Annotated in this window: 38 protein-coding genes and 2 tRNA genes (1 of these 40 cut by a window edge); 9 read left to right on the plus strand and 31 right to left on the minus strand. The window is 38.2% G+C overall.

Features of this window, described 5'->3' with window-relative positions; all coding sequences use genetic code 11:
- The 7 genes from T498_RS0107860 to mnmA form a co-directional block, all read right to left on the minus strand.
- A protein-coding gene (locus T498_RS0107860; protein ID WP_028235437.1) for a hypothetical protein crosses the window boundary here: on the minus strand, positions 1-839 show its 5' portion. The gene continues 73 nt to the left of window position 1, outside the view; the window shows 839 of its 912 coding nt (coding positions 1-839); it begins with the start codon at positions 837-839; the stop codon falls past the left edge of the window.
- Between the two features lie 132 nt (positions 840-971).
- A tRNA-Met gene (locus tag T498_RS0107865) sits at positions 972-1045 on the minus strand.
- 25 nt (positions 1046-1070) lie between these two features.
- Positions 1071-1143 (minus strand) — tRNA-Val (locus T498_RS0107870).
- 153 nt (positions 1144-1296) lie between these two features.
- The gene (rsmH, locus tag T498_RS0107875; RefSeq protein WP_028235438.1) at positions 1297-2340 is read right to left on the minus strand and encodes a 16S rRNA (cytosine(1402)-N(4))-methyltransferase RsmH; all 1044 of its coding nucleotides are present in this window, start codon (positions 2338-2340) and stop codon (positions 1297-1299) included.
- Between the two features lie 12 nt (positions 2341-2352).
- Positions 2353-2787 carry a hypothetical protein gene (locus T498_RS0107880; protein ID WP_028235439.1) on the minus strand — a complete coding sequence of 145 codons (435 nt, stop codon included), beginning with the start codon at positions 2785-2787 and terminating at the stop codon, positions 2353-2355.
- A gap of 17 nt (positions 2788-2804) precedes the next feature.
- Positions 2805-5222, minus strand: coding sequence for a homocysteine S-methyltransferase family protein (locus tag T498_RS0107885; RefSeq protein ID WP_028235440.1), 2418 nt, complete (start codon positions 5220-5222; stop codon positions 2805-2807).
- Between the two features lie 60 nt (positions 5223-5282).
- Entirely contained in the window at positions 5283-6350 is a 1068-nt protein-coding gene (gene mnmA, locus T498_RS0107890) for a tRNA 2-thiouridine(34) synthase MnmA (RefSeq protein WP_028235441.1), read from the minus strand.
- A 222-nt stretch (positions 6351-6572) separates the two neighbouring features.
- Here mnmA and T498_RS0107895 point away from each other — a divergent pair, with 222 nt between their 5' ends.
- Positions 6573-6971 carry a DUF6548 family protein gene (locus T498_RS0107895; RefSeq protein ID WP_028235442.1) on the plus strand — a complete coding sequence of 133 codons (399 nt, stop codon included), beginning with the start codon at positions 6573-6575 and terminating at the stop codon, positions 6969-6971.
- Between the two features lie 39 nt (positions 6972-7010).
- Here T498_RS0107895 and T498_RS16740 read toward each other — a convergent pair whose 3' ends face one another.
- Both T498_RS16740 and T498_RS15295 read right to left on the minus strand, forming a co-directional pair.
- Positions 7011-7166 carry a hypothetical protein gene (locus tag T498_RS16740; protein WP_155951038.1) on the minus strand — a complete coding sequence of 52 codons (156 nt, stop codon included), beginning with the start codon at positions 7164-7166 and terminating at the stop codon, positions 7011-7013.
- 35 nt (positions 7167-7201) lie between these two features.
- Positions 7202-8290, minus strand: coding sequence for a haloacid dehalogenase-like hydrolase (locus T498_RS15295; protein ID WP_051524672.1), 1089 nt, complete (start codon positions 8288-8290; stop codon positions 7202-7204).
- 207 nt (positions 8291-8497) lie between these two features.
- Here T498_RS15295 and T498_RS0107910 point away from each other — a divergent pair, with 207 nt between their 5' ends.
- Positions 8498-8851 (plus strand): DUF1622 domain-containing protein, encoded by a 354-nt coding sequence (locus T498_RS0107910; protein ID WP_028235443.1) that lies wholly within the window; start codon positions 8498-8500, stop codon positions 8849-8851.
- Between the two features lie 47 nt (positions 8852-8898).
- Here the strand turns inward: T498_RS0107910 and yicI are convergent, their stop codons facing one another.
- The 8 genes from yicI to T498_RS0107945 all read right to left on the minus strand — a co-directional run bounded on the left by yicI (position 8899) and on the right by T498_RS0107945 (position 23252).
- Positions 8899-11160: an alpha-xylosidase gene (gene yicI, locus T498_RS0107915; protein ID WP_028235444.1), complete on the minus strand. Its 2262-nt coding sequence runs from the start codon at positions 11158-11160 to the stop codon at positions 8899-8901.
- A gap of 17 nt (positions 11161-11177) precedes the next feature.
- Positions 11178-13172 carry a glycoside hydrolase family 31 protein gene (locus tag T498_RS0107920; protein ID WP_028235445.1) on the minus strand — a complete coding sequence of 665 codons (1995 nt, stop codon included), beginning with the start codon at positions 13170-13172 and terminating at the stop codon, positions 11178-11180.
- A 15-nt stretch (positions 13173-13187) separates the two neighbouring features.
- The gene (locus T498_RS15300; RefSeq protein ID WP_081779721.1) at positions 13188-13625 is read right to left on the minus strand and encodes a carbohydrate ABC transporter permease; all 438 of its coding nucleotides are present in this window, start codon (positions 13623-13625) and stop codon (positions 13188-13190) included.
- Complete coding sequence (locus T498_RS17005; RefSeq protein WP_155951039.1) at positions 13534-14154, minus strand: hypothetical protein; 621 nt, start codon at positions 14152-14154, stop codon at positions 13534-13536. The genes T498_RS15300 and T498_RS17005 overlap by 92 nt, the downstream gene beginning before the upstream one ends.
- Before the next feature lie 115 nt (positions 14155-14269).
- The gene (locus tag T498_RS0107930; RefSeq protein ID WP_028235446.1) at positions 14270-14707 is read right to left on the minus strand and encodes a GatB/YqeY domain-containing protein; all 438 of its coding nucleotides are present in this window, start codon (positions 14705-14707) and stop codon (positions 14270-14272) included.
- Between the two features lie 59 nt (positions 14708-14766).
- A complete protein-coding gene (locus T498_RS0107935) occupies positions 14767-15399 on the minus strand; it encodes a DUF4317 family protein (protein WP_028235447.1) in 633 nt (210 codons plus the stop codon).
- A gap of 9 nt (positions 15400-15408) precedes the next feature.
- Positions 15409-15705, minus strand: a complete 297-nt coding sequence (locus T498_RS0107940; protein WP_028235448.1) for a hypothetical protein — start codon at positions 15703-15705, stop codon at positions 15409-15411.
- Positions 15706-15806: 101 nt separating this feature from the next.
- The gene (locus T498_RS0107945) at positions 15807-23252 is read right to left on the minus strand and encodes an InlB B-repeat-containing protein (RefSeq protein WP_028235449.1); all 7446 of its coding nucleotides are present in this window, start codon (positions 23250-23252) and stop codon (positions 15807-15809) included.
- Positions 23253-23994: 742 nt separating this feature from the next.
- Here T498_RS0107945 and T498_RS0107955 point away from each other — a divergent pair.
- Both T498_RS0107955 and T498_RS16755 read left to right on the plus strand, forming a co-directional pair.
- A complete protein-coding gene (locus T498_RS0107955; protein ID WP_028235450.1) occupies positions 23995-26208 on the plus strand; it encodes an EAL domain-containing protein in 2214 nt (737 codons plus the stop codon).
- 177 nt (positions 26209-26385) lie between these two features.
- The gene (locus tag T498_RS16755) at positions 26386-26655 is read left to right on the plus strand and encodes a hypothetical protein (RefSeq protein ID WP_242839220.1); all 270 of its coding nucleotides are present in this window, start codon (positions 26386-26388) and stop codon (positions 26653-26655) included.
- Here the strand turns inward: T498_RS16755 and panD are convergent.
- The 6 genes from panD to T498_RS0107985 form a co-directional block, all read right to left on the minus strand.
- Complete coding sequence (gene panD, locus T498_RS0107960) at positions 26618-27007, minus strand: aspartate 1-decarboxylase (protein WP_028235451.1); 390 nt, start codon at positions 27005-27007, stop codon at positions 26618-26620. The two genes, T498_RS16755 and panD, sit on opposite strands and share 38 nt — an antisense overlap.
- A 15-nt stretch (positions 27008-27022) precedes the next feature.
- On the minus strand, positions 27023-27880 hold the full coding sequence (gene panC / locus T498_RS0107965) for a pantoate--beta-alanine ligase (RefSeq protein ID WP_028235452.1): 858 nt from the start codon (positions 27878-27880) through the stop codon (positions 27023-27025).
- Between the two features lie 2 nt (positions 27881-27882).
- Positions 27883-28767 (minus strand): 3-methyl-2-oxobutanoate hydroxymethyltransferase, encoded by an 885-nt coding sequence (gene panB, locus T498_RS15305; RefSeq protein WP_081779722.1) that lies wholly within the window; start codon positions 28765-28767, stop codon positions 27883-27885.
- A 7-nt stretch (positions 28768-28774) separates the two neighbouring features.
- The gene (locus tag T498_RS0107975) at positions 28775-29626 is read right to left on the minus strand and encodes a Rossmann-like and DUF2520 domain-containing protein (RefSeq protein WP_028235453.1); all 852 of its coding nucleotides are present in this window, start codon (positions 29624-29626) and stop codon (positions 28775-28777) included.
- Positions 29627-29838: 212 nt separating this feature from the next.
- The gene (locus T498_RS0107980) at positions 29839-31605 is read right to left on the minus strand and encodes a methyl-accepting chemotaxis protein (protein WP_028235454.1); all 1767 of its coding nucleotides are present in this window, start codon (positions 31603-31605) and stop codon (positions 29839-29841) included.
- Between the two features lie 15 nt (positions 31606-31620).
- A complete protein-coding gene (locus T498_RS0107985) occupies positions 31621-32946 on the minus strand; it encodes an ABC transporter substrate-binding protein (protein ID WP_028235455.1) in 1326 nt (441 codons plus the stop codon).
- A 219-nt stretch (positions 32947-33165) separates the two neighbouring features.
- Here T498_RS0107985 and T498_RS0107990 point away from each other — a divergent pair, with 219 nt between their 5' ends.
- A complete protein-coding gene (locus tag T498_RS0107990) occupies positions 33166-33423 on the plus strand; it encodes a hypothetical protein (protein WP_028235456.1) in 258 nt (85 codons plus the stop codon).
- Positions 33424-33472: 49 nt separating this feature from the next.
- Here T498_RS0107990 and T498_RS16210 read toward each other — a convergent pair whose 3' ends face one another.
- The 3 genes from T498_RS16210 to T498_RS0108005 form a co-directional block, all read right to left on the minus strand.
- Positions 33473-34630: an alpha/beta hydrolase-fold protein gene (locus T498_RS16210; protein ID WP_051524675.1), complete on the minus strand. Its 1158-nt coding sequence runs from the start codon at positions 34628-34630 to the stop codon at positions 33473-33475.
- A 173-nt stretch (positions 34631-34803) separates the two neighbouring features.
- Positions 34804-35553: an AlkZ-related protein gene (locus T498_RS0108000; protein ID WP_028235457.1), complete on the minus strand. Its 750-nt coding sequence runs from the start codon at positions 35551-35553 to the stop codon at positions 34804-34806.
- Positions 35554-35689: 136 nt separating this feature from the next.
- The gene (locus T498_RS0108005; protein WP_028235458.1) at positions 35690-36169 is read right to left on the minus strand and encodes a hypothetical protein; all 480 of its coding nucleotides are present in this window, start codon (positions 36167-36169) and stop codon (positions 35690-35692) included.
- 375 nt (positions 36170-36544) lie between these two features.
- Here T498_RS0108005 and T498_RS0108010 point away from each other — a divergent pair, with 375 nt between their 5' ends.
- The 3 genes from T498_RS0108010 (at position 36545) to T498_RS0108020 (ending at position 39420) form a co-directional block, all read left to right on the plus strand.
- On the plus strand, positions 36545-37300 hold the full coding sequence (locus tag T498_RS0108010) for an amidohydrolase family protein (protein WP_028235459.1): 756 nt from the start codon (positions 36545-36547) through the stop codon (positions 37298-37300).
- A gap of 12 nt (positions 37301-37312) precedes the next feature.
- A complete protein-coding gene (locus tag T498_RS0108015) occupies positions 37313-37819 on the plus strand; it encodes an ECF transporter S component (RefSeq protein WP_028235460.1) in 507 nt (168 codons plus the stop codon).
- A gap of 311 nt (positions 37820-38130) precedes the next feature.
- A complete protein-coding gene (locus tag T498_RS0108020) occupies positions 38131-39420 on the plus strand; it encodes an ATP-binding protein (RefSeq protein WP_028235461.1) in 1290 nt (429 codons plus the stop codon).
- Positions 39421-39590: 170 nt separating this feature from the next.
- Here the strand turns inward: T498_RS0108020 and T498_RS0108025 are convergent, their stop codons facing one another.
- From T498_RS0108025 to T498_RS0108045, 5 genes are all read right to left on the minus strand, one after another.
- Positions 39591-40340, minus strand: a complete 750-nt coding sequence (locus T498_RS0108025) for a TIGR02452 family protein (protein WP_028235462.1) — start codon at positions 40338-40340, stop codon at positions 39591-39593.
- Positions 40341-40361: 21 nt separating this feature from the next.
- Positions 40362-40952 carry a hypothetical protein gene (locus T498_RS0108030; protein ID WP_051524676.1) on the minus strand — a complete coding sequence of 197 codons (591 nt, stop codon included), beginning with the start codon at positions 40950-40952 and terminating at the stop codon, positions 40362-40364.
- 26 nt (positions 40953-40978) lie between these two features.
- Positions 40979-41479, minus strand: a complete 501-nt coding sequence (locus T498_RS0108035; RefSeq protein WP_028235464.1) for an HAD domain-containing protein — start codon at positions 41477-41479, stop codon at positions 40979-40981.
- A 126-nt stretch (positions 41480-41605) separates the two neighbouring features.
- The gene (locus T498_RS0108040; RefSeq protein WP_028235465.1) at positions 41606-42601 is read right to left on the minus strand and encodes a hypothetical protein; all 996 of its coding nucleotides are present in this window, start codon (positions 42599-42601) and stop codon (positions 41606-41608) included.
- A gap of 1 nt (position 42602) precedes the next feature.
- Positions 42603-43277 carry a hypothetical protein gene (locus T498_RS0108045; protein WP_028235466.1) on the minus strand — a complete coding sequence of 225 codons (675 nt, stop codon included), beginning with the start codon at positions 43275-43277 and terminating at the stop codon, positions 42603-42605.
- A gap of 223 nt (positions 43278-43500) precedes the next feature.
- Between T498_RS0108045 and T498_RS16900 the strand changes: the two genes are divergently transcribed.
- Positions 43501-43842 (plus strand): DUF6431 domain-containing protein (locus T498_RS16900; RefSeq protein WP_242839219.1); only part of this gene is annotated, 342 nt, incomplete at its 3' end.

Raw genomic sequence — 43842 nt, forward strand, 5'->3', positions numbered from 1 at the left:
AGGTAGCCTTCATCATAATGACTGTCTGATTCCGAATAGTATTCTTTATCATCCTGATTGTTAAAATTAGTGATGAATTCTTTGTCGATAGAACAGTATTTGGTTCCCCACTCATCCTCTACCAAGCCTTCATCTATTAAGCTTTCCAATTCCTCTTTAAATATCTGAAATTGTTCATTTGCTTTTTCTAAATTTTCTTCTTCCGAAAGATTATTATCATATTGATAAGAATATCTTACGGAATCCAGCTTACTTTTTTCTGTGTATGTAAGTGAAAAATCTGTCCTATAAATCTGACTTTGGTCTGGCGCAAAACGAATGCAATAGTTAACGCCAGCGATATCAGTTGGATAATCATATCTGACTATATAATATCCATCTTCTTCTCCTTTAGCTTCCAGCTTATCCAAGTTATTCATTAAAGAAAATGTAGCAAGCTTAACAGGATTGATTGCAATTATATTTGTTAGAAATACTATGGACAACAATATGATTCTGATGATCGGCTGCTTCGCTTTCATGTTGTTATCAGCTAAAAGCTTTTTATAATCTATTTTGCCATCCAGATCTCTTGTACCGATAAAATCCCATGCTGCATCATTCTTAAGATTACTATAAATAGCAAGATGGATTCCTAGTGCCAAAGCAAGAATTAAAGTCTCTGCCAAAATAGACATCATGTTTACACTAACAATGTCGCCATAGTCCATGTCCAACGAAAATGTTCTGGTGGCAAAACCAAGGGCAATGGTAATTGCCAGCATGACACCACTTATAATGGCCAGCCTTTTGTGTTTAATCGTTTTAAGAATAATTGTTTTTTGTTCTTCTGATAACATTACATTCTCTCTCTCAAAAATACTTACGATTAAGATTTTACCATATCTTCAAAAATCAAACATTATTTTTAGGGGATTCGATTTTCGCTACTAAAATAAGAGCACAGACAAATGTCTGTGCTCTTATTTTAGTAGCGAGAGGGGGATTCGAACCCTCGACACCACGGGTATGAACCGTGTGCTCTAGCCAACTGAGCTATCTCGCCATATTTAATTAAAAAGAAATCAAAGTGGGACCTACAGGGCTCGAACCTGTGACCCCCTGCTTGTAAGGCAGATGCTCTCCCAGCTGAGCTAAGATCCCATGTTCACCGATTTCTTTACCGCTTCAAGCGACTCGTTAAATATAACAAACCTACCATCCATTGTCAACACAATTTCTTATTTTCGCAATACTTTTTCAATTCCGAGTAATTTGCTGATTTTTATCCAGTATAAAACGATAAAAGCCTATATACTAGGCCTTTATCGCCCATCTCATTTTGGTAGATTTACTTCTAGGATTAATTCTGCATTCTTCTGCAGAAGGCCTAATTACATCTGAAGAAACATCTGAATATACTCCAGCTTTTTTCATCTCCTTAAAAGACTTTTTTACTAGCCTGTCTTCCCCAGAATGGAATGTTAGAATAGCTACCCTGCCACCTGAATTTAAAATGTTAGGCAGCTTTTCAAGAAATGAATATAACACTTCAAATTCGCTATTAACGTCTATACGAAGTGCCTGAAAAACTCTAGCACAGCTCTTCTTTATAGCCTGTTCCTTTTCATCCTTTGGCACCTTCCATAAAGCTTCAGAAATGGCATTTCTTAAAGCTGTGGTGGTATCCATTGGATTGCCCTTGGACATTAAAGTAAAAACTTTATGAGCAATTTCTTCGGCATAACATTCATCGGAATTTTCAATCATCATTCCAACAAACTCTTCTTCAGTGATGTTATGAAGCCTCTCTGCAGCGCTCTCACCATGCTTTGGATCAAGTCTCAAATCAAGAGGTCCATCAATCTTGTAGGAAAATCCCCTCTCTGGATTATCAATCTGCATTGATGAAACACCTAAATCCGCAAGAACAAAATCAAATTTGCCAGCTTCCGCACAAACCTTATCAATATTGGCAAAATTAATAAGCCTAAACTGAAAATTATCTTCACCAAATCCAAAGCCGCGAAGTCTTTCAACAGTCTTTGCTGATTCGATAGGGTCTACATCAAGTCCATATATGCATCCGCTACCGCCAAGCTTCTCAAGCATCTTTTTGGTATGTCCACCATAACCAAGGGTACAGTCTAGCCCCTTCTGTCCTGGCTGAATCTGCAGAAAATCAAGAATTTCCTGCACCATAATTGAAATATGCATACCTGCAGGAGTAGAGCCCTTTGAAATAACATGCTCTATTGTATCTTTGTATTTTTCAGGATTGTGTTCCTTGTATTTTTCCTCGAATTTTTTGGGATACTTTCCAGAGTAATGCACTCTTCGTTTATGCTTCTGTTCCTCCATACCTCACCTTTACTAAATATATTTCATTGAACCTTCCAAATCGAAGTTCTTTGATTTAAGATCCTTCAAATCAAAAACAATACCTTCACAGTATTTTTCATCATTGATACGGGTTCTTCTTCCAATCATTCTAAAATGTGCAACAGGAAATGATGTCTCGTAGCTCCATGAGTAATCCTTGTTACCACCCTCTTCGCCCTTGCACTGGCCTTTCCAAAATGCCTTGATCTGATTTGGACTTTCTTCATCCACATACATCATTTCGTTTTCTTCTTCCAAATCATCGCCTTCTTCATATGTAGCACCTTCAAACTGAATAACAGTGTTCAAGCTGCCATAGCCGATAACAAGACCGTGGATTCTGGCTTCCTCAATAAGAGACTCATCCACATCAGATAACCCATAGTGACAACCCTGCAATTTGCTTGCTAATTCTTCCTTAGTCATAAAATCCCCCTAAAAAATTATTTTAATAACCTTTGTATTAGTTTAACACATTCTGCAGCATCTGCGGAATATCCATCGGCATTTATTTCATCTTTGAATGATTCATTAATGCAAGCTCCGCCTATGACAATCTGAGCTTTGCAGCCCTTATCTTTTGCCAGCTTTACAACATCATCCATGCGCATCATTGTAGTAGTCATCAATGCTGATAATCCAATAAACTCAGCATTAAGCTCAACAGCCTTGTCGATTATAGTTTCTGCAGGCACATCCTTGCCTAAATCCACTACATTGTAGCCATAGTTTTTAAGCATTAATGCCACCAAATTCTTTCCAATATCGTGAATATCGCCCTCAACCGTAGCGATTACAATAGTGGCCTTTGCTTCTGCTGAATCATTTGCAAGCAATGGTTCAATGTGCTTCATGCCAATTTCCATAGCATTTGCACCGGCTATAAGCTGTGGCAGGAAGTATTTTTTCTTATCGTACAAATCTCCTACCACATTGATTCCCTTAATCAAATGTTCTTCTATGATTACCTGTGGCTCCACACCTGCATCTAAAAGCTTTTGAATTTCACCAACAATCTGCTCTTTTTTCCCCTTAACAACGCACTGGGCAACAGGACTTAAATCGGCGCCTGCCTCTAAAGCTTTTGGCGAATCAGTAGCCTTTGCACCCGCGCTGGCTTTTGTTTCAAGCACTGGAAGTGAAGAATACTTTTCAAGAGCTCCCGACTTGTTCATTAGAGTGTCTGCAGCCGCAGCCTGATACATAAGCATATCCTGATTTGGATTTGCGATAGCCATAGTGAGTCCCTTGCTTACAGCTATAGTAAGATATGTAGCATTGACATATGGTCTATTTGGCATACCAAATGATATGTTGGAAAGTCCACACACAGTTGGCAAATCTAATTCGTTTTTACAGTATTCTATTGTCTCAAAGCACTGAAGGCCTGCCGTGCCTTCTGCGCCTACAGTCTGAACTAAAACATCAATAACAGCATCCTCTTTATGAAGACCAATTGATTCAGCTGCAGCAAGCACAGTGCCTATATGCTGCTTTTTCTCATCAATATCCTTTGGAAGTCCTGCGCCTGAAAGAGGCAATGTGATAAACATAGCTCCGTATTTTTTTGCCAAGGCAAGCATAGGCTCCATCTTCTCTTTTTCAGCAGAAATTGAATTGATAAGAGCTCGACCTGGATATATTCTAAGAGCTGCTTCCATAACATCGACATGGCTTGTATCAAGGCATAGTGGCAAATCAACAGCAGAAGTTACCTCATAGATACTTTCAAGCATCATCTTCTTTTCATCGATGCCATTCATACCCATATTTACATCAAGGATATTAGCTCCCTTTTCTTCCTGCTCTCTGGCAAAATCCACCACCATTTCCATAGAGCCTTCCAAAAGAGAAGCCTGGAATTTCTTTTTTCCAGTAGGATTGATTCGCTCACCGATCACCATAAATGGACCATCTAAATCAATCCATGTATTCATTCTTTCAGATGTGACAACACGAAGTGGCTTGTAAGAAATTTTGTGCTGTGGCCTGTTCTTAAGGCGTTTTACAAGCTCGCTGATATGAGCTGGAGTTGAGCCGCAGCATCCACCGAATAAAGAAGCGCCTGCTTCGTATAGTTTTTCGCAAGCGTCGGCGAACTCCACTGGCCCCATCTTATATACAGTCTTACCATCTTCAAGCTCTGGTAAGCCGGCATTAGGCTTTACAATGATAGGAATATTGGCAACAGCAGCCATCTGTTCAACCAAATGAACCATATCCTCTGGGCCTGTACTGCAATTCATTCCTACGCAATCAACGCCCATAGATTCAAGGACAATCATAGCTGTATCAGGTGAAGTTCCGTAAAGAGTCTTCCCATCTGGGTTGAATGTAAGGGAAACAATAATTGGCAAGTCGCAGGTTTCCTTTATTGCAAGCACTGCTGCTCTGCATTCCTGAAGGCTCATCATCGTCTCTACCACGAATAAATCCACACCCTCTTGCATAATAGCTGCCACCTGCTCTTTGTAGCAATCTACTAAATCTTCAAACATCAAATCTCCAAGTGGAAATAGCTGCTTGCCTGTCATGGATATATCAGCTGCAACCAAACCCTTTTCACCTGCTACCTCTCTTGTAAGGGCAACAAGCTTTCGGTTCATTTCAACTAATTTATCTTCCAAACCGTACTCAGCAAGCTTGATGCGAGAAGCTGTGAAAGTCGGTGCTAAAACAATGTCGCTGCCGGAATTATAATAGTCCTTCTGAAGCTCCTGAATCGCCCATGGATTATCAATAATCCATTTTTCAGGACAAACTCCTGCAGGCATACCCTTCTTTTGAAGCTCTGTGCCAGTAGCGCCATCAATAAAAACAATTCTAGTTTCAAGTAGTTTTCTAAAATCTGCTCTTGTCATTATTTCCCCTTTAAACCTCGGATTACAAGGCATCCGCCTCAATCCTTAAACAACCACTAGTTACCTTCCAATAATAGTGCCTCCGCCAAGCACTACATCGCCATCATAAAAAACTGCTGCCTGCCCGGGTGTAATAGCCCTTTGTGGCTCATAGAATGTGACTTTTGCTGTAGTCTTATCAAGCCTTGTTACATGGCATGGCTTATCGCTCATTCTATATCTCACCTTGGCGCTGCAATCAAATTCTTCTCTATCATCCGCCTGATCAATCCAATTGATGTTCTCCACTAATGCTTCTGTAGAAAATAAATCCTCGTTTTTACCAAGGATGACCTTATTTCCAGGCACATCAAGTGCCACAACATAGAGTGGATATTCATAGGCAATACCAAGCCCCTTTCGTTGGCCGATGGTATAGCCCACAATTCCTTTATGTTTTCCTAACACCTTGCCAGACATATCTACAAAATCTCCTGGCTCATACTCCCTGCCAGAGAATCTTTTCAGCGCAGATACATAATCACCGTCAGGTACAAAGCAAATATCCTGACTGTCTGGCTTATTAGCATTAATAAAATCGTGCTCCTCAGCTATCTTTCTAACCTCTGATTTCGCAAGCTCGCCAAGAGGAAACTCTGTATTAGCAAGCTCCTCCTGTGTCATATTGTAAAGAACATAGCTTTGGTCCTTAGTGGCATCAAGCCCCTTAAGGAGCTGCCAGCCAGTATCGCTTTTACGAATTCTAACATAATGACCTGTCACGATTTTATCGCACCCCAAAACCTGTGCTCTACGATATAGCTCATCAAACTTCATGTGCTTGTTGCATTCAATACAAGGATTTGGTGTCTTGCCATGCTCATAGCAATCTATAAAATTATCAATAACAGTCTCTCTAAATTTATCCTGGAAATTAAATGTGTGATGAGGCATGCCAAGTCTTCTGGCAACTGATTTTGCATCCTCCACATCATCAAGGGAACAACAGGTATGGGAATTGCACACACCGATATCTTCATTTGCATAAAGCTTCATGGTGCAGCCCACACATTCGTATCCTTTTTCCTTCATTAACAAAGCTGCAACGCTGCTGTCAACGCCACCGCTCATTGCAATAAGTGCTTTCATCTATCCTCCAAAAATCAAAATGATTAACCTATTTAATATATAGGCTTATTATACTTATGAAACAGCTAAAAATAAACATTCAAAGCCATAATTCTCCAAAATAAGCAGTTTTTCAAATTGCTGCTGTTTTTTTATAGAGTTTTTTCACAAAGAAAGCACATTTATTGCTTACAATTATATAAGGAAGTATGCGAAGAATTGCTAAAGGAAGAAGGGGTTCATATGCTTAGTAAGAACAGGATTACAAACCAAAACTTCTATGATGAATATGCATATTTTGATACCTTTTTGGCTGAGTACCTAAAAGTGCCTGAAAATGGCGTAGATCAATATATAAAGCAAATGAAACATGCCGTTATTGATGTGCGGGATGTCCTCCCTGAATGGGATGCTACCATAGAACGCCTTGAGAAAATGAAGGCACGTTATGCCCACCTTAATAATGCCGATATGAGCTTTGACGACTTCCAAGGTAAAGACGAAGATGTTGTATGGATTCGTATATTCTTAGAAAAAATCAGTAACGACGCTGATCCATTATCCAAATACAGCAAGCTGAAATTCACATACAAAAAGAGAAAGAAAAGCTTAATGCAACGAATAAAAGAGCTTTTGGGTTAGACGATATTAGAGCAAGGGCAAAAGCCCTTGCTCTTTACTTTACTTATCTTCTTTTTCTTCCTTGCTGTCTTCTACAAGTTCAAACATATCATCAGGCTGCTTGCATCTGGGACATACATCAATATCTCTGATACTCTTGCCCTCTTTTTCTTCATCAAAAATATACCCACAGGCTTTACATCTATATACAGCCATATCCATACCTCCTTTTAGAGATTCAAATGAATTGACTATTGTGTAATTCTGCTAACGCCCGGTCCATAAATTGTTGTCCAATCATTCTTCATAGATATAGGCACCCAACCGTTTTCACTGCACTTATCGTACATCTTTTCTGCAGAAGAAAGCTTGCCGTTTTCTCTAACTGTGTCGTCACAGCAAAGCATGAATGCTAGGCTTTTATATTTATTATTTGTGACTACATATTTAGCCATGCTATAGTCTCCTGAACTATTTCCAAATGAAAGAACAGGTTGCTGACCTATTTCTTGAGCAATAACAGCCACTTTATTCATCTTAAGATTCTTTACAACAAAATCGCCACCTAGGACAAGTGCGTCATCATCATTAAACTGATATGTAAGCCCATCTTCTCCATTCTGATTTGCTGCAACAATAGTTTCATCTGAGCCAATAATCTGGCTAGGTGGAACAGGAAGATTTCCATCTACAAGTCCTCTTAATATAAGTCTGTCTGTTCCTGAAACAATATAAACCTTGAAATCATTTTGCTGTAGATAATTGATTACCTGAACCATAGGCTGATAAAAAGCTTCGCTTTTTTTCATGCCAGAATAGCCGTTCATAGGTGTGTTTCCAAAGGCCTTCACATAAGCTATAAACTCATCAACTGTCATTCCTGAAAATGAAGATGCAATTGCCTGCCCGTGCTCATTTGAAAGCTCTTCTGGATAGGTTCCAGTGTTTGCAAAATCAACTACCTTTGCAGCCACAGCCTTTTCAAAAGCAGTCGCTTTATCCTTATAAGCAGGGTCGCCAAAGACTCTATATACCAAAAGCTCATGATCAAAATACACAGGATCTGTCTCACAGCAAAGTGTTCCATCTAAGTCAAACACTGCTATTCTGGCAGATACCGGGATATAATATGGGCTGCTCTTATCTGTAATCTGTGCCATATAGCTTTGAAGCTGTGTCTTTGCTGGCGCTGTGTCTTCCCAGTAGGATAGAGTTGCACTTCCCTTAGCTTCTGAAGTAAATGAAAATGCACCACTTCCAGCCAATACTGCTGCACACAGAACTATAGCCAGAAGTTTCTTAATTGATTTTTGTATTTTGTTTTCCATAACTCTTTGCATAAGTGTTCCTCCTTACTTATTCCTTGAAACTAATCTTACCATTTTAAAAGTAGGAAAATGTGAAGGCTTTGTTAAGAAAATACACAGATTAAGGCATTTTGAAGATTATTCCTGGGATTCCTCCATAGATTTCAAAAAATCTACATGATTTATTGTTATTATACAAATATGGTTACTAGTGTACTAATTTTGTTGGGGGGATTAGCTATGGAACAGGTATATTTATCAGCAGAAGTTATTTTAAGATATGTTGTAGAGTTTTCTACTTTATTGCTAGAATTCTTTGGCATCATTGTTTTAGTCTATACTGCCATCAAAAGTTTTATTCTATGGATAAAAAAGGATAAGACACTCAGATTGGAACTGGCTCAGGGAATTGCACTAGCCTTAGAATTCAAGCTAGGCGGCGAGGTTCTAAGAACTGTTGTTATCCGTGAATGGTCTGAGCTTGGTATACTGGGTGCGATTATCACTCTAAGAGCTGTGCTCACATTCTTGATTCATTGGGAGATCAAGAATGAAACAAGCGCTATGAATGAAAGCCAAACAAAGACTGAATGATAAAAGGAGGAGACAATGTCTCCTCCCTATTTGTGTAAGTGGCTTTATTAGTCACATTCTAGAGCTATTTCAACTCCTGGCTCCTCTACTATCATTTGACAATGGAAATCCTTGTATTTTCCAGTAATCTTTACTTTTATCACATTGCCGTGTCGTTTTGCCTGAATTTTTGTCACGATGTTTCCTTTTTCATCAGGGATAAAAGTCTTAGCTTCATCCCCATCCTCAAAGTAAGATAATAAGCATGTAAATCCATCTGTATAATCGTAATCCGGAATGCTATCCTTGGCACCCTTCACAATAATGGATGCTGGCTTAACCATAAGTGGCAGATTGAAATAATCATAGCGTCCTCGATGCCATGTGCCACCTTCTTCTACCTCGTTAGTCAGTATATTTATCCATTTACCCTTTGGTAGATAATAATCCACCGTACCATCCTCTTTAAAGATTGGTGCCACAAGCAAACTATCGCCAAGCATGTACTGCTTATCACATATGTCGCAGCCTTTATCATCACTGAAAGCCATAAACATAGGGCGGATAACAGGGCGTCCAAGAGTGTGTGATGATACAGCCATTCCATATAAATATGGCATCAATTCACATTTTAGTTTTACGAACCTAGCAAGCACTTCGCACGCCTCATCATCAAAAAGCCAAGGCACTCTATAGGATGATGAACCATGTAGCCTGCTGTGTGAACTGAGCAAGCCAAAAGCACACCATCTCTTATAGATATCTGCTGGGGCTGTCTGTTCAAAGCCGCTTATATCATGGCTCCAAAATCCGAAGCCGCAGCAAGCCAGTGAAAGGCCTCCGCGCAATGTTTCTGCCATAGATGGATATGTTGCAGAGCAATCTCCACCCCAGTGTGCTGGAAACTGCTGCCCACCTACAGTTGCAGATCTTGCAAATAGTACTGCTTCATTCTCTCCGCGCTTTTTCTTAAGAAGATTGAATACACAGCTGTTGTAAAGATATGTATAGTAATTATGCATTTTAACCGGATCAGAACCATCGTAGTAACAGATATCCTTGACTGGAATTCTCTCGCCAAAATCAGTCTTAAAGCAATCAACGCCCATATCAATGAGAGTTTCTAATTTGCTTTGGTACCAGTCATAAGCTTTAGGATTAGTAAAATCTACAATACCCATTCCTGGCTGCCATAAATCTGTCTGCCAAACACTTCCATCAGTTTTCTTAAGTAGAAAACCTCCATTCATAGCCTCATCAAATAAGGCTGACTGCTGTGAAATATAAGGATTAATCCATACACATATTCTAAGGCCCTTTTTATGGTATCGCTCAAGCATCTCCTTTGGAGTATTAAATGTCTTTTTGTCCCATGTAAAATCACACCACTTGAACATGTCCATCCAGTAACAATCAAAGTGAAATACATGTAACGGAATATCTCTTTCAGCCATTCCATCAATAAAATGACTAGTGGTTTGCTCATCATAATTTGTGGTAAAAGATGTGGTAAGCCACAAGCCAAATGACCATTCTGGAGGCAGTGCCGGCTTTCCTGTAAGTGTAGTGTAATTTTCAACTGCGTTCAGAGGATTGTCACCACCTACAACATAGTAGCCTATCTTCTCCCCTTCCACTGAGAATTGCACACGCTCTACCTTCTCACTACCGATTTCGAATTGCACATCACTTTCACTATCAACAAGCACACCATAGCCTTTATTAGACAGATAGAATGGAATATTCTTATATGTCATTTCACTGGCAGTGCCACCATCCTCATTCCATATCTCTACAACCTGTCCATTCTTAATAAATGGTGTAAATCGCTCTCCCAAGCCATAAATATATTCATCTACATCGATTGCCAGCTGTTCCACCATATAGCATTTATTGATGTCATTGTTCTTCATATGGGCCATATTTCTATATGATGTATCGGTAAGTAGCTTACCGTCGTAGTAATAGCTGATTTTCCAACTATTTGGTCGCTTATCAATTACCGCAGAAAGCTTATCAGATGTAAATCGTATTTGATTATCATCTTCGCTAAAAGATACAGCAGGATTGCAATCATTCACCTGAATATAAGGGCCCTTATCTGCTTCTCCTTTAAAATGAACAATCTCCACCTTGATAATATTAGGCTGTGGACTTGTAAGAGTGATTGTAAGCACTCCTATATTTAACGCATCCCCTCTATCTCCTATATGTGAACATGGAGCGTAGATTGTAAGCCTGCTACCATCAAACTGGTGGCTGTGATACTCCACCGCATAATTTGGCTCTATCTCCTTTCTCATAAGCCAATATCCATTAGTAAATTTCATATTCTTCCTCCAATAAGTTATATACCTACATTACTTCCCTCTCTAATAAATACAGGGATGCTGTCCAATTCTGCCTTGCATGTAAGAGTCTGTTTTCCTGAATATATTTTTCCTGTTTCCAGCTCTCTCCAACTGCCTTCTGGGAGATAGACTTTCCTCTCCTTTAATCCATCATACAAAATAGGATTTACCAACACATCTGGGCCAAACATATATTGGTCTTCGATTATCCATGCCTGCTCGTCATTTGGAAAATCATAGAATAATGGGCGCATTACTGGTGTTCCCTTTTCATGAGCTGCCTGCATCAGTTCTCTAATATATGGACGCATCTTCTCACGAATATTAATGTATTTCTTACAGATTTCCTCTATACGCTCTCCGTAACTCCAAATCTCATTGGCTGCACCGCTAATACACTTGCCACCGCCATGATCTGAAAGGGGAGCTTTGAATGGTTCTCTATATCCATGTAGTCTGAATACAGGGCAGAATGCTCCAAAGGCAAACCATCTTGCAAAGCACTCCTTGAACTTTTCGTCATTGATGTTGCCGCCGTGGAATCCGCCTATATCTGTTGTCCACCATGGTATTCCTGCTATTGCCATGTTTAATCCTGCTGCAAGCTGATTTCTAAGTGCCCTAAATGATGAATCAATATCTCCAGACCAAACCAGCGCGCCATACTTTTGTGAACCTGCCCAAGCGCATCTAAGAAGATTTAATATATTCTTCTGGCCCTCTTTTGCCATCCCTTCGTATGCCATTCTTGCATATTCTCTTGGATAGATGTTTCCCACTTCCATATCAGCCCCGGCATGATATCTGTAATGGCTGTACTCATAGCCTGTGTATTCAGGCTCGGCCTCATCAAGCCAAAAGATTTTTATTCCCAAATCATAATAATTCTTTTTAATCTTGCCCCAAACATACTCTCTAGTCTCAGGATTTGTGGTATCAATAAAGCATGCATCACCAAGCTGACCGATTCTCTTACCATGTTCTGCTCTAACAAGAAGGCCCAGCTCTTCCATCTCTTTGTAATTTTCGCTATGCTCGTCCACTGTAGGCCAGATAGATACCATTAGTTTCATGCCATACGACTCCAGCTCCTTAACCATAGCTTCTGGGTCTGGCCAGTATTCATTATCAAATTTCCAATCTCCCTGATTAGGCCAATGGAAATAATCTACAACGATTACATCTACAGGAATTCCTTTTCTATGATATTCTCTTGCCACCTCAAGAATCTCGTCCTGTGTCTGATATCTAAGCTTGCACTGCCAAAATCCCATGCCATACTCAGGCATCATTGGCACAGTTCCTGTGACACTGGCGTACTGTTCTTCGATTTTAGCTGGGGTATCCTCAGCTGTAATAAAATAATCAATCTGACCTGTTGAATTAGCCACCCATTCAGTTATATTTTTGCCGAAGGTAACCCTGCCTATAGCAGGATTGTTCCATAGAAATCCGTATTTCTTGTTTGAAATATAAAATGGTACACTAGCCTGAGAATTGCGATGGGCAAGCTCCAATGTGCAGCCCTTCATATCAAGATATGGCTGTTGATACTGTCCCATTCCATATATCTTTTCACCTTCATTAGGCTCAAATCTTAAAATCGCCTTGTAATTGCTTGTATTAGTAATTGGCTCAAATGTCCTTGGATTTATTTCAAGAGCACTGTTAAACTCACCAACAATATTCTCTCTAAAACGATTTCTGTCGTACTCCTCAAGTAACAGCTCCCCATTCTGATTAAAGAATTTAAGTTTACCAGTTGGAAGGACCTTGCATGTAATCTTGCCATTAACAATTTGGGCACTATCGCCATCTATGCTTACCTTTGCCTTGATAGCTGGCTTTTCAGACAAAGCGCCATACTCATCATCACAAAATCCCGCTCTTTCGGTAGCCCTAACTCTGAGAGAATTCTCTCCCCAGGCTTCAATCTGAAGCAGCTCCTTGTCGCAGCGCCTAATCAATACCCCCTCTTTTTCTTTTAACATAATTCTGAACCCCCATTATTCTTTTACCGCTCCTGCAGTAAGGCCTCCTACAATCTGCTTTTGCAAGAATACGAAAATAAGCACAACAGGAAGTACGAGAATTGCCCCATAAGCCATGATGCAATTCCACTTTGTTCCATACTTACTTACGAACTTGTAAATATTAGCAGTCAAAGGTCTCATTTCCGGTTTAACATTGAATGTCATTGAGTATGCTAAATCATTCCATCCATTTAAAAATGAAATAACTGTTACAGTTACTACTCCCGTTCTAATTGCTGGAATCATAATATAAAAGAATGACTTAAGCACTCCACATCCATCTATTCTGGCAGCATCATCAAGTGACACTGGAACAGCCTTAAAATATGGTCTTAATGTAACTACAATAAATGGTACTGATGCTGATGAAATTGCTAGAGCTGGCGCAATATAATATCTGTTCCACACCATTTGTTTTAATCACACATCTAGGTAACTTTCCACTAACTACAGCTTCTGAAACTTCTGAATATGCATTTTTTAAATATTTTGTATCAGCAGGTTCCCACATCTTTCTTGTACCGGTTTTGTATGTGTTGCACTGATACAATAGTCCAGTATCATTAATTACCGCCATAGAAACCAACTTACCTGAATTCCTTGCAGCAGAATTAAATAAGGTTTGCACTAATTTTTTATTTTTTGAATTACTCTCTTTTTCATAGCCTTCAATGGCTAAGCAGATATCATCAGACGTGGCCATCATAGCCCCGACATTAATGTAGTCTTCCAGTTGGGTGTTAATGTTACTCTGGGCACTGTTTAGTACCGAAGATTCCATACTTGTTTGTGACGATAAAAGGATATTGTAATAAGATGTTTTTAAAAACAACTGAAAAATAGACGCAATGCCAATAACCGCAACTATATACAGCGATATAAATTGGCACCATATATGAGCATTGTAATACTTGATTATTCCCCCAAAAAAACTTTTCATTTTGTAACCCCATAACATTATAATCTACCCTTATGATTTCCCCTCTCTCATTTTATCATGTAAATTAAAAAAGACCAGCAAAAGCTGGTCCGATTTGTTACCTAATCAAATTTTATTACTTGCAAAGCTCCGCAACAATCATGTTGATTACCTTACCATCAGCCTTACCCTTAAGGGCAGGCATAACTTCCTTCATAATTGCCCCCTTGTTCTTAGAAGCAATTACTTCAGCGAATTTATCCTGAAGGAATGTGCGAATCTCATCCTCGCTCATCATCTCTGGAGCATATTCCTTAATTACATCATATCTAAACTGATACTCTTCTTTTAAATCTGTTCTCTCTGCAGGACAAGTGTCAAGCTGCTCCTTAGCTGTTTTTAAAGACTTAAGAATAACCTGATCTACTAAATCATCCGCAATGTTATCTCTAGTTCCAGCATCGATAGCTGCCTTCTTTACATCTGAAACAAGTGAAGATATTGCATCTTTTCTTGCCTTATCTCTTGCCTTCATAGCTGCTACCATGTCTTTTTGTAATTTTTCAAACTGCATCTTTTACATATCCTCCTCTATTTTCTAGTAATAATTATATGCCTACTCAATTGTCACATCTACCCTAAATTTTCATTTATATTTAAAAAATCCATTAGCTCCTTTGCCTCATCGTAATCCTTACTATAAAGATTTACATGAGCCACATCTGTGCTTCTGTTTGTAAACGCAGGGTAAAGGAAGCCAGCTTCTGGACTATGTGGAACCATATCTTCATCCACAGGCGAAATCGCAAGAATCAAATACTGATATACCTCCTCAGATTCATCCTGATAAGCTTTGTCACTACCTTTGATTGGAACATCATAAGCCCCATAGTACATATAGATAGCATAGGGCCTTCCTTTTGGATACTTTTCAGCTATAAGCTCATAAAGATTAAGCATTAACGCATCATTCTTTAAACCGCAATCCTTGATTGCGTATATCATCTGCCATATTGAACCAGGCCCAAGACCAGGTATTTTGTATGAAATCAATTCCTCGTTTGGCTTTGCAAAAGGAATAGATTTTGCTATTTCAAGGCACCTTCTTTTTTCTTCACCCTTTAAACTCAAAAAACTGGTATTAAATGTGCCATCAATGTAACCCTCTTCATCAATATAAGCACCTGCTATTCTCACAAGGTTGCTGCGAGCTGAAGTCATTCTTCTAGTAAGCTCCAGCATGTCTTCACGTTTAATCTGTCCCATTAAGCTAATCTAAAACTCCTCTTCTATTTCTGTTATGGCACACTTACCACAGATTTGACCTACAAATTCTTCCATATAGAAAAACTCTCCATCGAAATATGAATCAAAATCCTCTATGGCTTTTTTTAGGGTAAAGGCCTTTTGGCAATTCTTGCATGTTCGCATTAGAGACATAGCAACCTCATCATCCTCAACCTCGTAATCATCGTGCTCCATGTCTCCATCTTCATAGCCATCTAAGGTGTGATTAGCTAAATATTCATCTGATGGCTTCAGTTCGCCATTAATCTCCGAAAAAAATCCCATGTTGTATCTCCTAATTCAAATTATAAGCAAAAAATTCAGGGTCTAAGCTATGCTTAAAACCCTGAATTTATATTAACATATATTAATTATTCTAACTAGATTTACTGTTTCTCAGCTCTGTCACCTGTTTTATAGATAATTGTAGCAATGGCTATTGCGCCAATCACAAACACTATCCAATCCCAAATGCAAGAACCCATAATAGCTAAAAGTGCTAGTACCAAAACTGCTACTATGTCAAACACCTTCTTAACCACTTTCTTTTTGCGAAGTAGGAATGTTCCAACAGCAGCTACGATTGCAAGTGCTAGTATATACCAATGCATGTAACAGTTAGCTTCCACTTCATCCTCTGCTCCCATTGTTTGATCTGCACCAGAAGAATCATCATCTGTATCGTCAGTACCTACAGAAGAACTTTGATTTTCTGATGTAGAATCAACATTAGAATCAGTTTTCTTGCCATCACTAGCATCATCTGTATTCTCGTTGTCACCGCTTAATAGCTTACTGTCATCTTTTACATCTAATGACGCTATAAGAGTCTGATTTTCACCAATATCTGTTGCCTCTTGATTGTCATTTTCTGATGCAAGAAGCGAAGTAATAGAAAATACACCTGCTGTAGTTGAATTCGCTGTTCCACTACTTGAACTTGACGAACTACTTGAGCTTGATGAACCTCCTGAACTACCTGAGTCTGATGAGCCTCCTGTACCTGATGTTTCACCTTGGTCTGTTGAGCCTCCTGTACCAGATGTTCCACCTTGGTCTGTTGAGCCTCCTGTACCTGATGTTCCACCTTGATCTGTTGAGCCTCCTGTACCTGGTGTTTCTCCTGAATCTGTTGAGCCACCTGTACCTGGTGTTTCACCTGATCCGCCCTGATTATCATCATTTCCTGTATTGTTTGTTTCCTCGCCTCCAGAACTAATCGCATAAGTAGAGAATTTCTTAGTATAGATAATTACTGCGTTTGCGTCATTATCAACATAAAATGTTCCATCAACATAGTCACCTCTACTAGAAACCTCAGTAAAATAATCTACTCCATCATGATAACGATAAACCCTAATAGTCTTCCCGTTAATTGCAAATGGAACAATTATCTCAAACACTTCCTGTGTTTCACTAATTTTTTCTTCTTCAGTAAGATCATCATTGAGCTTAGTCTTTTTCAACATTGTCAAATCAATAAATGTTATTTCTTGATTCGGACTATGACCTTCAGCATTTTCCTTTATTGCATTTTGACTAGCTCTAAGCGTCTTCTCATCACTGCTTAGATATTCAAGCTCTTCGTCTGTTAGTTCAAGATTTGATAAATCCTCTACTCCAGACGCGGTAAGTATCAAATCAATTGAAGTATTTGATGCCTTTTCATTATCTGCTGCATCAATATCCCAATATACTTCCGTATTCATTGCTTCTTTATCAATATTAGCAACTACTATGTCAGGAGCATTATCTGCAACTTCCAATTTAGAATTGATATTTACTTTAGGCATTCCAAGATTGATATACATAATGTTATCATCTTGCACCTTCACATGAGCCGTTACCACTCTATTGGCATGAGTATCGTCCTGAACTAATACCATGTTGAATTCACCATCTGGAATATCTGTAAAGGTAAAATTCCCCTCTCCATCAACAGGGACTACTGGGCTCACTGCATTTTTTCCTTTGAATAGCTGCAGTGTGATTACATTTTCTATCTGTAAATTAAATGAGTTGAGATTCTGTACCCACTTAGCATATAAAGTAATATCTTCGGTTATAGGAACTAGTTGCAGATTCCATAGTTTAGTATAGGATGTGTTATCTGTATACCATCCTGCAAATTTACGTACACTGTGCGTAGGATTACTCATCGCATTAGAATCTGTAAACAATCCGCCATAAGCAACGTTAAATGTATCTGTTCCTCCTGTTAATGTTCCACCGTTAGCATCAAACACTACCTTTGGATTTACCGTAACATCATAGTTTCCATATAGAGGCACACTATTATCAGATGTAATACGATAGTAAACTGTATATTTTCCGCCTTTTGTAAATGTCGGAACAGTATTCTTATATGTCTCATCAATAGCTGTCGCATAGGATACTACTGTATTTGTTCCTCCAACAACTGCAACTTCAAATGTATGAGCTGTTCCGTCAGAATTTGCTGTCTTTACTGTAGGTTCTGTTACAGTTATCTCTTCTGCAGTCTTAATCGTAACGCCGGTACTTGGTAAAGATGCAGGTGATGACGATGTAGCCTGAACTCTTGATTTTATTATGTAATTTGTATTAGTATTCAGACCACCAAATATAATCTGGCCATTCGAGTTCGGTCTTATCCAACCTGTATATCCTGTAATCTCCGTTCCGTCGTTATTAAATATTTTATATTCCTGATTTCGCTTTTGTTCTGCATTAGAGTCCGTTGGATCAATCTTAACTTTAATACTATTTTCTGTAACTGAAACTTCAGAATCTCTAATGTAAATAGGTTTTGTTGCAGCAGTTACAGTATCAGGATTGTCCAAATCTCTAGCTATAGGACGAGCCAAAATCGCTGTAGCATAAGGAGTATCGTTCCCCTTATGCACGGTAATATTCTTACCAAAGAAATCATAACTATGTCCATTTTTGTCATTGCCTGATAAAGCAAATGCACCATTAGAATCGGAATCTAATAAATATGTATTTGAGCCTACTGTTATTGTATAGGCTGTATTAGGATTCAATCCCTCAAGTTTTTCTGCAATATAGTTAATCTTTCCATACACAGCACCAGTTGTTTCTGCATCTCCTACAGAAAACATAAACTGCACTGTATCTCCGCTAGATACATTAAACCATGACATTGTCATACCTGTATCTAACCTGTTTGCTCTTACAACCGCATTTGTAACAGTACTACCTCCTGCATTAACATCGCCAAATGTACAATTCGTAGCAGTTGTTGTGTTAAATGAATATGTTCTTCTTGAAGAATATCTTCCAAGCCAATACATTGGTGAACCTGTGATAGGTGTGATAACAAATGCAGGATCCGTATTTGTTGCATCATTTGATGATGCCGCTCCTATCATAGCTATTTGTTTTAATGTATTGTCACTGTTTTTTACTGCCTCAAGAGCTGCATAATCGGCATAACTTCCACTTGTAGATGAATTTCCAAGCTGAGTATCACAACCAAATGAAAATGCCTGCTGACCATCGCTTAAATCCGCATCGATATATAATGCATAATCATTGCTCTCACTGAACCTGAACTTGACTCCATCACAAGCTAAAGAGCCTGACGAATAACTATTAGCACCTGGTGTACCCGAACTACTTGAATACATTCTCCAGCCTGCTCCACCATAGGATGTCTGAAGCATATAGGTTTTTCCATTCTTTGAATACTGTCCTGTTACGTCAAAGAAATCATTATTAGCATAATATGCCATCTTTCCATTACTCAGGTACCAGTTATTACTATTTCTTCCATAAGGAAGTGTCCATACACGTCCAGCATCCTTTGAAGGTCTAATCAGTTGAATTGGCTTACTTTCTGTCACACCATTAACAATACACTTATACCAGTTACCACTATTCTCACCAGTTGTGTCAGTGATAGTATAAGTATCTGTCATTTCATTGGAAAGCTTAGGTGTTCCTAATAATGAAATATACTCACCGTCTCTAGAATTAGAAACAAGCCAATCATAAGAACTAACTGTACCTTCTTTTACTTTGATATTAAGTGTAGCTCCATTAGTAGACATGGCACTACCATATAGATAGCTATCATTATCTAGAATTACAGCATTCTGGAAACAGATAATGGCTTCACCGATACTGTTTTGCAAAATCGTGTAGTTCTCAACACTTGTAAAACTAGCGATAGAACCTTTATCCTTTAGGCCATCTGTAATTACAATATCACTTGTTTTTTCAACATCATCTGGAAGTTTTATTGATACTGTTCTAGTGATTGTATCATCTATAGTTATTTTCTTACCTGGCTGAAGAAGTATTCCGCCTGATTGACCTGTTAGAGACAATGCTCCTTTCACATGTAAGTTAGGAATACTACTTATAGCGTATGCAGATGCATTTACTGTAGAATCTCCAGTGATATAAACAGTTCCTTCAGTCGCAGTAGATGATCCTACAATACCGCTGCCTCCACTTTTAATAGTTCCTTCTATGAGTTTTAATGTACCCTCATTAACTCTAATGGCATCTTGACCAGACGAAGCTGTTACACTACCACTACCATCACAGTCATAAACATTCAATGTACTACCAGAATTTACTTTGATGACTGCTGCCCCACTATTAGAACTGCTAATAGTTTTCCCATTTAGACATAAATTTACTTCACCACTTGGAACAGTCCATGTATCTGATAAAGTTACATTTGATTCTAAATAATAATCACCTGCTGCAGTAGGCAAACTATCTGTACTTGTCCACTTTGTAAAAGTGATATTATCATGCTCATGAGCAAGTGAATTGATTTTAAATGCTGCAACAGCTGTTGCATTTTCTATTGTTACAGTTACATAATAATAGCCTGGTTCTGATGGCGCAGATGCTAACAAGGTGCCATTTTCTGTAGCGCCTTCTGTATCACTTTGGTAATACTGATATGTTTTTGTAGCACCTGTTATAGCTGTTATATGATCATCTTCTTGCAAGCCATCATAAACTGTACCATCATACTCTTTATCATCTACAGTGATTCCTAAAGAGATAATTGCAGCATCAACACTCGTTTTATAATATACGCAATTTTGGCTCATGATATCATTTGTACACCACGCGTATATCTTAGATGGTTCATTTGTTCTCACACCATAATTCCAGGTGTGTGTATGTGATGCTAAGCCAATTTCACCTTCATCATTAGTCGTAACAACCATATCCGGATAATCTGATATAAAACCATCAGGATTGCTTGCTTCTGAATATTGACTATATCCACTTGTTAGTACATCAGTCTTAGTCTGTGCTGATAAACCAAATTGTCCTGTTAGCGGACCATCAACTGTAATCTTTAATCCGGTTCTGACATAAACATTGTTATTACCACCTGAGCCTGTTTTATTATTTGTAATTGTAACAGTACCTCTTGTATGGAATTCGGATTCTTTTGGTATATGAACACCTCCGCCTTTCCATTGACTATCGTTTTGTTCATAAATAGTGTTTCCTGTAATTGTACCTCCATACATGTAGAGCTTCGCTCCGCTTTCAAGCTCTATTCCTCCGCCACCTTTTTTAGCTATATTTCCTGTTATTTTTCCATCGAATATGTATATATATCCATAAGCGCCTATTCCACCGCCCCAAAAACCTGTATTGTCGGATATAGTACCACCATACATATAGAAAGAGCCTCGCCCTTTATTATTTTGATCTGATACTTGCACACCACCTCCATGGTCTGCACCAAATTCAGTTGAAGTAAGTGAACCCAATCCTTTAAATTCAGTTATGGTTCCATCATATAAATTAAAACTTGCATTGTTAGAACCATCAATATAAACACCACCGCCATAACCACTTTCACTTAACGCACCACCTTGCAAAGTGCCGCCATACATATTAAAGGCACCACTTACATAGACACCACAACCATGTCTATCAGCATTTCCTGAACCCGCAGTGTTCTTACCAACAACAATCTTTCCGTTTTGATTTTTACGTTCAAACAAATTAAACACAACACCACTTGGTACTTTGATTGCAGGACCATTTCCTTCTGGGAAAGTGATTGTATGTCCATTCAAATACAAGTTAAGATTATCTGAAAGTGACACCTTTTTTGATGAAAGAGTTAAATCATCTGTTAAATAATAGTTTCCTGAAGTAGGAAAATCTGAACCTGTGAATGCTGAGAATGTAACAGTAACATCCTCCTCTGTCACCACACCTGTTGATGTATTTCCAACCTTTTTCTTAAAGGTCAAAGTAATGTCAGATTCATCAGTAACTATAATCTCATACTCCACGCCATCAATAGTGACTTTTAGCCACTCTTCGGTTGTGAATGGCTGATGAGAAATTATAACCCAAGAATCTTCCCTTTGCTCAGCTGAGAAAAATTCACTATTGCTTACTGCTACATCAGTAACTATTCCTGTTAATCCAACTTTGTCAAGAATAGTTTGCAATAGAATTTCAGTATCACCTTCCATTACATATTGCAAGTTGTTATATGTAAACTCTACTGTATAGTATGAAAAGCCATCAGTTTCTGCCTGAACTATATTTGTTCCTACTGTCTCGCTTTCCAACTTTTCAGCATTCATTTCATGGGTAGTATGATATATATCTGTCTCCAAGTTTTCATTTGAAACACTTTCCAATTCAAATGATACTCTTACCTTTCCCTTTGAAGTATCAGGCTGAACTTCACTTCCATCTGGACGCAAAACTTTTATATCAAATGTAAAAGAGGAAACAAGATTCTTTTCTTCTGAACGCACTTCTTCTACAGCTGCCTCTACTTGTTTTTCTTCAGCTGCAACTACTTTTCTGGCATCAATTGTAACACCTTCTGGAAATACGCCTTCATCAGCTTCTAATTTAATTCGCACACCATCAACTACTGCTTCAAGATAAGTTGGCTGCAAAACATATCCTAAAATATCAACAGTGATAGTAGGTAAACTTGTTGCCAATCTATATCCATTAGGAATGCTTGGCAAGTAAACATATTTTGCTCCTGTTTGCGATGAATCAAAGCTAGCGCTGGTACTTGCTGATGCATCTATATACCATGTAACATCAGAAAATGTTACTTCACTTGTAACTGTTTCTGTCTCATAAACAGTTGTATAATTTACTTCTTCATTTTCTGTTGTTTGTGCTGGTTCAGGTTCCTGTGCTGACTCGACTTCTTCTGCATTTGCAACAATTGCAGGAAACAACCAGTCGACAAACCCACTTTCACTGCTCTCACCACTTTCGTCTTCGCTTGAAGTAGACTCTTCTGGAGCCGATTCACTATTTCCTTCTGGTTCAGAATTCTCAGGCTGAACATCTTCAGTTGGAGTAATATAATTAGTCTCTGGCTCAACAGAAGTATCTTCCGGTATATTTTCTACAAATTGATCAATTAAAGGCTCATTCTGTTGGTTTGACTCAGGAAGCCCCTCATCTATCTCGTCTATTAAATTTTCACCAGTTGGTTCCTGAACTGTATTATCCTCTGGTAAAATATTATCTTCACCTATAAGCTCAGGTATTTCCTCTGGTATTTCTTTTATTATTTCTTCTGTAGGAGGGGCTACTACCTCTTCAACAGGAACTGTTTTTTCAACTATCTGTTCTTTTTCAACAATGACAGTCAAACTAGAAGGCAATACAACATCCCCTTCATCAGCTCCTACCTGAAGTTTTTGATTAGCAACTTCAGCTGATAATTCACTTACAGAAATGATTGTTCCATTTGATATGTCTTCCTGTGCTAAAGCACTCATATCAATACTAGAACAAATCATTATAAGCGACATAAATAGTGCCATCGCCTGTAAATATTTGCTTTTGTACATACGCTACTACCCCTCTTTCATTTTCTAATTAAAAAAGTCTATAGCGGGCATGCTGAATAATCAGTCTGTCCGCTATAGACTCATGTTAATAATATTTATATTTATAAAATCGCAAAGAATCCCTGCTCTGCTCTGCTCTGCTCTGCTCTGCTCTGCTCTGCTCTGCTCTGCTCTGCTCTGCTCAAGGATTTTAATTTGCTACTCATATTACTTCAACCCATTTCTTCTTTTTCACTATTCATGTTATACATTCTAAAGGTATATCGGGTAAATTCTGTGAAATGGGTTGTGTTTTCACAGTTTTTTTAGAATTCAATTATTTTTCCATGACTTCCCAAATTTAATTATCCTATTAGACGTCATCAAATTCTATAATCACTGACTCCCCACATTATAATTTTCATCTAGGCGTCAAGAAATCTCCAAATCATTGACGCCTCATTTCTAATTATCCTTTCAGGCGTCAGTAAACCACAAAATCATTGACGCCTCTCAGCGAATAACCTATCTAGGCGTCAGCAAAATCCCAAATTACTGACGCCTCTCAGCAAATAACCTTTCTAGGCGTCAGTAAGCTCCAAAAACAGTGACTCCTAAATAAAAAATCCAGTTCTAGGCGTCAGCAAAACTAAAAATCACTACCTTGCTCGATATTTATATAATATTCCTTCAATAAGTCATAAAAAAAACTTATTTATATAGTACTATGGCAATAGATATCTTTTACAAGGATGGAGTCACTATGGCACGAAGACTTAAACTTAGTATCATAATTGCATTTTGCTTTATTTTAATACTGCCCCTTTGCCATGGGGTTGTTTTTGCTGCGTCCAACTCTTCAAATAAATCCATCGTTGTAGGTGTGCCTCAAGACAGGTGTCCTATCTTTTATGAAGATGAATCCAACCATGAAATTATTGGCATTGGCATAGATTTAATGCGCATAGCCGCAGAAAATGCTGGATATGATGTTACATTCAAAGTCATTAAAGAACCAACTTTAAAGGCCGCTTTAGATAACGATGAATATGATTTAATTATGCCTTTTGGCAGTGCCATTAATAGCGAAAAAGGTGAAGCTTCTATCGTTTCCGAAAACCTTATGGAAACACCATTCACAATGGTTACACTGAATAAACATGAGTTGCAAGACATAAGCCACTTGAAGGTTGGTATGCTAAAATCCTTGGCAGGTAGCGCAGAGACAGTAAATACTTTGTATCCTGACATGCAGATTACACTCTATGAAGATATGAATGAATGCATTGAGGCTCTTAAAGATGGCCAGGTCGAAGCGCTGCTTCACAATTCTTATGTGTGGAGTCATGTTCTTCAAAGTCCTTCACTTAAAGGACTGGTTATGCATCCAACAACAATGTTTACTATGGATTTCAGAGCTGGTACTTTAGATACTCCTGAAGGTCAAGCCCTTATAGATAGTCTAGATGATGGAATCGCAATGATAAAAGATACTCAGCGTCAAGCCATCATTTTAGATTACACATCCCGAAAAACATATAAGTTTAGCTTTAGTGATTATCTTCATATTTATGGCAATATTATTTTTATTGCTGCTTTAATAATACTCATACTAGCTATTCATTTTATAACGAAGCAGCGTGCAATAAAAAAAGAACATGAATCTCAAATTGACAAGCTCATTGATTATGATTCACTAACTGGCGCCCTTAGTTATGTGGGGTTCCGTAAGAAAGTTGAAGAGCTGCTTACAGCCCATCCAGACTTTCCATATTTGATTTCATATAGCAATATTAAGAATTTTAAATTTATCAATGATAGCCTAGGTATGGATGCTGGAAATAGCATTCTAAAATTCTGGGTTGAACGTTCTTTTGAATTGCTAACGGATTGTGAAGCTATAGCTAGAATAAACGCTGATCATATTGCAGTGCTTGGTAAAGTCCCAACTGATAGAGCGATTGATTACGAAGACAATGCTCTATTCCAGTCTCTGCGCTATTACTTTATTAATCAGGGCTTTGATAAAGAAGTTCAGGTTTGCTGCGGAATATATGTCCTTACACCTGAAGATTATACAAACATCAATGTTGATCGAATGCTTGACTACGCACGAATTGCTGAAAAGAAGTTGAGCGAAAAACGTTCCGATGGATTTGAAATATACAACATAGAGCAATGGGAACAAGGTAAAATGCTTGCCGATGTTTGCGGCCATTTCTCTACTGCCATAAGAGACGGTGAAATAAAAGTATGGTATCAGCCTCAGGTTGACTATAAGGAGAAAAAGATTGTCAGTGGCGAGGCACTCTGCCGTTGGAAACATAGTAAACTCGGATGGCTTAGTCCTGGCCTTTTCGTTCCAATGCTTGAGCGTGCAGGACTTATATATACCTTAGACTGTTATGTTTGGGAAAGAGTTTGCCAGGATTTGCACAGATGGAATCAAGAAGGTAAAAGACGATCAGTATCTGTGAATCTATCCCGCTACGACATATCCCACAATAGAAATATTGATGAATATTTCTACAACCTTATTAAAAATTATGATTTAGACCCTAAACAGCTTCGTATCGAAATTACTGAAAGTGCTTACGTAGAGGATACTGATTTCTTACTCGAAACCACCGTCAAGCTGCAAAAACACGGATTCATCGTAGAAATGGATGATTTTGGAAGCGGCTACTCTTCACTGAACATGCTAAAAGAAGTACCTGTTAATGGAATCAAGCTGGATTATGTTTTCCTAAAAGGGGAAAAGAACAAAGAAAAAAGCTACGTTATTATCAACTATATAATCCAGATGCTCATACATCTGGACTTTGATATCATCGCTGAAGGTGTTGAGAATGCTGAGCAGGCAAACTTCTTGCTAGACAAAGGCTGCCGCTACATGCAAGGCTTCTATTTCTACGAACCAATGCCAGTGGAAGAATTTGAGAAACTTGATTTTGACGATATAACAAAGCCTCATTAGCCCCACTATCTAATATAAAACCATATTTAAGGCTCACGCTATAACTGCGTGAGCCTTTTGCAACAGTATCATCAATTTAAAATACCTCTTCGGCAATCTCTTTTACAAGCTTTAACTTTGCCCATTGCTCTTCCTCTGTGAGTTTATTTCCAATTTCACAAGATGCAAATCCACACTATGGATTCCGACAAAGAGATTATTGTCAGAGACCGTGCCACACTTTTCAATCTACTTATCGGCCTAAATGGCTACACCATCTGCAGTGGCGTAATTAGTGAAGAGCTAAACGGCCCTCACATCATAGCCAAGCCACTTGCCATTGATGACTATATGGAGATTGGCTATATTTTGCCTTCAGGCATACCAACATCCTCACTGACACAGAAGTATATCAGCTTTCTAAAAAAATCTACTGTTCACCAAGCTTGCCATGCTTCTCGTAGTTAGTGATTCTTGCAGCCTTGTTGTTGTCATCCACAAAAACAACTTTAGGCTTGTGACCCTTTGCCTCATCGGCCGGAATGCTGCAATAGCACATAATGATAACGTGATCGTTCACTGATACACAGCGGGCGGCAGCACCGTTGAGGCAGATTACACCACTGCCTCTTTCGCCTGCTATTGTGTAAGTTTCAAATCTATTTCCATTTTCCACATCTACAATCTGTACCATCTCGTATTCAAGAATTCCTGCTGCATCAAGTAAATCCTCGTCAATTGTGATGCTTCCAACATAATCAAGCTCCGCTTGGGTTACTGTTGCTCTGTGTATTTTGCCCTTAAGCATTGTTAAATTCATTTCTCTATACCTTTCTTACTTTACTGCTTCTTCAACAATGAAGTTATCAATTAAACGTACCTTGTCTCCAAAATACACAGCCACTGCTGTAAGGATAGGACCATCAATCTTATCCACCTTCTGAAGCTCGTTCCAGTCTACGATTTCCACATAATCAACTCTTGCAAGTGGCTCAGATTCGATGATATCTGTGACAGCCTTCTTTACAGCGTTTGCATCCTTCTCACCTGAGCGAACCATTTCTTCCCCCACTGTAAGAGCCTTGTGAAGAACAAGAGCCTTCTTACGCTCCTCCTCAGTTAGGTATGTGTTGCGTGAGCTCTTAGCAAGACCGCTCTCCTCGCGGATGATTGGACAGCCAACAATTTCGATGTTGAAATTGAGGTCACGAACCATGCGCTTTACGATAGCAAGCTGCTGTGCATCCTTCTGACCAAAGTATGCCTTATCTGCCTCTGTAATGTTAAATAGCTTGCTTACAACAGTGCACACACCGTTAAAATGAATTGGTCTACTCTTTCCACAAAGCTCTGTAGACAAAGTGTCCACACCAACATAAGAATGGAATCCATCCAGGTACATCTCAGATGGCTCTGGATGGAAAATCAAATCAGTACCAAGCCCTTCGCATAATTTGCAATCTGCCTCGAAATCCCTTGGATATGTAGCCAAATCTTCCTTTGGACCAAACTGTATCGGATTTACGAAGTCAGATACGATAACTTTGTCACACTCCCCGCGAGCACGCTTTATAAGGCTAGCATGCCCTTCATGTAAATATCCCATTGTTGGAACAAGGCCAATTGTTAAGCCCTGCTTCTTCCACTCTCTAACGTTTTTCTTAACTTCATCTATAGTTGTAGCTTTAATCATGACTATGCCATTACCCTTTCTTCATCAAGTGTTACTGTGAATTCCTTTGTTGCTGCAGCCTTGCGAACCTCATCCATAACTGCTTCATCGATTTTAAAATTGTGCTCCGCTGCTGGGAAAGCCTTAGATTTAACCTCTGAATCATACTCCTTGAAAGCACGCTTCATTTCCTCACCGATATTTGCAAAATGCTTTACAAACTTTGGCTTAAAGCCTGAGAACATTCCAAGCATATCCTGATATACAAGGACCTGTCCGTCACAGCCATTTCCAGCACCGATACCGATTGTAGGAATTGTAAGCTCTTCAGAAATAAGAGTAGCAAGCTCCTCTGGAACACACTCAAGTGTAACCATAAATGCGCCGGCCTCCTCAACAGCCTTTGCATCCTTAAGAATCTGAATGGCGCGCTCTACATTCTTTCCCTGAACCTTGAATCCGCCAAAGGCATTGATAGATTGAGGTGTAAGACCGATATGAGCAACTACTGGAATATCCGCATTTACGATAGCACGAATCTGCTCGCAAACTGATGCGCCACCCTCAAGCTTTACAGCCTGTGCATGACCTTCCTTAATGAGACGTCCTGCATTTTTTACTGCATCGTAAACTGATGTCTGATAAGACATGAATGGCATATCTGCCACAAGAAATGTATCCTTAAGTCCTCTTGAAACTGAAGCGCAGTGATGAATAATATCATCAACTGTAACAGGAAGTGTATCGCTATATCCCATCATTGTCATTCCAAGGGAATCGCCAATAAGAATGGCATTGATTCCAGACTCCTCCATAAGGCATGCTGTTGAATAGTCATAACATGTAAGCATGCTTATTTTTTCTCCGTCTCTCTTCATCTGCTGAAGAGTTGTCACTGTGTTTTTCATTATTCTCCTAATCCTCCTGATTATTAAGTAGAAGCTCCAACTGGCTATAATCTGACTCTGGATGCTTTTCTTTAGCAACCTCAAGTGTCTTAATTGAAAGAATTCGATAGATTTCTCTATCAATGTCACTAAATACCGCAAGGTGTTTTTCCACCGTTCCTACATCGTTTCGCTCAATAGGACCAGTTAACGCATCCTTTGTGCCTACGCTTAAAACCTTGTTCACGTTGCCAAGCAAAAGTGGTGCTATGGCATCACCTAGCTGGGCATCATAAAATCCGCATTTACGAAGTTCATCCTGGGTGGCCTGCACAAGTGCAACCACAAGATTTGAACACATGACAGCCGCTCCGTGATAACGGGTTTTAACCGATACATCAATAGATACAGTCTTAAGCCCACTTTTCTCTAAAAGTGACTTAATTTCACCAATGTGACCTTCATTTCCTTCAATTGTAAATAGTGCTTTTGGAAGTTCCTTGTATGAACTGTATCTATCTGATACAGCCAAAAGTGGATGGACCGAGAAACCGAATGCGCCAGTTTCTTCAATATCCCTAAAGATTTTCGAAGATAAAGAACCGCTGCAATGACATATCATTTTTCCAGCAATAGACATGTGTTTTATACTATCCCAAACCTTTCCAATAGCATCATCTGGAACAGTGATAAACACCGTATCACTTTCTTTAATTAATGTCTCTAAATTTTGAAAATGTTTTGACTTTGTAAAATCCGCTGCATCTTTAGCGGATGTAGACGTGCGGCTATAGAAGCCCACAAGATTGTGCTGTGTTGTTGCAAAAAGCATGCCAAGAGAACAGCCCACTTTTCCAGCACCTACAAATCCTACCTTCAATGGCAACACCTCCTTTTTCATAGGGGTGATACAGTCTCGTTCAAAATGATACGAGCAGCCATCTTCAGCGCACCTTTTTAAAATTTAGAATCTAAAAGGTATAGTTTCTTTCGAATACCATCCGAAGGACACTATAGCATTTGTGAGGATAAATGTAAATAAGAGCGGATCATCTTTATAAAATAATCCGCTCTTACGTTATTTAAAGTTATTTACAGCGATGTAAACTTTTGAGTTGTATCGTTAAGCTGTTCTGTCACTTCATTATTCTTTTCCATCGCATCAAAAATCTTCTTGATACCAGAAACAATCTCTGTAGAATTCTCTGCGCTCATGTTAATTGCAAGTGAACTTTCTTGAACAGAATTTGTTATTGTATCTACTGCATCAACCATATCTGCCATGATTGAATTCAGACTCTCTGCCTTTTCGGTGAATTCGTTTAGCATATCGTTCATTACTTCTGCAGTGTGTCCATATTTTTCTCCAGTATCTACAAATTCGTCATAGTCTCCGATAACTGTTCCATTAATAAAGTTAAGAACATCTTCTGCATTAGATGCAAGTGTACTAACGGCATGCGTTACTTCACTTGCAATATCCTGAATGGTGGCTGCTGTTTGTCTTGAATTTGCAGCAAGTGCACTAATCTCATCTGCAACAACAGCAAAGCCCTTTCCTGCCTCACCAGCACGAGCTGCCTCAATTGAAGCGTTAAGTGCAAGCAGATTTGTCTGGCTTGCAATATCTAAAATGTCATTTGTAAGGTCGCTAATCTGACTAACTTTTTCTGAATCCTTAACTGATTTTTCAAGTGTTTCTGAAAGAGCTGCCATTCGCTCTCCTACATCAGATTTCTTTGTATTTACCTTAACCTGAAGATCATCAGCCTCTATCTTGATTTCATTTGCAGTGCCTGTTCCTGCCTCAGCCTGGTCTGTAATATTCTGTGCGGCCTGTTTAACATCATCAACTCTTTCATTGATTGACTCAAGAATTCCCACAACAGATTCCATATTTGCTGAAAGCTCTTCTAATGCCGCTGAAGAATTAGTTACATTATCATCAGCAATCCTTAGCTGTGAGTTGACCTCATCTGAAGAAGCACTCAAAACAATGGTTCCATCTTTTACATCCTTCATAATACCTTGCAAAGTCTCGATAAAAAGATTTATGCCATTTTTAATATATAAAAGCTCTGATTTAGTCTTTGTATGAATTCGAGCTGTAAGGTCGCCCTGTCCCTTCTGGATATTTTCAATAATTCCACTAACCTCTTTACTAATGGATTTAATCCTAACAACTATACTTGTATAGCTGATAATAAAGTTCAAAATAATCAGTAGAATTATTATGACAGTACCTATAGTTGCAACAATCTTTCCCTGTGTAAGTAATGCTTTCATCATTTCTTTAGTGCTTGTGGCATTAGTAGTAATCGCCTCGTCCAGCACCTCTGTAGAATGAATAATTGCGACTTTTTGAATCTCGGCTTTATCAAAAAGCATCGCATATGCGTTTTCCTGATCTCCAGCATCGCATTTCGCAATTGCGTTATCGATAAAACCGCACATTCTTTCATATTGGCCTTCTATCTCTTCAATCTGAGCAGAAGCTGCTTCATTTTCATAGGATGCAAAATCATTCTTCAAATCATCAATATCTTTTTCTATCGCAGCTTTTGCAACATCAATTTGTGGAAGTAAAGCCTCCTGTGTCTCCACTGAACCAGATGCAATATATCCTGTCACCTGATCATACATTGCCATAACATCTGTCTTAAGATTTGCCTCATGAGTGGTAAGCTCCATCATTGAATCAAACATATCTACACTGCTTGTGGTAGATTTGTTCATAGCCTGAATAATCATTACCATTACCAGTAAGAACGCAACAAGCATTGCAATATTAAGGGATGAAATCTGTACAATGATTGAATTAAAACCACTTACTTTTGTTGTATTTTTTTCTTTACTCATTGTTATCCCCCCTTTCTATTGCTTCGCATACCAGGCTTCAAGTGTTTGATTTATATCCGCCTCAAAACCTGCTGCGTCCTCTTCGCCAGATACATATCTATAAAAACAATAGCACAGTCCGCCTTCACTATTTCCAATTCCGCTTGGCAGCTGCATCCAATGCCAATCTGATGTTTTTCCTTTTTCAAGATATGATGCAAGCACAGGTGCGAATGGATCTTCCGCAACATATTTGCAATCTGTAAATGGGCTGACGCAACCAGCATCCTCAACTAATATCTTCTGACCTGAGTCACCTGCGCACCACTCTAAGAATGCCTCTGCTGCCTCTACATTACCTTCCTTAACCACACCCCACCAGGAAGGTGCAGAAGTAAGAATTGTATCCATTCCTTCTTCAAATGCGTAAGGAAGCATTCCAACCTGGAAACTACCAGCAGCTTTATACTCTTCGCTTGATGATAATGCTGCGCCTATCCATGAGCCTTGAGTTATAAATGCATATTTTCCTGATGCAAATCCACTAAGCTGCTCATCGTAGCTACCTGAAAGCATCAACTGCGGATTAGCATATTGAGTAAACATATTTATCATAGCGGCATAATTCTGGAATCTTGAAGAATCAACCTGCTTATTAGAAGCAATGCCATCAATATAGGTTGTGTCATCTCTTCCCATGCCAGAATCAATATAAACACCAAATAAATGGTTACCTGATGACCAACCAAGGCCTTCTGGCTCTGCACCAAAGGCAATTACTCCATCAAGTCCTAATTCTTCACTATGGGCAGCCACTGTTTCAAAAGCTGCTCTCATAGATTCTGGCCCTGTAATAGAATTTGGATCCACGCCGCATCTACTAAGAATATCTGCATTGTAAATCAATCCGATGGCCTCTGTTGTGTATGGAAATCCAATTGTGCCATAGGTATCGTCTATAAATGCCCCCGATGTTTTAGATGCCCATTCCTGGTCGCTCATATCTACAAGCATTCCATCCCAGTTAGAAAAGCTTGATGCTTCGCAGGCAATAATATCAGGCATTTGATTTGCCAAATAATACCCTTTTAGCATGGCTTGCGAATCCACAGATGGGCCAGCAGACAAAACCTCTACATGCACTCCAGTCTCCGCCTCATACTGCTTGGCCAAGTCCATCACCTGATCATTTATCTCAGATTTAATATTTATCATTGTGATGGTGGTGCCTTCTGCAGTTCCTGCCCCTTCATTAGCATTTTCACCATCTGCTGACTCAGCATCACTCTTTCCGCAGCCTGCAAAAGTCATCGCTATTAGTAGTAGGACTGTGCAAAGTAAAATAGAAAACAGTTTTTTCATTCCTCACCCTCCTTAGCATGAAATGGTGTGTATTATTTCCCTCTATTCTAAATAAATAAAATTAAAAAACTGTGAACAAAACAAAAAAAGTTCCCTGATTTTGTATATCAAGGATCTTTTCCTTAGTTGCTTTTGTACCATCCTGTAAATTATGTTTGGCTTACAGCTGAAGTTCCTGTAGAATATTTAAAGAAAATATAAAGAATCGAGGACGAACTAATGGCATTCATTGGAATATTATTGGTAGGCATATTGATGATTGCAGCTTTCTTGGCTGTTGTAGGCTTAGTTCTTTTTCTCATAGGAGTTGGCATTACCGCTCTTATTAGCAGTGCCGTTCTAGCTAATACAGGAAAAACTCTCAGTGAGTCTAAGCGAAAGAGAACTTTAGTAATCGTACTTCTTGTTGCTGCAGCACTAGCCCTAATTCCATCAGGCTTTCTGATTTATAAATTCGTAGTAGTTTTTTTATTATAGAAATAACAAATTAGGCTGCCATCCGGCAGCCATAACCACGTCTGGCAATCTAATTTTCAAACAACCACTCCATTACCGATACACATCTATATGCATAATCAAACGATGCCATATGGTACTGAACACTCTGCATCATGGAATCATCACCACCTGCGTTCATGCCCCCTTGACCACCTGCTGGCTTTTCTGCAGCTTCTGCAGATTCATCATCTGCTGGCAGGTCTGAGCTTTCACTGTTTGAATTCATCGCAGGCTTTTCTCCTCCATCTGAAGAACCGTTAGGGCCTGCAAATGACATTTGACTACTTGCCTCTATTGTTCCAGTCTTCCATGATACAAAATATGCATTTGTATCACCTGATAAAAGCTCTGATGTTGCTGCTGAAAGCTCATCTGGAGTCCATGTTCCATCCCACTGAGCATATGTGTAATCCACGCCATCCTCATCAAACATTGTCATGACTTCCTGCATGCCATTGTATGCATTAGTATCATCCTCGGCCGCAAAATAAATAAATGTCTGATTTTCAAGAGACGAAAGTGTAGTCACATCCCACTGACCATCAACAAACATACAAGCCGCATAAAGATCTGGATACTCAGATGCGAGAATGAGTGTTGTCATACATCCCATTGATTGACCTGTTCCATAGATTCTATCTGTATCAACAGCGTACTCCTCTGCCACATCATCGATAAGTCGTTTTGTAAGTTCCACATATTCTGTTGTGCTATAACCATTTTGGTCATCAAGAATTGTTTCTGGATAACTTGGCACCAACACGATGCTCTGATTTGCAGATTGCCATTCTTCTGAAGCCCACACAAGTGCACCTCTTCCCTGTGTCAATGATGCTGTTGCGTCATCCCCTGCACAGCTGGAATCTGCTATAAAAACAACCATTGGATATTCTTCAGATTCGTCATAATCCTCTGGTAAATAGATATTGTAAGTAACAGTAAGACCTGTCTCATCATCGGTGTACTCAACCTGCTCAAACGCATCAGCATAAGCTTCTACCAATGCATCTGCGTCCTCTGCAAAACTGTTGTCCACATTTCCTGTAGTTGTTGCTTCAGCCTCAGATGATTCTGTTGCAGTTGTCTCCGTAGATGATTCAGTACTGTCTGTGTTCTCTGTCTGTCCACATGCAACGGCCGACAAGCCCATTACTCCACATACCATTAATGCTAATAGTTTCTTCATTTATAAGTTCCTCCAATTTTAAAATATTTTCTCCTGCTCCACTAATAAGCAGTATTCGAAAGATACATTTTTCATAATTGGAGTATTTTATAAAGCGAGCTACCATTCGCTGCCAAAAGACAAAGCAAATGATAGCCCGCTTATGTGATGTTATTGTGTTGTTTAACTATTTTTTAGCTGATAATTCCTTGAACCCTCTTGCCAACAATTAGCTTTCTAATCTGATTCGTATTTGCGATAGGATAAATATCCATTATATGATTTGCTATAGCATCACCTGATTCACTAGGATTTTCATTATATCTTGATGTCACATGCTCGCGGCCCCATATAGCCTCCGGCATAGCATACACAGCTATCGGCCATCCATAAAGTTCGCCCTTTTTATTCTTGCGCTGTCGAAAATCTCGTACCACAAGATAAGTCATCATTTGTAAATCAGTAATAGTTCCATCAAAGCCTTTTTCGCCATCCTTACTGAATCCAGCTTCTTTTTTAAGCTCGTTTGAATACATCTCATCCTTCCCCTCAAAGACATCCATAATCTTCTTCTGTCTTCGAGAAGCTTTTTCATCATCCCAAAGTGCATCGAAATCGTATCCATCACGTCTATAATTGGCAAAATATGGTAGCCATTCTTTGGATATAAAACCAGCTTTCTTGTTAAAGAATTTGCCATATGCTACATCACCACTGCGGGCAATAAGTTCTCTCCATTCCCATGGATCCACCTCAGGATCTCCGCACCACCAGTACTCTGGCACAGTGCGTTCTTCTAGCGAGAAGCCTGGGATTTCATTTTTAAATAATGGCAGAAATCCTATCTCATTTATGTATGCAATTGCTTCATCTACTGTATGCAAGCATTCCGGATCATCCCATTCAACTCCATACATTACCCATGTACCATTTTCGTTTGGCATTGTTTCCTCCGCTGATTATAAGTATTAGTGCTCATATATTTTTCATCCATAGCATTAAGATATAAATAATCTGACCTGCTAAGGCTTCTCGAAATTGGCGCGAAAGAAAGGATTAAGTTATTATAAAAAAATATTCTTATTTTCTTCCTCGCCTATATAGCAAAATTAAAATCGGTACAAGCCACAACGCCATAGCAATACAAACCTGCATAACACTATCTGAATACTCTTCATCTTCAACTTTAGCATACAGACCATATTCATTAAGACCGTAATATAAAACTCCATCTTTTTTTATTGTATAAAGAATGGCAGGAGTCTCTATTTTCTCTTCACTTACCAGTGAAACTAACGTGTTATCTTCTAAACAAAATGTGTACTCATATCCCCAGGTATAATCGTGAAAATGTCTTCTATGAGTGAGTTCTTTTACACTGACTATTGTTCCATTTACTTTTTCTATATATTGTTCATTGCTATTAAACCATTTATCAAAGTTATTATTATCCTGCATAATGAGACGCCCGGAAAATATAATGCCAATCAGGATTATAATAACCAAAACTCTATTGAGCCATTTAGATTGTTTCTTATGCTCCAACTCTTGTAACTCCATATATATTTTCTTGTATTACAACAAATCTCTGTAAACTTGATTTGTTTCATAAAATAATTCTATTTGTTCCATGCATAAAAATAAAGTATGACTTCTTGCTGACAGAACAATGAATTTGTCAGCAAGAATCCTGCTTTGCAGGACATGAAAATAGATAAATCTATTTTCATGGTATTTACGATTCCTGAAAAACTGATGTTTTTCAAGAATCTATACAAAAGTGAGCCTTATTTCATAACATTATTTTACTGCGAACAGTAATTAAGTATTACACAATTCTTTGAAACTGTCCCCTAAAAAATAATCAAAACTGGATATTTCAAAGTGCACAGGAATCATATATTATTTTCTCCAACAAAAGGAGGAGAACTTGTTATGTATGAATTTACTGATTTTAAAAAGATTGATATGCACTCGCATATTGGAACCTGGGGTAATCCATTTAACTTTAGTGGGGACATTAATTTAGTTATTGATTTGATGGATAAATTTAATATAGAAAAGACAGTCTTATGCCCTTCTGATTCTTCTAAAAACGCGGATATTCTAGAAGCTTATGAAAAGGCTAAAGACAAGATTATTCCAGTGCCTTGGGTTGATTGTACAAAAGAACAAGCTGCCTATGACGAACTAGAATATTTAATTCGTGATAAAGGCTGCAAAGGGGCAAAGATACAATCATTATTTGATGGCTATGCTGCTGATTCTCCAATAGTAGATCCAGTAGCTGAAATCTGTGAATCCTATAATGTGCCTTTCTTTGTGCATTCAGGACATGAACCTTTCTCATTGCCTTGGCAGATAGGGCTTTTAGCAGAGCGACATCCAAAATGTAAATTTGTAATGCTTCATATGGGGCATGGCCATGGAATATATGTTGAGGCAGCTCAGACTATTGCTAAAAGATATAAAAATATATGGCTTGAAACTTCTGGCACTTCGATGACTGCTCAGATTTTCAATGCTTATAAAAACGTGGGAAATGACAGAGTTATGTTTGGACTAGATACGCCATTTCATGCACCAGAGGTGGAAATCCAAAAGATTCTTTCTTGCCCATTAAAAGAAAAGGATTATGAGAACATATTCTATAACAATGCAAAGAACTTTTTAGGATCACTTTTAGATTAGGGGGACACATTCATGGAAAAGACTAGATATAATCAAAAAGATATTGCTGTAGTTGGGCTTATGATTGCTTTAGTATTTATTGGGACCTTTTATTTTAAGATTCCAACAGCCTTTGGATACACTCATTTAGGGGATTGCATGATTATTCTTGCAACATGCCTGCTTGGTACCAAAAAAGGTGCTATAGCGGGAGCATTAGGCGCTGGCCTTGCCGATTTCATCGGCGGATACACAGCTTGGGTATTGCCTACAATGGCTTTTAAAGCAGCCTGGGTCCTTGTGATGGGATTTATTGCATTTAAATTGTTTAAGAACTTTAAATACAACCTTTGGATTGGGGCTATAATTGGAGGACTTGTACACATAGCCTTATATACACTTATAAAAATACCAATGTTTGGTCTTGCTTATGCACTATCTACTCTTCTAACCCTTAGCCTTCAGACATTAAGCGGAATAATACTTGGAAATATCCTTTATGGATTGATGAAAAACAAGATTAGGTTGGAAGCTGTATAAAAATATAGAGATTAAAAATTAGCGTAGGAGCCTTACTCTCCTACGCTATTATGATTTCATAGGCCTTTTACCCAGATAACATTTTCTTGTTAATAGTATCCTCATGCATGAATAATATCTTCACTCACACTGCACTCTTTTAATTCAGCAATTATTCTGGGTGGTTGCAATTAGATATTAAAAATTGTATTATTAGATTGAATTTAGGTCTTAAAAATTGTAAGTATATCTCTTTTTTAGACATTAAAAATTGTATTTTCATTTCGGATTAGGTCTTAAAAATTGTGATTAACACTTTGGAGGTACGATATATGCAGCGTTTTGCAATGGGTAAACTTGTCGACTGGAAAAATAGTACAAAAAGAAAGCCTTTAGTTATAATGGGAGCACGTCAGGTTGGCAAGACTTGGTTAATGCAGGAATTTGGAAAACAATACTATAAAAAAGTAGCATATATATCATTCTACAACAACACTTCCATGGCTCGTGTATTTGAACAAGATTATGATATAAATAGAATTATTTCTGCAATCAATATTGAAGTTGGTTTTACTGTATCTGCCGATGATACGCTAATTATATTTGACGAAATACAAAATGCACCAAGAGCATTTGAATCTCTAAAATACTTTTATGAGAATGCACCTGAATACCATGTAATTGTGGCAGGCTCTCTTTTAGGCGTAGCCTTGCATGAAGGTATTTCATATCCTGTTGGAAAAGTAATAACATTAAATCTTTATCCACTCAATTTCAGAGAATTTCTATACGCAGTTGGTGAAAATGGTCTGGCTGATGCTCTTAAGACAAAAGATTATTCTTTAATTGATAGTTTTTCAGAAAAATATATTTATCATTTGAAAAACTACATGTATGTAGGTGGCATGCCAGAAGCTGTAAACGCTTTTTTAAATAACAGTGATTACTATGCCGCTAGAGAGATTCAAAAAGAAATTATACTTCAATATAAAGGCGATTTCGGCAAACACATTTCTGCCAATGAAGTAGTTAGAGTTAATATGGTTTGGGATGGCATCCCAATGCAATTAGCAAAAGAAAATAAAAAGTTTTTCTTTGGACAAATAAAAAAAGGCTCACGTAGTAGCGAATTCGAAAAAGCCATACAGTGGTTAGTTGATAGTGGTTTAGTATATCGTGTTCATAAAGTAAATGAGCCTCATGTTCCTCTTTCTGCATACAAGGAGCTCTCATTTTTTAAACTATTCTTTTTGGATATTGGTTTGTTAGGTGCTATGAGTGAATTAGATTTACATTCTATTATCGAAGGTAACAGCCTTTTTGTGGAATTTAAAGGTGCCCTAACAGAGCAATATGTTTTACAACAAATTATTAGCGATACTGAGTATTCGCCATATTACTATGGGACTGAATCGGCTACTTTTGAGCAAGATTTTCTTATTCAGAAAGGAATGGATGCTGTTCCAATTGAAGTAAAAGCAGAGGCTAATATTCGCTCTCAAAGTTTAAAAGCATATTACGAAAAATTTCACCCTTCTACTTCTATCAGATTATCCTTACTAAATTATAAAGAGCAGGAATGGATGGTTAATATTCCACTTTATGCAGTATGTAATATGTAGTAGCTATAAAGGACATCTATGCAATCAAAGATGCCCTTCATCATAGCAATATTGATACTTCCAAGCATTATATTTCAGATAAGGAAGCTAGAATCGATGCGGCTACGGAGGCTGCTAGTACGTTCTTTAGCTAATTTTTAACGCTACCGCTAATATTTATAACCCCTTCCCTATCGTGGGAATTCTTTTTCAAACGCATAATAATTACGATCAGGTGGAACAGCAAATACTACCTTTTTAACCTTAGTATCGCTGAAAAAATCTCTAAAATAAGCTGCCACTACTTCCGGATTCTGAGCAAAGACTCCGCAGCCAAATGCCCCTGCGATTAATATATCCACGCTCTCAGTATCGCAAATATCCCTTATAAACCTAATCCTATCCTTAAGTGCTGTCTCATTGTCTAATTCACTGACTCTACCATTTCTATGCAATGTAGAACGATTAGGTGCAGCACAGGTAATTACATCAGCAGACACATGATTTTTGTATTCATCACTGAAAAAGAAAACCTCAGGCGAATATAGAGCTCTATTCGTATACAAGCCCATATTGTAGTTAGATTCATTCCATTCATAATAATCTTGAAACTCTCTTAAAACATTATAAAGAAAAGAAGCATGACATATCGCTTCTTCTTGAGCTATGGCGCCATTTATAAAGCCTCCACCAGCATGTCTGTAACTTGCAAAATTAAGTACTGCCACCTTCTCTTTACCAGCATTTCTCATGATGCTATCTTGTGTATATGATTGTTCAAGTAAGAATTCTGCTACACTTCCTGCCGTACTGCTTCTGACGAAATCTGTTCTATATATGCGGGTTTCAGCAATGCTTTTGTTAATTTCTTTTGAATACAGCTCTTCCATAATTGCTGTATGTTTTTCTGCTTTTTCTTTCATTTGTTCTTTTCTGCCCATAATATTACCTACCTTCTATACTTATTTGGGTATCTTCTTGTACTTTAGTATATATTTTTCTATTCGTTCTTTATGACACGCATCACAAAGAGTCTTAACCCAGAAAATTCCTACAGAGGAATCATTTCTTAATTCTCCTTCTGCGCCACATAGTTCACAAGTGTGCCTGCTTTTCTCTTCTGCTGCGTGAACAATAGAACGAATATCCTGCCGTAGTTTTGCTTTGGCATCATCTATATAGACTTCTACTTTTGGCTCAAAACGTATGCTTTCTCCTGTTGCAAGGTCATCAAAAGCTGCAATTCCACATGGTGCATCCGTATATCCATAGTAAAAACGTAGCGCACCAAACTTTTCTTTTATCTGAGCAGGCTCAAAGTCTATCTCACTTAATCCAATACCTTCTATGGCATATCTTGCAACAATAGCCTCACAACACTCCCTAAGTAACTGATACCATCCACCAGAGCATTCAAATCCCCTTTCTCTATAAATAGTATGGGAATCATCAGTGCTTTGCTCCATAAATGGAAAATCCTCTTGCAATTTTATCTTCCACTCATCAAATGGTACAATCTTTCCTCTATGATTCAATTTTTCTCTTACAACCATTTTCACACCTCCATATCTGATTTACTTTAGTTTAATAATTTGTCTGATTTTGATATTCCTTCTAAAAAAATCATCGCTGATATACTAGGTGTTGCAGATGCGTATGTAGAACACTCTATCCCTTGTCCCTTTGTATCTAGAAATCTTTCCCATAGTTTATTATAATCTTCAAATCCGTAGTGATTGTCATCTAGAATAACGAAATCCTCAATATCATCATGCTTTTCTATATATTCTAGTATACCATCTTCCCGGCTTTCACCAGCACGCTCTTTTGTTTCTCCTAAAATATTTATCCCATGCCTAGCCAATCCGTCCTTAAGATACAAGAAATCTTCATGATCCTTTCTTAGATTTTTCCATGTCGTTGTCAATACAACACCATCACAACCAGCGTAACGCATGGCGTCGCCTAATAGCTTTAGTCTAAACTCAACTATTCCAACGTACTTACCAGATGGAGCTACAACGCACGATTTTGATGTATTTAACACTCCGTCTACATCTAAGAAAACTACAAAACTCATATAACACCTCCTATAAAAAAGCCCCACTGATGTTGAATCAGTGAGGCTAACCTCGTAATTTGTAAATGTCTATGAAACACTTCCATTGCTAAATATAGATTTCTTGTAAAGGTGTATATATACTCCTTATTGAAGCACTATATCACAACCATGTTCCAATTTTACTTCATGTGTGATTTGATCAAATTTTAGCAAAACTTCTTTCATGTTATCTCTATTTCGTACCTTTCTTGGATTATTTGTGAAGCTCTCCTGTATGATATATTTTTTTCTCCCATATAGAGGACCCATGTGTATTGGATTCATAGTCCAATGAACCTTGGTTTCTTTTGGAACTCTGGCTGTTTTTACTTCCTCGATAAGATCTATCCTGAAAGAAGTAAGGTTGTTAGTGTACCATGGAAAGAATCTGTCATATTTATAATACTCCCTTCCTCTAGGATAATTATAGGTTTCAGCTGGTCTTTCATGCCAATTACAAATCAACCAAAAATATGAATCCTTTTGTACCAGTCTGTATGGACTGACTTGATAAAGCGTTGGATTATTTCCATTTATATCTAACACAGTTATGTCTGTCATATATCCGTGCTTTATGTGTTCTCGCAGCTGCTTGATAATTCCTTCGATTTTCTGCGTGTCACCAGTAATAGTTTCATCCAGTTTTCTGATAAGACACCCTTTCATCTCCTCAGGCGAAGGGTAATGCTTACTTCCAAGCGTATTTTTCAGCCTATCTTCTAAAGATAATTTTTCTTCTTCAGTAAAATTATGGGTGCAGCGGACACACTCAACGAGAAATGCCAATTCTTCTTCATCAACAGGATGATTATAATAGACTTTTCCATTTCTCTTACCAGAATCTTCGGATTGTAAATATCCAGGATAATTAATCCTGAATTCAGACTCATCTAGTAACATACCATTTTCATCAATGTTGTATGCATCTGCTAATTCTTTTAAACGTCTAGCGTAAGTACCTTTATCTCCCATAAGCTGTTTGGATAGTTCCTCTCCCATTTGCTCTCTAATACTGTGCTGCGTGGCAGGATGATTCTTATCTGTGTTTCGCTTTAAAAATTCTAATAATCTAATTCCATTTGTTAATGATGATTTTGACATACTATTCACCTGAATTCTCATGTAACTTATTCTTTAGTTCTTCAACCATAAGTTCACTACGTTTCTTTATTCTGTCAGCCGCATTCTCAAAGAAATCTTCACACTGTTTTTTGCAGAGTGGCATTGTATTCTCAAATATTCCATCTTCAGTTCTCTCAAAGTGCCCTTTCCAGAGTTCTAGTGGTGCTCCGTAATTGCCATTACCTTCCTCTATAACAAATGGTTGCATAAAATTATTCTCAACAAAGCTATCCCAACTTCCAAATTCACATAGCCACTTAATGCATTGTTTAACATTGGCACAGTTTCTACCCAACAAGAGACATAATTCCTTATTTTTATTGCAATCGCACTCGTTTTCAATTGTCTTAAGAATTGCATCCTTCTCTAAGGATTCATTTTCTTTATACCAATTGTAAATTCGAAGTAATGTTAAATCCCAATAATCATTTGTGGTTTTATATCTTGGTACATTAAATTGTCCACCATCTGATTCAAAAGGTACGGGTATAAAATTGCCTAATGTATAACTTGCCTTAAGAAAATCATCTAAACCTTTATTATCTTGTATGCACTTTCTAATAAAATCTTCCTTTGCTTGGCAATATATTTCTAGTGTTTCTTCTTTTATTGCTTTTAATGTTGACCGCCGAATTCTAATTACCTCAGACGACAAGTCTGCGACAATCTGAAGTCTAAGGCCATCTCCTTTAGCTCTTACTGTGCGTCGTTTTAAGCGACACTTTTTTTATTGTATTGTTTTACAAAAATTATTATCCTTATCTTATAAGTTCTACGTAACTGTAAACAAAAAAGAAGGGAGCCTCCCCGACCAAAGTTTGGCTCTCCTTCCTCTCAAAAAACCACGGACACCATTTGGTATACCGTGCCACACTGTTATGATAAGAGTTAACGCCAAGCTTGGCAAGATAATTTCTTGTAAAATTTCTGATATCGACTTGTTTAATGCTTCTTTATCCCTTGTAGATCTGTCAGAAGAAATCTGCTCAAATCCTAAATGCCACGCCAAGGGTTGTTGCCGTATGCACGCCTCTTATACAAGAGACATCATTTCTTTTTATCACGGCAAACGTCAGGAATCACAAGTGGTAATCCCTCGCGTTTACTGTGAGTCTTGCGGTAAAACTCATGCTCTTATTCCTGAGCATCTCATTCCTTATGGCAGCTATTCCATTCGCTTTATCCTAGCTATCATCTACGTTTATTCCCAAAAGAAATAC

This window comes from Pseudobutyrivibrio sp. MD2005 (assembly GCF_000621865.1).
Lineage (GTDB): Bacteria > Bacillota > Clostridia > Lachnospirales > Lachnospiraceae > Pseudobutyrivibrio.

Coding starts and splice junctions, on each gene's coding strand:
- panB (WP_081779722.1), bottom strand. CDS start 28,767: ATGAAAAACACAGTGACAACTCTTCAGCAGATGAAGAGAGACGGAGAA.
- T498_RS0107980 (WP_028235454.1), bottom strand. CDS start 31,605: ATGAGTAAAGAAAAAAATACAACAAAAGTAAGTGGTTTTAATTCAATC.
- T498_RS0108000 (WP_028235457.1), bottom strand. CDS start 35,553: ATGCCAAACGAAAATGGTACATGGGTAATGTATGGAGTTGAATGGGAT.
- T498_RS0107955 (WP_028235450.1), top strand. CDS start 23,995: ATGGCACGAAGACTTAAACTTAGTATCATAATTGCATTTTGCTTTATT.
- T498_RS0107945 (WP_028235449.1), bottom strand. CDS start 23,252: ATGTACAAAAGCAAATATTTACAGGCGATGGCACTATTTATGTCGCTT.
- yicI (WP_028235444.1), bottom strand. CDS start 11,160: ATGAAATTTACTAATGGATATTGGCTTATGAGAAAGGAGATAGAGCCA.
- T498_RS0108020 (WP_028235461.1), top strand. CDS start 38,131: ATGCAGCGTTTTGCAATGGGTAAACTTGTCGACTGGAAAAATAGTACA.
- T498_RS0107880 (WP_028235439.1), bottom strand. CDS start 2,787: ATGACTAAGGAAGAATTAGCAAGCAAATTGCAGGGTTGTCACTATGGG.
- T498_RS0108025 (WP_028235462.1), bottom strand. CDS start 40,340: ATGGGCAGAAAAGAACAAATGAAAGAAAAAGCAGAAAAACATACAGCA.
- T498_RS0108010 (WP_028235459.1), top strand. CDS start 36,545: ATGTATGAATTTACTGATTTTAAAAAGATTGATATGCACTCGCATATT.
- T498_RS0107940 (WP_028235448.1), bottom strand. CDS start 15,705: ATGGGATTTTTTTCGGAGATTAATGGCGAACTGAAGCCATCAGATGAA.
- T498_RS0108030 (WP_051524676.1), bottom strand. CDS start 40,952: ATGGTTGTAAGAGAAAAATTGAATCATAGAGGAAAGATTGTACCATTT.
- T498_RS0107885 (WP_028235440.1), bottom strand. CDS start 5,222: ATGACAAGAGCAGATTTTAGAAAACTACTTGAAACTAGAATTGTTTTT.
- mnmA (WP_028235441.1), bottom strand. CDS start 6,350: ATGAAAGCACTTATTGCAATGAGCGGTGGCGTTGACAGCAGCGTTGCA.
- rsmH (WP_028235438.1), bottom strand. CDS start 2,340: ATGGAGGAACAGAAGCATAAACGAAGAGTGCATTACTCTGGAAAGTAT.
- T498_RS0107990 (WP_028235456.1), top strand. CDS start 33,166: ATGGCATTCATTGGAATATTATTGGTAGGCATATTGATGATTGCAGCT.
- T498_RS17005 (WP_155951039.1), bottom strand. CDS start 14,154: ATGAAAAGTTTTTTTGGGGGAATAATCAAGTATTACAATGCTCATATA.
- T498_RS0107920 (WP_028235445.1), bottom strand. CDS start 13,172: ATGTTAAAAGAAAAAGAGGGGGTATTGATTAGGCGCTGCGACAAGGAG.
- T498_RS0107895 (WP_028235442.1), top strand. CDS start 6,573: ATGCTTAGTAAGAACAGGATTACAAACCAAAACTTCTATGATGAATAT.
- T498_RS0108035 (WP_028235464.1), bottom strand. CDS start 41,479: ATGAGTTTTGTAGTTTTCTTAGATGTAGACGGAGTGTTAAATACATCA.
- T498_RS0107930 (WP_028235446.1), bottom strand. CDS start 14,707: ATGCAGTTTGAAAAATTACAAAAAGACATGGTAGCAGCTATGAAGGCA.
- T498_RS16755 (WP_242839220.1), top strand. CDS start 26,386: ATGGATTCCGACAAAGAGATTATTGTCAGAGACCGTGCCACACTTTTC.
- T498_RS16740 (WP_155951038.1), bottom strand. CDS start 7,166: ATGGCTGTATATAGATGTAAAGCCTGTGGGTATATTTTTGATGAAGAA.
- T498_RS0107935 (WP_028235447.1), bottom strand. CDS start 15,399: ATGGGACAGATTAAACGTGAAGACATGCTGGAGCTTACTAGAAGAATG.
- panD (WP_028235451.1), bottom strand. CDS start 27,007: ATGAATTTAACAATGCTTAAGGGCAAAATACACAGAGCAACAGTAACC.
- T498_RS15300 (WP_081779721.1), bottom strand. CDS start 13,625: ATGGTGTGGAACAGATATTATATTGCGCCAGCTCTAGCAATTTCATCA.
- T498_RS0108040 (WP_028235465.1), bottom strand. CDS start 42,601: ATGTCAAAATCATCATTAACAAATGGAATTAGATTATTAGAATTTTTA.
- T498_RS0108015 (WP_028235460.1), top strand. CDS start 37,313: ATGGAAAAGACTAGATATAATCAAAAAGATATTGCTGTAGTTGGGCTT.
- T498_RS0107985 (WP_028235455.1), bottom strand. CDS start 32,946: ATGAAAAAACTGTTTTCTATTTTACTTTGCACAGTCCTACTACTAATA.
- T498_RS0108005 (WP_028235458.1), bottom strand. CDS start 36,169: ATGGAGTTACAAGAGTTGGAGCATAAGAAACAATCTAAATGGCTCAAT.
- panC (WP_028235452.1), bottom strand. CDS start 27,880: ATGATTAAAGCTACAACTATAGATGAAGTTAAGAAAAACGTTAGAGAG.
- T498_RS0107910 (WP_028235443.1), top strand. CDS start 8,498: ATGGAACAGGTATATTTATCAGCAGAAGTTATTTTAAGATATGTTGTA.
- T498_RS15295 (WP_051524672.1), bottom strand. CDS start 8,290: ATGCAAAGAGTTATGGAAAACAAAATACAAAAATCAATTAAGAAACTT.
- T498_RS16210 (WP_051524675.1), bottom strand. CDS start 34,630: ATGAAGAAACTATTAGCATTAATGGTATGTGGAGTAATGGGCTTGTCG.